The sequence below is a fragment of the Legionella feeleii genome (genome assembly GCF_001467625.1).
Classification (GTDB): Bacteria; Pseudomonadota; Gammaproteobacteria; order Legionellales; family Legionellaceae; genus Tatlockia; species Tatlockia feeleii.
Genome location: NZ_LNYB01000016.1, coordinates 1 through 57,671 on the forward strand (window position 1 = coordinate 1; position 57,671 = coordinate 57,671).

The window sequence follows — 57,671 nt, forward strand, 5'->3', positions numbered from 1 at the left end:
CATTTGACTACTATTCCCTTGAAATTGTGAAAAATAACAGTTTACGGATTTTTTTATTGTATTCAATTTAAATGGTGATTGAGCCTAATCCAATATTCAATAGGATATAAGAATTTACAATAAAATTGATAATAAGGTGAGGCAATAATCGAGTTTGTGTTACCGCTTTTGTGACGGCCAAGTAGAGATTTAATAATGGGTAGAAAAGCCCTTACCAGGAATGGTGTACAGTCTACTTTTTCAATATTGCAGCCACTGGCTTTAACCATCTTTTTAGCAGAACCAAAGGTGAAAAAGCGTATATGGGTGCGATCCATGACGCCTGTCATTTCGTAATTAAAGAGGCCAAAAACAAGACGTAAGCGATTCAGCCAATTTGCTACATTGGGGAGTGAGATCAGGATTTTCCCATCTTGTTGGAGAAACTCCTGATAATCTCGCAAAATTTGTAAGGGATCATAAACATGTTCCAGCACATCAGAGAAAACAAGGTAATTAAATTTTTTACCTTGCAACACATCGCGCACGGTTGCTACTTCATGCAGATCGGCACAGATAACTTGATGAACTCTCTTTTTTGCTTCTTCAGCAATGAAAACATTTGATTCCAGGGCAAACACTTCATAGCCAAGCTGGGCTAAAGCGGCACCCAAGAGGCCTCTACCTGCACCGACGTCTAAAATAGTTGCTGATCCTTTGGCAGGTGGTATTTGCTTTACGATACCTTCATTGATTTCTTCCAGATAGGGATAATCTTTATTTTTTTGAAAATCCAAAATGAAATTTACATCTGGCATAAAGCAGATCCGGTTAGTTTAGTTAGGGCATTTTTTAAATAAAGTAATTTCGTTTGGTGGCAATCCGCCTTATCACCATTTAATGTTGCTGCGAGCTTAATGGCCCTGTCGACTGCCATATCAACATTGATATATTCAAAATAACTAAAGCGGCCTAACAAATGGATTCCCAGGGAGGCAAACCAGGACCTTACTTTAGCAATATTTTCTTCATAACCGACGTCATAGACAACATAAGAATGCTCTATACGGTCAATTTTCTCAAAAACAATTTCGTCGTCAGGAGGCAATAGTTTTCGCTTTTGTAAACCTAGTTTAGTGTGCATTAATATTTCCGTATCTGACCTGTTCCAGGTTGCGGAGTTTTTAGCGCAAGTGATTTCAGCTTGTAAACTCCAATGTCCTTCTGGCCCATTCGCTGCAGAAAAGGTACACGGATAGCTGATTCGATTGACCAGGAATTCTGCTTCTGGAAAATAAACTGCGGTATATTGATTGTTGTCAACGCCACGTATACCAAAAGAAACAACAAACATGGGGTTAACAATTAATTGTTCGACAGCCAATCTAATGTCATCAGGTATTGCGATATCTAACTTGGTAATGAGGTTGTGAACAGGCATTGTACTGATAACTTGATCAAATTCTTTCATGCTGCCGTCCAGATCAAACAATCTGATTTTGCCGTTAATGAACTGCACCTTATCAACGGTAAATTGATAGGTAATGGGACTCGTTTTCTTCCAGGCTTCACTGATCGCTTGATAACCACCGGCTTGCGGGTAGAAATAATAGAGTTGATGCAGATAACCTTCAGTCGTATACCCCAAGGAAGATTTGAGAATGTCTTCCGGGGGAGGGTTAGGGATACGATCAGCCATGGACATTGAAAGTTGTTCTACCGGAATATTCCATACTTTTTCATTGTAGGGAAATAAATAGCGTGAACAAATCCCTTCGCCAAAGGTTTTTAAAAACCACTCTTTCATATTGGCTGGGTTTGCGTATTTTTCTTTATAAGGATTAAAAATAAAATGACGGATACAGTCATAATTATCTTCCAGGGATAGCGCTTTTAAGTCATTCTCAAAAGGGTATTTAAGCAACCGGTCTTTATAGGAGATTTTATTGTTACGTCGACACCGGGCAACATTCTCACCCAAGGTAGCAACAATAAAATCTAAAATGTCTTTATCACGAGAAAATAAAATGTGCGGGCCATAATCAAAAGTAAAGCCATTGGCGAGGAACGATGACGCATGTCCGCCAACATGATTTTTACTTTCCAGGATCTCCGGTGTATCCTTCAGAAAAAGGCTCACAGCCAGACCTGATGGTCCTGCGCCAATTACTGCAAGATGAGACGATGTATTGTTTTTTTGCTTATTTATCATCTGTTAATGGCCTATCCAAAAATCGATACTCCCATGAGATGGGAATTTTATTGATATCATTATATCTAGTTGTCTGCAAATATTATCAGAGCGCTAGTCACTCAATTGACCTGAATAAGGGAGGACGTCTTACATGAGTTTACCAGTTGCCCTATTAGCCGGCGGGCTCGCGACCCGTTTACTTCCTGTTACTGAGGAAATTCCTAAATCATTGGTAAAAGTGGCAGGCGAATTTTTTATCAATCATCAACTCCGTTATTTACGCAAGCAAGGAATAAGAGAGGTAGTTCTTTGTGTGGGGCATTTGGGTGAGCAGATTGAAGCTATTGTAAGGGATGGTTCTGCCTACGATTTACAAATACGTTATTCTTGGGATGGCCCTCGTCTTCTCGGGACGGGGGGGGCGTTAAGACAAGCATTAGCGCTTTTAGGTGATGCTTTTTTTATTCTTTATGGGGACTCTTATCTCCCTATTGATTTCAACGCTGTAGAGCGAAGTTTTCATGAAAGTGGCAAGCCTGCCTTAATGACAGTATTTAAAAATGAAAATCAGGGGGACATCAGTAATGTTCTATTTACTGACAATAAAATTATTGAATATAACAAACAGAACCCCTCTTCTAACATGCAATATATTGATTATGGATTAAGTATTTTGTCTGCATCTCTCTTGGAGCATTTTCCTAAGGGAGAACCGTTTGACTTGGCTGAACTCTTCCATGATTTATCGCTTCGGGGAGAATTGTATGGTTATGAAGTATTTGAACGCTTTTATGAAATAGGTTCTCCGGCTGGATTAAAAGAGGCCATTAATAAGTTACAGGCACAGTAGTCAACGGAATAACGCGATTATCGATGTCCTCGAGCCAGGTCAGAGTCCTTCCTGTTTGCTACATAGGTGTCTGCCATTTCTTCATCGGTTATATCAACCGGCATATTCACAACGTTGCTTTTTGCAAAAAATGAGTGTTCAAGACTCCAGCTTTTTTTTGTAAATGCTTTCTTGATATGGCGAAATAATTCATCAACCCCATCACCAGTGAGCGCGCTTGTTTGAACATAGGCAATAATATTATTAGCTTCTGCTTGTAATTTTATTGTTAGTGCCTCAATTTCATCGTGACTGATTTCTCGTTGTTTATGAAGATCCGACTTATTGCCTACCAGGATAATAAACCGGTTTTTCAGGACAAATCTTTTGGCGTCATTGACATAATGTTCGACGTGGCAAAAGCTTGCTCTATTGGTCAAATCAAAAACAACTACAATGCCTTGAGCATTGTGGTAATAAAAAGGATGAATGTTCTTATAGCGTGGGTGTCCGCTCATATCCCAACAGGCACTTAACCAATCGGATTTAAGGCGAAATACGTATTCTGCACCAATGGTTGGTGTGGGTTCATAATGATCGCTGCAGTGATAGTGTATGAGTTGAGTTTTACCTGTATTGGTATCGCCAATAATAACTAATTGATTCTTCATAGAAGTTTAGGATAGATATTTACTTAATCAGGGGACTATGTCATGTATTTAAAATAATTACCAGTTCCATCGAATAGCCTATACTCTGGAATAAGATGGTATCTGCTTCATCACAATGTGCGTGGTGAAAATAGTGATTACTTAGAGGAGTAATGATGGAATTTAATGCCTTATATGAAGAATTAGGCCTTAATTCAAAGCAGAGTGATGAAGAGAGAGTCCAGATTTTAGCGCAATGGTGTTATGAAAAAGTATCCAGAGATATCCGCTTTACTGATAAGCCAGAAGAAAACTATGACAACTATGAGGAACTGGCAACAGACTACCTCGAAGAATTTCTAATCAATATTCCTCAGGATCTCGGGAAGGAGGTAGACGCGTTTGAGGGCAGGAATACTATCCAGGCAGCCGCCTTCTTGGGGCTCGATCAAGTAATCACTTCCTTAAATCCACAAAGGGATTTATTAAATAAACCCGATGCTCAGGGAAATACACCTTTGCATATCGCTGCTTTGGCAGGGCATTTTTATACTGTTTCGGTTTTGCTTGATCTTGGTGCTGCTTTTGACAACGCCAATAAACAGTCGCAACTACCTATTTTTAGTGCTTTAGTAATGCCTATGCTTTATGAGGATGACTTAAAAGAAAAGAAAATAAGAATTTTTAGACTATTAAGGGAGAAGTCACCAAAAACCCTGGGGCATCAGGATATTGGTGGGGATACAGTACTCCAATTGATGGCAATTCACGATTTTTCTACTTTATTGGCCGAGGTTCTGAAAACAAATCCTGAGCTGGCCTTGATTAAAAATAATTATTTCTGTTATCCAATTCATACCGCTATTTTAAATAATAAAACCGATTGTGTCCGTATTCTGATAGCGATGAAGCAAGCCGCAACCTTGGCAGATAGCAAGGGACGATTAGCGCTCCATTATGCTGCTCGTTATAGCAATAAAGATATTACTATTCTTTGCTGTGAGGCCAGCAAAGATCTTAATGTTCTTGATGGAAGAGGACGTACCGCTATCATGTTAGCAGCACAGGCAGGAAATAATGCCGCTCTGAACGTGCTTGTTGATAAAGGGGCGGATGTACATGCTATTGATAGTGAAGGCTATTCAGCACTTCACTACGCTGTACTTGCAGGGCATTTAGAAACAGTACGTTGGTTATTAGCAAATACAACTATTGATATCAATGCGCCTGATAGTAAACAACAAACGCCGCTTGCTCTGTGTAATACCCCTGAGAAAATTCAAATTAAGAACTTGCTTCTAGAGAGAGGGGCAATTTAACTTCCTCTTTAACAAGGATATTAAGCATATAGACTGGACGGTGTTACTGTACCCATTTTTTCTGGTACTACCTCTTCATCGTCCTGGAGAGCCAAAAGGCCACTACTTGTTTGGGAGCGGATTAACAAATTAATGGGAGACGTTTCCGAAATAGTTAGTGTACTGGTAAGCAAGACACAGGAGGCATCAGTAAATGCACGATGAATTAGGTTCCATAACCCTGGTTCTGTGGCTGTAACCTCACACACTTGCCGAACAAACTCATCAACGTCTCCAGGCCAGCCATTTTTTTCTAAACAAGTAAGGTTGGAGTTTAGAAGCGCTTGCAGGGATGGCTTATCATAGGCATAAAAAAAACCTTTGCTCTCATTAATATAAGTCGTAATCCCCTTTTGTCTGAAAGCGCTTTTTAATTCTTCAATATTGTAGCCGCCTTCAACAATTTCCTGTGTAGTGAGATAACCAAGCGTTTTCTTGATACCTACCAAATTAAGGTCGCTGGTAATTTTATCCGAAAAAAATTCACTTATTTCTTTAGAAATATAACGTTGATCTCGATGACGCTTGGGGACAATAAGATATAAAAGATTTGTCTCTTTGCTATCGAATAATTGTCCCAAACTAACATGATTATTTAGTAGGGCTTTCCTATTAAAAAGCACTCGCAGATCATTAATATCTTCAACAGTACATTGATCTGTAAATTTTTTCTTATAATAATCTACTATTTGCGATTTTAAATCGAGAATAGTAGATTTGTCATCAAGAGATAATTCAAATTCACTATCATCAATGCTCTTTATAAGAAACTTCATTTTCCCACCTGACTAAAAGAGAATTTGCTATTCTATCCTAGTTAAATTAAATAAATATTAAGGAAATATTAGGAGTTATTTTCGATCAAAAACTGTTGTTTTTATTTTTAAACTACCATTGTTAGCAAGGGGCGGCTATGCAACGAATTATTTTTATATTTTTTTTAGCAGCGGGATTGGTGGGCAGCCTCTCTGCATCAACGATAAACGATTGGCAATTATCGCCAGAGGGCTTTGGACCCATCCAAATTGGTATGACCTTAAAACAGGCAGAGCAGGTCGCTGGGATGAAATTTGGCTCTACCAAACCGGAGGTAGATCAAGCGGAAGATGAAAGTTGTTTTTATGTTAGCCTAAAAGGAACTCAGGGTTTATCCTTCATGATTTCCGGCGATAAAATTGTACGTATTAATATCACTTCCTCGTCTTTTTCTACCTCAAAAGGGGCAAGAATTGGTGATTCGGAAGCACAAGTACAAGCTTTGTATGCTGGCAAGCTAGAAGTTGAACCCCATCACTATGATCAAAACGGTCATTATCTTACCCTTATTGAAACATTGAAGGATCGTGCCATTCGCTTTGAAACGGATGCTAAGGTAATCACGCAAATTTACAGTGGTAGAAATCAGGAAACACATTATGTTGAAGGTTGTTTGTAATGGAGCCCTAATTTTAATGCTGTCCTATAATTAATCATAATTTGCTCTTAATCCTACACAGTAAAGTACCTCTCTTAGACTAGGGAGTTGATGATGAGCAACCAAAATCATGAAACTCGGTAACGGTATGTTAGGATATGGTCAAGTAGTTGCACGTGTTTATGATCTGTTAGCAATTGCTGGTGGATGTTCGATCACTATGAATTGGCCGCATGAAATTTTTCAATAAAGGATAATCATGCTCAAAAAATTATGGCGGGGAGAGTACCCATTATGGCTAACATTTTGGGTTGTTGCTGTAGGGGGTACACTTTTACTTCAGGGTTTTGTTTATCTCATTCAGTTTTTTTACAGCTCTAACTCGATACAGAGCGTTTCTTTTATTTATCTAATACTGGCGGTTGCGCCGCTATATACCGTATTTTTATGGATTGTAACAGGACGCAGTTCAGTGAACTATAAAGGGAGACGACTGTGGCCAATTATGGCAAAAATAGTTATTGCATTAATTCTTTTTAAATCATTAACCGATATTTATCTTATCTACGAATATGAAACGATAAAAGATGATTTTCGCGAGCAACTTGTCAAAAAAATACAGGCTAAAAATAAGGAGCTGCCCGTAAAATGGGGAGAAACATTGGAGTGGTACAAGGTCGCTGTTGAAGGCAACAACATGGTTTTCTATTATCGATTTGTCAATTTGAATCCACTCCAACAGGCCTCTCTGCAAATTAGCCCGGTGCTTGTCCAGAAGCGGTTGAATGAGATATTTAGTGGGGAAGCAGTTTGTAAAAGCAAAGATGCCACCTTATTTTTTCAACATAACATGGGACTTATCTATCGTGTGGATAGAAATGGACAGCAACCTTATCTTGTTTATGTAACGGCAGAGCAATGTAAAGAAAAAACAGATTGAGCTTGGCAATTATTCCTGGAGATTGGGATTAGAAAATAAGAAAATCAAAGGCGCCGGGACAATAAAGTCCCCGGCTAATGTTGCTTGTAGAACACGACGTCATTTACCAATAAGAATAAAAATGGCAGCGACCAGGGCGACAATTGCCACTACGATACTTGGAATGGAAATACCTGGTGCTAGAGTACTAAGAGCAACCAGGATTAAATAGACTGCTAGAAAAATAAAACCGATATTTTTTATAAATGTCATAATTATTCCTTTAAATAATTCACTCGACTTCTTCGGAAGAAGTCCATAGAGGGTCCAACGCAATGTAGTTCCACAAGGAACCAGAACTAGTATGACTGAACACGATTCTTGGGTCTAGAGCCAAGGAGAAAGACAAAGAAGCGAAGCTCTGTAGGTCCCATTTTTAACAGCTTGCAACGAGCTGACCGCCTGATAAGCCGCCATCAATGACGAGTTCGCTGGCTGTCATAAAGCGAGATTCGTCAGAAGCAAGATAGACAATGGCATAGGCAATATCCTCTGGTTGACCTATATGGCCAATGGGTTGAATTGTATTGTGCCGGGCAATAAATTCTTCATAACCTAGCGCGGATTTACGTGCTACTTCTTCCAGTAGGGGAGTCCAAATGTAACCGGGATGAATAGAGTTAACACGAATTTTGTCTTTCGCATAAAGCATCGCATCTGTTTTAGTCATTAAGCGAATTGCTGCTTTAGCGGCGTGGTTAGCTGGGTAATCAGGTGTACCAATTAAACCATGTAAAGAAGACATGTTGATAATACTACCGCCACCGGCTTCTTTCAGATGAGGAATAGCATGTTTGGTGCAGAAGAGAACACTTTTGACATTAATGTTCATTACCTTATCCCATTCTGCTTCGGTGAGTTCATGGGTCGGTTTATTATCGCCAATAATACCTACATTATTGACTAATACATTGATTCGGCCCCAGGTTTCACTAATCTGAGAAAACGTGGTTTGCACTTCTTTCTCAAGAACGGCATTCATTGGCCAAAATTTAGCCTTCCCGCCCTGGTAATTGATTTCGGCAACAATTTTTTCTCCCTTTTCTCTATTGATATCGAGTAAGGCAACCTGCGCTCCCTCTTTGGCGAGTAAACGGCAAGCAGCTTCACCAATACCCGAAGCACCTCCGGTAACCAGGATGATTTTGTTGTTTAATCTGTTCATCAACTTTATCCTTAAACCAAATGGGTCAAGTCTAACGTACCAATTAGGTTTAAACTACCTTGGAAAGATATCCAATAGCTTATGCTTAATAGTTTGGGGAGATAAAATGATGATTACCATTGAACAGCTTTCTCCTAAAATTGCGCAAAATTTATGTCGCAAGATTACAGCAGATCTGCCTGAGTATTTTGGTTTGCCTGCCTGTAATGAACACTATGCAAGGGGTGTCTTAGATAGAATTAATTTTGCAGCAAAGCTTGGTAATGATTATGTAGGACTTTTATCTTTGGATTTTCCTTATCCAACAACGGCCAATATTTATTGGATGGGAGTCATGCGCGAGAATCATCGTCAAGGGGTAGGTTCTCTTCTGATTTTGTCGGCAATGAATTATGCGCATCGATTAAATGCTTCTACTTTAACAGTGGAAACATTAGCGCCAATGGAAGCGGATAAAAATTATCTAAAGACTTATCAATTTTACCAAGCACAAGGCTTTTCTCCATTATTTAATTTAAAACCAGAAAACTATGATTTTCTGATGGTCTATATGGCAAAAAATATATCTGATACTGTCATTAAAAATGAGAATAAGATTAGTCTCAGATTGTTAATGCAAACTGATATTCAGCCCATTGTAGAAAAATTTAGCGGACATGATTGGGTAAAACCTGCGTCAACGTTTATGACTTATTTAGCGGAACAAAACAGAGGTGAGCGTATTATCTGGCTTGCTTTTTCCCAAGATGATTTTGCCGGTTATGTTACTCTAAAATGGCTATCGTCCTACCAATCATTTCGAGATCAAAACATTCCGGAAATTATGGATCTGAATGTATTGCCACCTTATCGTAATAAGGGGATTGGCTCCTGTTTGCTCGATCGGGCTGAACAGGAGAGTGTTAAAAAAAGTACTCGATGTGGATTGGGAGTTGGGCTTTATGGCGATTACGGACAGGCGCAAAGACTCTATATAAAAAGAGGATATCTACCTGATGGTCTGGGGATAACGTCTCACTACAATTATGTTGTCCCTGGTGGTCGTTATGCCGTGGATGATGATTTAGTCCTTTGGTTAACTAAAAAATTAGTTTAGTATGAATTAAAGATTGAATGTAGCGGATTAGAAATCCGAATAAGCGCGAGATAATTAGGTTTACCCAGGTGAGTCGACGCTAAGAATATTATGAATACATTACAATGGCTTTCGCATCTTATTGGTTTTAACACCATTTCCAGTAATTCGAATATACAATTAATTGAGGCAATTGAGGCCTGGTTTAAACGGTATGATATTCCATATCGTCTTATTTACAACAAGAAAAAATCTAAAGCAAATTTATTGGCAACTATCCCTGCAATCAGTGGTGAAACACAGGGAGGTATTATATTCTCTGGCCATACCGATGTAGTTCCTGTCGCTGGACAGCCTTGGGATACAGATCCTTTTATCGCCACCGAAAAAGATGGCAAAATTTATGGTCGTGGGGCCTGCGATATGAAAGGATTTGTTGCTGTTTTACTTGCTCTTGTACCCGCATTTAAAACATTAAATCTTTTAAAACCTATCCATTTTGCTTTTACCTATGATGAAGAAGTTGGCTGTATAGGAGCGGACGTTTTAACCAGGTATTTACGGAAAATAGGTCTGCAGCCAGAAGCTTGCATCATTGGTGAGCCTTCTAATATGCGGCCAATAGTTGGAGAGAAATCCAGGCAAGTTTATCACTGTCAGGTCAAGGGTTTGGCAGCGCACTCATCACTTCCCATGCGTGGTTGTAATGCAATTGAATATGCAAGTCGTTTGATTGCTTACGTAAGCAATATTGCTAGCTACCTGAGGCAAAACGGTCCTTTTGATGAGGATTTCGATGTTCCTTTCACAACGATTTCTACGAATATTATCAGTGGTGGAATTGCTGCGAATGTTACCCCAGGTAATTGTGAATTTATTTTTGATGTGCGATATATCCCACAATTTCTACGTGAAAATTTCCGTAGTCAAATTGAAAATTATATTCGTGATGAATTATTACCTGAAATGAAAATAATACACCCGGATGCTGCGATTTACCTCGATCAAATATCTGACTCCACTGGTTTTAACGCGGCGGAAGATGCTCTCATTACGCGATTAGTGCGTATGGTTACCGGTGTAAAAGAGCGGCTGAAAGTTTCTTATTCAACGGAAGCGGGCATTTTTCAAGATGCACATATTCCTACGATTGTTTGTGGTCCGGGTGACATTGAGCAGGCACATCGACCTAATGAGTTTGTCAGTATCGAACAACTCAAAATTTGTGAAAAAGTTCTAAGTAATATTGTTAATTTATTTTGTCTGAATCTAGAAGCTGGCGGCAGTTCTTAATTTCATGTTATTGATTTTTAATACGGTAAAAACGACATTCCATATCCAAATAATAATCATCCTTATAGTATTCCATACCACAATTTTTCATTACGCGAAACGAGCCTTTATTTTTCTTATCGGCATAAGCAATAATATAGTCTGCTTGAATATAAGTTTTTGCCCAATCCAGCAGCGCGCTTAGTACTTCTGTGCCATAACCTTTATTCCAGTATTTCTGATGAAAAAGATAACCCACTTTGGTTTCGCCGCTATCAAGGTGATCAAAATAAGCTTCACCAACAAAATCATTGGTTTGAAGTTTAAAAATAACAAAGCAGGGTAGGCCTTTGGTTTTGCAGTTCACCATACAGTCATTCATATAGGCTTTAATTTCATTATCAGTCAGAGTACCCTCGGGAAAGAATTCTTTAACAACTGGATCCTTATCCAGGCTTCTGAGATGTTCAATGTCTTCCCTTCGCATAAAACGCAAACCCAGGCGTTTTGTTTCGATTAGATAGTTTTGCATCCTATTTCATACCATTGTTGATTTCATTAAACTCATCCCTGTTATTAAGCATGGCTGAAAAATAGGATGCTTTCCAGTTGTCATGGTGAGCACCGGCATGACGGATAGTCATTTATACCTTTTTTACAAACTGCGATTTCAATTGCATAGGACCAATGCCGTCAATTTTACAATCGATGTCGTGATCACCCTCAATTAATCTTATATTTTTAACTTTAGTACCTACTTTTACGACCAATGAAGAGCCTTTCACTTTTAAATCCTTGATCACAGTCACCGTATCACCATCTTGTAGGATATTTCCGTTCGCGTCTTTAATGACAGTTTCTTTATCAGTGCTCTTTTCTGAGATATCTTTCGGCCATTCATGGGTACATTCCGGGCAAATAAAAAGCAGGCCGTCTTCATAAGTGTATTCAGAGTTGCATTCGGGGCATCTTGGCGGGTTATTCATGTTAAATCCTATTGTTGATTGGCTTTCAATTCGAAACAGTACTGTTATTTTTGGGCAGTAACCATTTTTTTCCTTCGACTAAACGGGCAATCATCATACTACTTACGCTATTACCTGTCACATTTAACATGGTCGCGAGAGGATCGATAAGAATGCTAATCGCTGCTATAACTATCAGTACTGAAGGTGGAAATCCATAGATAGTCAGGATTAATAATTCACCGAGCATACCACCACTTGGAATGGCTCCCATGACTGTCCCAACCAGTAAGGAAACACCCAGCGCGGTGAGTAACACGGTTGCTCCAGAAAAATCCAGATGAAAAATACCAAACAAAAAGGCAATTTTAAAAACACCACCTATCACAGAGCCATCTTTATGAATGATGGTTCCAAGCGGGATGGCTGTTTCATAAATTTCTGGGGTAACATTCATTTTCTTTGTGGCAATCAAATTGGCAGGAATGCTGGCAGCGCTGCTACAGGTTGCGATGGCTGTAGTCGCAGGAAGCCATACATTCTTCCAAAATGTTCTTATCCCAGCTGTTTTACCGGCGAGGTAGGCGTAAAAAGTATAAGCAGCGATGAAATAAACCAGTGACGAAACATAATAAATGACAGTAATGCGAACATAGCTTTCCATTAATTTAGGACCCAGTTCACTCACTAAAACAGCAAAATAAGCAAAAAAACCAATGGGGGCGTAATACATAATGAACGAAAAAACGCGCATGAAAATTTCTTCACCTGATTGCAAAAAGGCGTTGAATAATTTGCCTTTTTCGCCGGTAGTGGCAACAGCCAGCCCCACTAAAACTGAAAAGACAATTAAGGCAAGCATATTTTCGTGGGAGAGGAGTTTGGAAAAATCCGGAACAGTGAAGATAGCGGCAATTTGACTGGAAAAACTGATCGTGGCTACTTTCTCAGGGGTTGCCAACTGTAAGTAAACATCTTGTGCGGGCGGGAATAACTTTACAATAAAAATGGTATAGACAGCTGCTACCATTCCAGTAAACAGAAAAACAATAGCCATATAGAAAATAATTTTTCCCAGTTTTCCCAAAGAGCCTGCACGTGCAATAGCCGAAGATACACTGAAAAAAATGAGTGGTACAATTGCTGTAAAAATTAAATTGAGAAAAATATCGCCCAAAGGTTTTAAATAACGGGCACTGGAGCCAAAGAAATGGCCAGCCAAGCCTCCCAGCAAAATGGAAGTAATTAAAATAATGGGAAAAGCATATGAGTTAAGTGTTTTGTGTGGAGTTGTCACAACCAAAAATGTCCTATTACTTCTTCAGCCAATGAACTTAGATAACAGAATTCATAAAAAAAGTCACTTCACTCGCTAATTTTGCGTTATTTTATCAATGAAAATCTCTTAATATTTTTTTAAGAAACGCTTAATACTTTCTTAAGATTTCCTTAATGTACGAGGACTATACTTATAAAAGCTTTTTCTCTAAGGATGTACCTCATGCCTACCGTAAGTATTGAACCAAATACCAATAAACAGATCAGAACCAATTATGCCCGCACTCTAAAGCAAATTAAACATGATTACAAAGAGTTAATGGAAAGATTTTCTAGCCTTGGTCGAGCTGTATCCGCATCAGAAGCTTTTATGATGGAATTGGGGAAAAAAGTTATTAATCCATTGATTTTAATAGAAGATGATGCAAAAAAATTAGGTAGAGATACGCATGTTTTACCCAGTTTTATCAAAAGATCAGAGCTTTGGGCTTTGTGTAAAGATTCAAAATCTCTTCTTCTTAAGTTGTGCGAAAGAGATGCATGGCTACGCCGATTAACGGGTGCGGATAGTAAGCACGGCAGAGAAGAAGATCGTGAAGCGTTTCAGAAACGAGTGAATAAGTTCAAGAAGACATTACAAGAGTTAATGAAAGATACGAATGAATATGATCTATGCCTTCCTTTTATAGAAAAATTTGAACAAGGAACCCTCGGTGTGTTTAATGACTATCGCAAACAACTGAGTTTCGCAGAAAGAGTGACTCCCCACTTACTTAAGAAGTTTTGTGAGCAAGATCATAAAGGCTCTTTGCAAGTGCAACAGGCAAGTATCTTAAATCAGGTTTTCAGAAAGTTGAACGCCATCTCTGATAATGGGATTACTCAGGAAGAACTCAAATTTAAACAAACCAATGCTTACAAAGAAGCTGCTTCCCCAATGGAGAAACGAATCCTATTGAAGAAGCATATGGATGCCTTTAGAGAAAGTTTACCTCTGCAGGAAAAACTGGAATTCCTGGATCGCGTCCTGGAGAGTCAACAACCCTTTAAAAAAAGAACGCTCACCAAAGAAGAAAAGAAAACGTTAACTAAAGAAGAAAAGGCGACAATAGCCCTGGAAGAAAAAGAAAAAGCGCTTCAGCACAAGGCAGATAAAAAGGAATTTGCACCTTTATTTAAACGTAATACCAAGGCAGAGCAGCAAGGAAACGCTATTCATATTATTCAACATTTGAAGGACCTTCGAGCAGCTTTAGCAGTAGCAGAAGAAGCCAGAGTTGGATATCTTCAAGCTGTGCAGGCATCACAACCAGAGGCGCGTAAACGAAAAACAGATTCTGCCAGGCCTTCTGCCCCAGGGGAAAAAACGGGGATCCATAAAAAGCAAAAAACGGAATCAGGGAGCTATGCAAGAAAAATGCGTCTTTTCCATGAAGCAGAGCAACAATCAGAGCAAACAGCAGAAGAAACTGATGATATGGATCTTGAAACAACAGAAGCACTTCAGATTGTACCCATGTACTCAAAATAAGAATTGAAAAATTCCTGCGTCTTATAAGGGGCATCGTATTGTGAGTTTCAAACAATGCGATCGTCCTCATTATTTAATACTTCCTTGTGCTTATTATTCGTTTGATGTTTCCCAAATTTTTACGCAATTTCTTCCAGCAGCCTTTGCGGTGCTCATAGCCTGCATGCTGTGATCTATACATTGCTCAATAGGCATGTGGGGATCAAGTAAGGCTAAACCGGTGGAAACTGTAATGCGAATAGTTTCCTGCTGGCCTGCATCGATGGTTATAGTGGCAAGACCTCTTCGTAAGCGCTCAACCACTTTTTGGCTTGGGGCTAGTCCAGTGAAAGGAATACATAACAGGAATTCCTCACCACCATAGCGAAATACTCTGTCATAAGGCCTGAGATTATCAATGAGGTAATGTGCGACAGCTGCTAATACCTTATCGCCTATGTAGCGTCCGTGTTGCTCGTTAATCTCACTAAAATGGTCCAGATCAACCATGGCAATACAACAATTTTGATCCTGGCGCTTGGCTAATTCCTGTTGTTCTCGCAAGATGGGTAAGATGCCTAATTGTGAAATAGCCCCAGTCAACGCATCGCGATTATATAATAAGGACTCTAGTTCACCTTTTAATGCAGTAATTTCCAGCTGTAAATAGGCCAGTGCGCTGCTAAAAAGATCATAGCTAACAGGGCTGATATTTCCTGTTGCTGTTTCTTTCACTAGCTGTAAAGCGAGAAGATGTATTTTTTTGTGTGCTTCATCGATAGTAAGAAATCCAGGATAGTCATTGAGTTCTTTAGGGGCTGATGTGCATAGCCATTGACCAAAGATACATTTATGGTGCCCATCGGCTTGTAGATTATTATTATCAATGGGTAAATGGCAAACAAGGGCGCGAAGGAGCGTGCTATACCATTGTAAATGTTCACTAAGTGCCTGTTCAAGCTGGATGATGATCTGTTGGAGCTCATGGCGTGGAATCATGTTGGCTGATAACATTATACATCCTTATAGTTATCCAAAACCACAGTCACTCTAAGTATATTAGGTCGCTATTACAAAAACAACCTGCTAGATTTTTAGCAGGCTATAAGACTTTAAGCGAGTTTGCCAGGCCGTTCTCTTTCCCAATATTTTAAAGGTGATAAAGAAGGATTTGCCATGGCGTCTACAGGCAGATAAAAAGTTTGTTCCAACAAAAATTGCCCCCCTAAGGCAGCATGGGAAACTTGATCAGTAAAGACTATCCACGTGCTATTGGCAGGAAAATCAAATCGTTGTTTATTGACGGTTTGTTGATATTCATCATCAAGCTTCATCGTATCATGTAAATTGAGCTGATAGTGATCATAGGCTGAGCGCAGCGTTTTAGTTGCTTTTACCCAATGTAAAAATTTAGCGCGGATTGGACTATAGTTTGGAATCCCTGCGGCAAAGCGGTTAAGCACTTTGGCAAACGGCTCACCCAGATGCCAGACTCTTGGTGCTCCATGCGGGTTAATATTGCAAAAGACGCGTAATATACGTTGCCCGTTAACTGGGCTGGCTGGAAAAGAGTCAACATGCAGACGAGTATCATCCTTGCGCTTTGAGCTGACTCTTCCTTCAATCTCGGCAGGGCGATAACTCGTTCTTCCCCATAGCAGAGCCTCTTGATATTGGGGAATTAAGGTATCTACCAATTGCTTCGCAAATTCTGCATAGCGCTGCATAAATGCCTTTAATGGGGCAGATAGGGCATTTTCATCGCGCTGCTGGCGATAACCACCTAAGCGTTGGCGGCTATAATCAAAACTGACATTTTTATGTTTACCATCCAGGATTGTTTCCGTGAGTAATTGCTCGGTTTCTGCTGTCTGAAGAGAAAAAGCATAATTAGGAAAGTAAATGACTTTGCCAGCCTCCAGGGATTGCAAAGCGAGTTCTTTATTGTCCCCTCTAATAGACTCTAAATCACTCGTGTTCAGAATATGCAATTGGTCGTTCATATTGCCTCAGACTTTATTAATTAGACGGCATAATTCTAGCAAATTATTCCCTCTGTTTGCTGAAATTGATGAATTATCTTATTTTGCAGCCTATTATTGAAGGGTACATGGATATTTTCTTATATATCCTGGGAAGGTTTAACGATAAACAATATCAATCGTTATGATTTAACTAATTGATTTTAAAATATCTTCTTTTTACGCTATCTTTAATACATAAGAAATAACAAGGAGTTTCATATGAGCGATGTCGTCAAAAAACTATCAATTATCATGGCAGATACTTATGCATTGTATTTAAAAACCCAAAATTATCATTGGCATGTTACCGGTCCCCAATTTAAGGCGTTGCATGAGTTATTTGAAATGCAATATCTGCAATTGGCTGAGGCAGCTGATCAAGTCGCTGAACGTCTCCGCATTATGGGGCATAAAGCGCCAGCGACGTTTAAGGAATTTGAGCAATTAAAGAAGATAAAAGATGGTGATTCCAGCCTTGATGCTAACCAGATGGTGATCGAACTTGCTAAGGATCATGATACGTTGGTGAAAGATCTAAACCAGGCAATGACCTTAGCACAAGAAAATAATGATGAAGGTACTGCCAATTTACTTTCTAATCGTATTGAAGAGCATGAGAAATCACGTTGGATGTTAAATGCATCACGGGCCAAATAATCTGTAAACAGCGCTAAAGAAAGCAGCAGGACTTAGTTCCTGCTGCTGATTTCGATCTTGATCCTGACTTAACCTTTGCTTGAGAGTTTCCCACACACAGCCAACGCCCCGCGCTTTATAACCGGAACCCAGCATGATCTAAAATAATTGTAGAATTTCTATCACTTCACTGGATTCCGTGCATAAAGCCCGGGACGCAGCTCCTAAGAAAGCATGGAGTCATATAATTTAAGTTTTATTATATTTTTGTGTCTATCTCTACGGCATAAAACGCGGTTCGTAGAGGGGAAAAATTTTGTGGGAAGCCCTCAGGACTCATTCGCGGGAGCCAGAAGTTCAGGTTAGCCCCCGCGCAAGGTCGACGACTCGAACTAAGGAAAAAAAATCTTCCTTAGTTTTAAGATATCAGCCACAATCCTCGCTGATTGGAATTCGAATGCAATATCTGGGTGCTTAACTCAGGTGGTGCAGAAATAGGATAGATAAGTGATACAACTTCTTTTTGCCACCAGTCTGTTTTTAAGTGCGGCCTTATTATTTGTTATCCAGCCTATGGTAGCCAAGGCGATGTTGCCTCTCTATGGTGGTACACCGGCCGTTTGGACAGTCTGTATGTTGTTCTTCCAGGCACTATTATTGTTAGCCTACGGTTATGCCTGGTTGCTTAGTCGTTTTGCTAATTGGTGGTGTGGAAGAATACTGCATGTTGTGGTCGCTTTACTAAGTCTGATTTTTTTATTACAGCCCTTTGTTCCTTCTGAGAGTGGTTCAATACCTGAGTTTTCTATTTTAAAAGATTTAATCATTCAGCTAGGATTACCCCTGGTAGTCATTGGTGCTTCCGCACCGTTGTTACAATTTGCTTATAGTCAAACGCGGGATAAATATGCCAATGATCCGTATTTTTTGTACGTGGCCTCCAATATAGGTAGTTTGTTAGCCTTAATAAGTTATCCCTGGATAATTGAATATGCACTCGGTTTAGGACAGCAATTTCGTTACTGGCAATTTGTTTTTGTTATTTACCTGCTATTTTTGGGATTTCTATTTTTTGCTCTCCCTTATCAGCATTTAGAGTTAACACAGAAGAAAAGCAAGCTCGACTGGCAATCTATTTTTTGTTGGGTAAGCTATAGTTTTATCCCTTGTAGTTTAATGTTGGGGGTGACTTTTTATATATCGACTGATATTGCAGCTACGCCCTTACTTTGGGTATTTCCTTTAGCACTTTATTTATTGTCTTTTGTCCTGACCTTTGCCAGAAAACCACTTATTTCTCATGCCTGGGTGGTACGCTCCACCTTATTATGTGCCATTTTCCCTGTGCTTGTATTTATCTTTGGCGCTAGTTTGCTGCAAGGCTGGCAGTTAATTATTTTTCATTTAGTCAGTTTTTTTATGTTTGCTTTATTATGCCATGGTGAATTAGTAAGGATGCGGCCGCCAGCCAGTCAGTTGACAAGTTTTTATTTTTGCCTTGCTTTGGGTGGCGTATTAGCTGGTTTGTTTAATGGCTTGTTAGCACCAAGAATTTTTAATGATGCCTATGAGTATCCTTTGGTTTTCCTGCTGGCACTCCTGTGTTTGCCTCTATCTAAATCTATCCGTTTAGGTTGGATGCCCTTTGTTGTTCTTGTCCTATTAATGCTTAATTATTGTTTGCCGAATCAACCGTGGGTTTTATGGCTTAAGAAATATCACCTGGCTGAGATTCTAGCCTTAGCTTGTATTATTATTTGGCCAAAAAATAGAATCACTCTGTTTGTGGGTATGAGTATTTTATTCGTTTTTTTATTTTCCCCCTGGTTCAAACAAACAAAAATTTTAAGCCAACAACGCAATTTTTATGGTGTAAAACAAGTTGTTTCCCAGTTTGGAGCACATGTGTTAATGAGTCAGAATACGGTGCATGGTTTTCAACTGGAAGGAGCCCAAGGGCCTGGGAATGGGGCTATGGCTTATTACGGTCCCATGTTACCCGTAGTGCGACATTTACAAGAAACCTATCAGCCGTTGCGGGCTACTATCTTAGGTTTGGGAACCGGGATGATGGCTTGCCAGTTTCACAAAGGGGATCAGGTTGAGATCATTGATATTGATAAGCAAGTACTTGATATAGCAAAAAACAGCCTTTTTTTTACCTATTTACGGGATTGTCCGCCGAGGGTTTCCTTAGTAGAAGGGGATGGCCGTTTGATATTGCAGAGTAAAGATAAACTTGCAGAGCTAGTCGTTGTTGATGCTTTTTCTTCTGATGCCATTCCGACCCATTTACTAACCATAGAAGCATTCAAGCTTTACCAGCAAAAAATTACCACTGATGGGGTTATTTTGGTGAATATCAGTAATCGCCATCTGAATCTGCTGCCTGTACTGACCGCAGCCGGGCGTGCACTTGAATTGCTGGTATTGCATAAAGGGCATGCTGGCAATAATAGGTTAGGCCAATTTCAATCAGAATGGGTCTTGCTTACAGCCAACCAACCTTTGTCAATTTATTTAATGCGGAGTGACGGGTGGCGTTTTGTTGCGAAAAGAGAGAGTCAATTGTGGACCGATGATTACTCTAATTTAATCCCCTTACTAAAATGGTAACGCTGGAAGTAACTGAGAGGAATGGCATTAGAAGAAATTCTTAAGCAAGGTGTTAGTGCTTGCTTAAGAATTCATCGACTACGTATTTTGGAGGCTAATCGAGTATAAGGAAAGATGCTATAAAAATTAACCGTGAAACCTGGTTATACTTCAGCCAGGTTTCCTTTGGTTTCCAGCCAGGCTTTACGGTCGGAAGCCCGCTTTTTGGCCAGCATCATATCCATCATGGCTACGGTTGTCTCTTCATCTTCAAGCGTGAGCTGTACCAGACGTCTGGTATTGGGATCCATAGTGGTTTCACGCAATTGCATAGGGTTCATTTCACCCAAGCCTTTGAAGCGCTGAACGTTAATTTTCGCTTTCGTGGTTTGAGACAGTTGCGTGATAATGGCTTGTTTTTCCTCGTCATCCAACGCGTAATGCACTATTTTACCTGCGTCAATTCGATACAAAGGAGGCATGGCAACAAAGACATGGCCTGCCTGAACCAGTGGTTTGAAGTGGCGTAAGAAGAGTGCACAGAGGAGTGTAGCAATATGTGCCCCGTCTGAATCAGCGTCAGCAAGAATACAAAGCTTCCCATAACGCAGGCCGGCCAAATCAGTGGAACCCGGATCAACGCCAATAGCAACGGAAATATCATGAATTTCTTGTGAAGCTAATACTTCATTTGACTCTACTTCCCAGGAGTTCAGGATTTTTCCTCGTAGAGGCAGAATAGCCTGAAAATCTTTGTTACGGGCTTGTTTAGCTGAACCACCTGCTGAATCACCTTCAACCAGGAATAATTCCGCCTGGCTTAAATCTTGTTGCAGACAATCGGCTAGTTTTCCTGGTAAGGCAGGGCCCTGGTTGACGCGCTTGCGGGCAACTTGCTTGGCTTGACGTAGACGTTTTTGAGCGCGCTCAATTGCAAAAGCCGCAATCATTTCTCCCTGACTACGATGCTGGTTAAGCCACAGAGAAAAAGCATCTTTTACCACGTTACTGACAAAGGCCGCTGTTTGTCTGGAACTTAAACGTTCCTTTGTTTGACCGGCGAACTGCGGTTCTTTCATTTTCACTGATAGTACATATTGGCAGGGTTCCCAGAGATCGTCTGCGGTTAATTTCACCCCGCGTGGCAACAAATTACGTAATTCACAAAATGCAGCCAGGGCATCATACAGGCCTGCTCGAAGGCCATTAACGTGGGTACCACCTTGTGCGGTAGGAATAAGATTCACATAACTTTCATTTAAATTACTGTTGCCAGATGTGGCTGACCAGACCAAAGCCCAATCCACGGTTGCTTCTTCACTGGCAAATTCACCGGTAAAGGGCTCGTCGGGGAAGTAATCATTGTTTAAGGATTGTAATAGATAATCTGCCAGGCCTTTCTCATAACACCAATGAGTTTGTTCATTCGTGGCCATATTATTGAAGGTCATGGACAAGCCTGGGCAAAGAACCGCTTTGGCACGCAGAACATGAGTAAGTTGTTTAACAGAGATTTTTGTTGTATCAAAATAGTGAGCATTGGGCCAGAAACGGATAATCGTTCCCGTATCTCGTTTTTTGGTTACGCCAAGTTCATTAAGTTCTTCTAACTTGTCGCCATTGGCAAAGCACATACCATAAATAATGCCGTTGCGCTTAATGATAACTTCCACCCGCTCAGATAGGGCATTAACTACAGAGACCCCTACACCATGTAATCCACCAGAAAAGCTGTAATTTTTATCGGAAAATTTACCACCAGCATGCAGACGAGTCATAATGACTTCGACACCACTTAAGCCTAATTGCGGGTGTAAATCAACTGGCATACCACGTCCATTATCTTCCACTTCGATCGAGCCATCTTCATGCAACGTGACGATGATTTGATTGGCAAAGCCAGCAATTACTTCATCGACGCTATTGTCGATCACTTCTTGTGCTAAATGATTGGGTCTGGTTGTGTCAGTGTACATGCCAGGTCGGCGTTGTACCGGTTCAAGGCCGCTTAACACCTCTATTGCTTCAGCTGTGTAATTTTCAGACATGGGTAATCACTTATTTGTAAAAAATACCTTTAGTTTAACACGAAAAACGGTGTTTCGTTTAAGTATATATTAAATTCAATTTGGTTTTTTATTGCTCAACTATGATGGGGGGAAATTTATCAGCATAATTTAAGGGTTTTTTAGCTATAGTAGCCGCTGTTTGTAGGGCTGTTTTGATAAAAGCGTTTGCTAATTCATCATCACCTTGAGCAGCAATAGGGAGACCTTCATCGCATTGACTACGAATACGACTGTCGAGAGGCAGCTGCCCTAATAACGTTGTTTGGAAGTTTTCACTCAGTTTTTGTCCACCACCCGTCCCAAAAATGGCTTCCTGATGACCACATTGACTGCAGATATGTAAAGACATATTTTCCACCAGGCCAAGAACGTCAATGCCGGTTTTAGCAAACATTTTTATGGCTTTTTGTGCGTCGAGAGTAGCCACATTCTGTGGGGTTGTTACTACAACTGCGCCGGTTAAAGGTATTTTTTGCACCAAACTTAATTGAATATCGCCGGTTCCGGGAGGTAAATCGATAAATAAATAATCCAATTCGTCCCAGAGAGTAATATCCAGCATTTGTAACAGTGATTTTGCCAGCATTGGACCACGCCAGATCAGGGCCTGCTCATTATCGGTGAGATAGCCAATGGACATAGCCTGTATACCGTGTGCAGATGCCGGTAAATAATGGTCGCCACTGATTTCTACGGGTTTGGCTTTCCCCAGCATTAAGGGAATACTGGGCCCATAAATATCAGCATCAAGAACACCGACTCTCGCTCCGGCGCGAGCCAAAGCAACTGCCAGATTGACGGTGACTGTTGATTTTCCTACACCACCTTTGCCTGAGGCAACAGCAATGGTGTTCTTAACCCCACGTAATCCTTTACCCGCTAATTGAGTACGATGAGCTCTAACAAAGAAATCCATTGCGATCCGAATTTGATAATTTGGCAAGGCTTGTTGCAAGAGTTCGCTAAGGTGAGGTATGAGGCTGCTTTCTAACAATTTGGTTGGGAAACCTGCTTCCAAGGTTAAATCAATTCGATTATTTTCTATAGCCAGCTTGGGTTGTATACCTAATTGAGGTATTGTCAAACCAAGGGTCTTGTCAGAGGTAGTTGCCAGGATATCAACTATGATTTTTTCTACATTCATCGCCGTTTAACCCACTTTTTATGGAGTTGGCATGATAGCCTACGATTTCAAGTTCGGGAAGCTCATTAGTCAATAGACATTGTCTATAATTCCTTAAGTATTCATATCGATGGTAATACTTGTAGATGGCATGTTCTCAAGATCGTTCATTAAGGTTTTTAATAAATTTTGAGTCGTTGTATCTAATCCAAAGAGGCGGGTAGTCAACCCTCTGCTGCTTTTAAATGTTCTCAGGTTCGTTTGAATCAGCTCAATGCCTTCCTGTGGGGATTTTGCTTTTAGATCTTGCAATAATTTTTCCAGACTTTCTGCTTTCTTTGTTGTTGCGTCTTTATGAAATACACTTTTATGAGCTTCTGTGTATAATTTATCCGCATACTCATACACTGTTTTGTAAGTGTTCAAGTTAGCTATTTCAGATTGATATTTTTTCGTAAGAACCCATCCATCTATAATGTCTTGGCGTAATTCTTCGCTTGCAAAAAAATCAAAGCGATTAGGGTTCCATAACATCGTGGGTTTAAAACCATTCCTAATTAATTCTCTATTTAGAACAAGCATCACCAAAGTTCGACAATTGCCGTCAATAAAAGGATGTAGCCGTTCTATTTTTTGAACTAATTCAATAATGACATCCAATTTGTTTTGATCACTGGACACATGCCTTAGTTTTTTTTCGTATTGAAGAAGATAGCATGTAATTTTCTCCTCAATGACTTTATGAGTCATGCCGGGCGAAACGAACTTACATTTTGTATTTTTTATTTTATCTTCTAGAAAATCTAAAATCTCTTCCAGAGCTTGTTTCTTATCCAGTTTTTTTTCATATTGTGATAGGGCTTCCTTTAGTACATCGACGCTGTTATTACTCAAGATCTCAAATCTGTTCTCATTGCCATTGGCAAGTACTTCTTGTAAAAATTCTCGCAACCCCTCTCTTGAAACATTCGCTTCGTCGCCATCAGTGGTATTTAGTTTTAACCAAAAACCACTCAAGTCATTCGATCGAAAACGATCAAAGCGATCGAATTCTTCTAAGTTTGTTTTGCTTACGCCTTCTAAAGCAGCTCGATATAATTGCAAGATGAGTTGGGGGGTGAGCTTCTTGTGCAAGGTGTCATTCAGTAACTGATGTGCCTTAAGCATGGCAGCCATATAACCTGGTTCTTCCACATCAAATAACAGAGACCCTTTTTGTTTGCCATCTTTGGTAACTTGCCGATAATAGTCAATATAAAATCGCCATATTTCATCAGCGAATATTTTAGCGTATTCATAATTCGCACTTGCTCTAGGCATTTTACAACCTCAGCTTCATGGTTCTCCTTATTATAGTTCATCGCGTTTATTGCTCTAATTGCTAGCAATGACAGGTGATTTTAAACGGATTACTCAGCAAGGTACTGTATCCGGAGAGCAGGTCTTGTCCTATGCAAACAAGCAAATCTAGCATTCAATTTGATCCAATAGCTCAATCTGTTCATTAAGATTTATAATCTGATTCTGCCAATACACAGGCGTATTAAACCATGGAAAACTTAAAGGGAATGCCGGATCAGCCCAGCGTTTTGCGAGCCATCCTGGATAATGCAGCATGCGTAATGTGCGTAATACTTCGATTAGATGACGTTCACGCGGGTTAAAATCATGAAACTCACAATAACCCTGTAAAATCTTTGTCAGTTGCATATCCATTTGCTGTGGCTCACCTGAAAGCAACATCCAAATATCCTGTATAGCAGGACCCATGAGGCAATCGTCAAAGTCCACAATATGAGGCCCAGATTCGCTCCATAATACATTTCCTGCATGGCAATCACCATGCAAGCGTATTTGATCAACTTGACCTATGTTTTTAAATATCTGATTGATTTTCTGTAGGGCTGTTTCGACTGTGTTACAAAAATTAGGTTTTAAATAATCCGGAATAAAGTCTTGTTCAATGAGAAATTCATAGGGATCATGGCCGTAACTTTGAAGAGTTAATTGGATGCGATGCCGAAATCTTTGACACGCCCCGACTCGATGTAATCGCCCTAAAAAGCGCCCCATCCATTCTAATTGCTCGCTATTATCCAATTCTAGTGCGCGACCGCCACGTTTGGGAAAGAGTGCAAATTTGAAATCATCATAATGGTGTAAGGTGTGATTATTTATAATTAAGGGAGCAACGATGGGAATTTCATGTTCTGCTAATTCAAGTGCAAACTGGTGCTCCTCTAAAATAGCTGCCGAACTCCAGCGATGAGGTCTATAAAACTTGGCGATGAGAGGTTCAGCATCTTCTATCCCTATTTGATAAACGCGGTTTTCGTAGCTATTGAGTGCGAGTAGGCTGCCCGTGCAAATAAAACCCAGGGTTTCTATTGCATCTAAAATGACATTGGGATCAAGTCGCTCATAAGGTGTTTGATTCTCGTGATTCAAATGGGGATCCTGAGGGTAAGTAGGTGAGTGCATTATACCGATTGTTTGTAGCAAGCGTAGGTTAATATTATAGAAGAGCAAAAATCGCATGGTGGGCTGACCCGATTGGTGGAGGATGGTCCGTCAATATTGCTCAAAACCAGAGGCATAAAATCCCCTAAAATCCAAATAGAGACTGTTTATTTATTGTCGATAAAAAAGCACTCATGCCATTGAAATATGCAATAGAGATGAAACTGTTAGGGAAGATCCGATTGCTAATTGAATGGCTTTATTAATAAACTCTAACTTCGAATTATCCATTTCATTGCTCCAGGAAGATAAGCATATGCGTAAAATAACAACACTCCTGTTTTGCCTCTTATATTCGTTTTCTCTTTATGCTTCTTGGGAGCCTCGTATTGAACAAGTAAAGCACAATTTTGTTCCTGAATTGAGTAACCAGGTATTTCGTGATCAAATTATTAAATTGATTCGGGCATCAGCAATCGCGCAAAACACTGCACAATCTAAACTGAATGATTTGGATGCTACATGGAGTAACCCTTACCAAAAAATGGATTGGAGTGTAAAAATCACTGTCTACCATCAAGGAAAACCGGTGGGTAAGGGGTGTGCCAATGGAGCGCGGTTAACGGATACTTTAAAAAAAGCGACGGCTTTGGCGCTGGATCTCCACGCTGCTGATCAATTAACACCAGAACAGCTTAAGCAATACCGTTTTAAAGTTGATTTTGATTATTATCCAGCGAAAATTTATTCCTTTATCGAATACAATGAGCAGGGACTCGAGTTGGTTGGCAGCCGTGTTGCAGTTAGAAGGGTAGATACCAAAGCAGTTGCGCAGCAAATAAAAAACAGTGAACATTATTTGTTAGAAACGATGCATCCGCAATTGCATGGGTTCTTTAAGTTTTATGATGCACGTGACGACAAACAAGAAAGTTTATTACGAACTATTTATTCCTCATCCAGTTTATATACGCTATTGAAACTTTATGCTTTAAACAGAAATCCACAGCTACAGCAGAAATTTAAATCCATCGCCGATTTTATTCTATCAAATCAGGTAACGGAGGGGCCTAATGCTGGTGGTTTTTATTATGGTTTTGATCCCAATACAAATCAGAAAACCTGTGTAGTTGTAGTGGGAACGACTTCGAAAACCATTTTTACTTTGTTAGAACTTGCCCGGCTCTACAAGGATGACCCGAAGTATTTACAGTCAGCCAGAAAAGCAGGGGATTGGTTGTTGACGATGGTAGAGCAGGATGGCAGGGTAAAACCTATTGCTCGCTGTGATCACGGAGGTTGGCAATATAATGAAAAGCAATCATTTCTGTATTCTGGGCAAGTCTTATCTGCGTTATCGAGACTTTACGCAGTGACACAAGATAAACGTTACTATGAGGGAGCAGCCAGGATTGCCAATCGTTTTGTCGATTTGGTGAATACACAAGGCCCTTTAGTCGGTGATAATTATCGCCCGGCAAATTCTATCTCTACAAGTTGGGTGATGATGTCTTTGATTGATTTTGCCAAGATAGATAATGCCCCTGTTTACCGGGATACGATCCAACGTGTTGGCAGCAAAATTCTATCTCGCCAGATTATTAATAGGGATGATCTCTATAATAACGGCCGCTATCTCGATGCTATGTCGGCGAGTGGTAATGGCTGGATTAATGAAGTCATGGGTGTGTTTTACGAATTTTGTAACGCAAACCATTTGGCGAATTGCCAACAGTATAAACAGGCTATTATTTTATCAAGTCGTTGGTTATTGCAAAATGCGTACACCAAGGAAAACACTTACAATGTCAAAAATCCTGCCCGAGCGATAGGAGGCTTTATTACCAACTTTAGAACACAAACAGTTCGTACTGATGCGGTTTGTCACGGGGTTAATAGCCTAATCAGCTTATTGGCAATTGTAGGGCCGCAAGAGCAGGTTTTACTGGAATTGCCTGAGCGGCCGTTGTCGGAAGTGTTGCCTTTATTGCGTAATGGCAATGGATTTATGTAACTACGGAATTATTGATCCGGTGGCGCGAGTCAGTATTCACGCGGTATGTTAGGATAAAAACGGAGGCCGCTTTAATAAAGCGGCTCCTGCTGTAAAAATTCATTGACATTGTGTTTGACGACTTCCTTAAAGCAATTAGTCTGTGCAAACACGTTTCTTTGCCGTTCAGAACTGGTGCCACGAGTTAAAATGGTTTGCAAGGTTGAAAAATAATGCTGGTAATTAAGTTGTTTAATATAAGGTTGTAGTTTTTCAACCCATTCTTCCAAGTCATTTCTCATTAACTTTATTTTGCCATCGGTGTTCATGACCAACTCGGCATCCAAACCATATCGAATAGCTCGCCATTTATTTTCCCGTGATAGCCAGTAGGGTGGATAGGCCACTGATTCAAGCCAACTGCCATTATCACTAAACCAGTGAGCGAGAGTATGGATAAAGGCAACAATTGCAAGCGTTTCAGACAGCGTGGCTGCGCCATCGCAAACTCGAATTTCCAGTGTGCCAAAACCAGGACTTGGTCGCAGATCCCACCATAAATCTTTCAGTGATTTTATCGATCCACAGGATTTTAGTGTCTTGTAAAGATGTTCGAAATCTTGCCATTTTCGCACCTGATAAGGTTGTCCAGCCGTTGGTAATGATTCATAAGTAGTCGGTCGGCAAGATGATAATCCGGTATCAATCCCTTGCCAAAAAGGGGAGCTTGAAGATAGTGCCAGCAAATGAGGTAAAAAATACATAAAAAAATTATTAAAACGAATGCAATCTTCGCCACTGGACATACCCAAATGGACGTGTAAACCAAAAACACTCATGCGGCGGGTAAGCCACTGGTTGCGATCGATTAACTCTTGATAGCGAGCAGTCGGAGAAATTATCCAGTCGGAATATTTGGAAAAAGGATGGGAGCCTGTGGTTGCAAGCAACAGGTTTAGTTCTTTTGTGACAGTTTGTAAGTCAGTTAATGTTTGGTAGAGATCCTCTTCAACGTGCTGTACGGAATGGCATTTATCCGTGTTAATTTCGATGGTGCTTAGATAAAATTCCGGTTTCACTTTTTCTAGAGGTGTAGTGGCTTCTAATAGCTCTTCTGCACGTGAGCATAAATTATAATCAGTGGCGTCAATGAGTTGTAATTCAACTTCTACTCCTAAAGTAAGAATACCATTGCTGCGAAAATAAATTTCGTTTTCTTCCGACGAGGCTAATGTGGTTGGTGAAGCAGGAATTTCGAATTCGGGAAATGTTAATAAGGATTCATAGCGTTGATTTTTCATCAGTTAATCCTTCTTTTTATTATTATTAATTATTTTGATTTAAAACAACCAGGTATCATGAATTTTTCAATTCAGATTTGTTAGGGACAACTAGTCTGTCCTTACTATATTTACAAAGGCTCCTACAGTTGTATGGAATAGTTGAGTACAATAGATGTTCTATTAAAAATCTATAACTGTTGAAATAATTGGTACACAAACTATTTTTTCATACTAATAGTTTAGGCGACTCATTTCAACCCTGGGCGAGTTAGAAGACTTATTCATGAACAATTTTGATAATAATGCATTAGAAAAAATTCAGGTCGATGCACAATCTGAGCAGCGATCAAAAATGATCATGCTTGCCTTGCGTAAAGTGATGCAACAGATGGATCATCACTCCAGACGTTTAAATAAATGTTATGGGCTTACTGTACCTCAAATTATATGTTTGTATGAGATTTATGAAACAGGCATCATGACGCTTTCAGTTCTGTCAAAGCGAGTTTATTTATCTACCAGTACTTTGGTGGGTGTTATCGATCGCCTGGAAGAAAAGGGTTTTGTTAATCGCACCAGAGATTCGAAGGATCGCCGTATTATTTTTATCGACATCACCAATAAAGGAAAAGAATTTGTTTGTTCTTCCCCCTATCTTCTCCATAATCGCTTGAATGAAAATTTACAGACTTTAGCCAAGGAGGAGCAAATAGCACTGGCTAATTCTGTGGATTTATTAGTTAATATATTGAAAGAATAATAAGTATGGACTTAGGCTAGGGTAATCAAAATCCATCTCATCTCTTTACTGAATAAACAGCATTGGTTAACTTAAAGAAGCGATGTAAACTAATGACTCAAATTGATTTGCAGATAATGGTTCACTAAATAGAAATCCTTGTCCATAATGACATCCATTGTCTATAAGGAATTTTAATTGACTCTCTGTGGTGATTCCTTCAGCGATGATTTTTTTTTGTAGTTTTTTTGCCAGCTGGATAATTACTTCAATAATGATTGCAGAATTACTTTCATTCTCAATATTCATAACAAATGATTTATCAATCTTTAAGGTGCTAATCGGTAAGTTTTTCAAACGGGTTAACGAGGAATGCCCTGTGCCAAAATCATCAAGAGCCAAGTTGAGGCCATTTTTCTCTAAAGCGATTATATTTTTTTCAACACCCACTCGATTTTCTAATAAAGCAGTTTCGGTCAATTCCAAAGTGAGTATATTTGGATTAATGTGATGTTTTCTTAAAGTAGACTTTATTTGCCGTATAAAATTGGAATTGGACAATTGAGCCGGAGATAAGTTGATCGAAAATTGCAGGGGCTTTTGATATTTATCATTCCAAATTTCAATTTGCTTACAAGCATTTTCTAATACCCAGTTACCTAGAGGAATCATCATTCCCAATTTTTCTGCAATACTAATAAAGTCTTGAGGGATAATTTTTCCCAAGAGCTTATTTTTCCAACGCAAAAGCACTTCACCACCAATGACTTGCCTGGTCAGTAAATGATAGATAGGTTGATAGCTTAGATAGAATTCATTTTTCTTAAGGGCAGCGCGTAACTGAGTTGCTATATCCAACTCATGTGAATATATTTTTGATAAATTTTTTGTATAGAATGTATAGGTATTTTTACCTGATGTTTTAGCGCGATACATCGCAGTATCAGCATTTTTTAATAAATCATGATACGTAGTGCCATCTGATGGATAGATAGCAATACCAATACTGGCTCCAGTATAAAGTAGTTTGCCCTTAATACGGAATGGTTTATTCAAGATAGTAATTAATTTGTGTGCTACCAGATTAGCATCATTTTGTGAATTAATTTCTGTAAGGATGATCCCAAATTCGTCGCCACCTAATCGGGCACAATAATCACTCATTCGTATGGATTTTTTTAAGCGCATGGAAACTGCTTTAATTAACGCATCTCCCACATCATGTCCTATCGAATCATTAACGGATTTAAAGTTGTCTAAGTCTAAATATAAAAGAGTAAATTTATGATTATAGCGTTTAGCATTTTCTATCATTTTATTGGTGGTTTCTTCAAACGCCCGCCTATTCAGTAAAAAAGTGAGAGGATCGTAGGTGGATAGCTGTTCAAATTTCTCTTTCTGTTGTTGTAATTCTTTTTGACTTTCAAGCGCGAAATCATAACTAGAAAGATAACTTAATATCAATGCGAAAAAGGGGATTAAATAGATTAATAATTGTATTAATAGCGCACTAAGATAAACGGTATCATAAATATGCGTTGAACCAAAGATCATATAGCAAGATATAACAATTTGAGCGACCGCAATATAAAAAATAGAATGAGTTAATATGGAGAATTTTTTCTTAATTAGCCGGGGATAAATAGCGAATATCAAATACACGTATAGACATAAATTGATTATACCAAATGGGTGTATAATGGTGTTTTCTGAATAGACAATTTGAGGCAGTTTTTCTACTTTTTTAAGCCAATGCATACAGTAATAATTACTGGCAAGAATAAATAGGCTTGTTAAAATTAATAAACTTAATACTAAATACCGTTGCTTTAATTTTTTTAGTAAGCAACCGCTTAAGCCAACTATTAACAGTATTCCCGCGAAAATAGTTGACAGAACCCAAACATAGGCATGTAAATTTTCAACGCTTTTACTTAATGGGGATGCCCATTCGTTAGCCAGGGTAAATGCAGTATTGAAGTAGGCTGCAAATAAATAAGCGAAGCCTAGACTGAGCGCTACATTATCTTTTGTTAATTTATAATGGGTGAATGCAAGTAAGGTGATTATGGTCGCAATAATTGAAATAGACCAATAATAGAGAGCATGATAAATAATGATTGATTTACTCGACCAGTCAGGAACTGCTAATTTAAAGCCAAATAGTATCCCCAATGTCGGTAATATAATCACCATTACAATAAAGATTACAAACAGTTTAGGCATTGTTATTAATATGCCATTGCTATATGAATTCTTAGTCATCCAATAACTCGAATATATCCATACCTACGTGTTTATCAAATTATTAAAATGATATTTAAATATAGATAATACTGCTATCTAAAACAACGCCTATTACACCGGCAATCATTTTTTAGTCAGATATGTATAATATTTGATTAGTCGGGGGCTATCCTTTCCCTTTCTCGTATTCATAGATTTTCCAGATGCTAATTTGATGTGGAAGCACGGCTTACTCAGTAGATGACAGGGCTAAGTGGCCAGTATAGTCCCATTGTACCCAATGACCGCTAGCCAGGTAATAGAGCCCACATTTAATCGGTTCGCTTCTTAGTGCGGCCAAAAGACGAGCATACTCATTCACTTGTTGTTGGTGATTTTTTTGGGCTTCTATTTGTTCACTGCCAGTTTTGAAATCAATGATCCAACGACATCCTTGAGCGATAAAGGTTCTGTCAATAATTCTGGTGCTAACCGTTCCTTGCTCGCTAACCAGTAATTCGTATTCATTTTTTTCTTCTGCATGAGGTTGTATTAACCATTGGCCAATTGGATCTTTAAACAAATGGGCTATTTGTTGTTGTAGCATTGCATAAACGCTGTCTTGTTCTGTCTTATCCAAACCTAGACTTTTAAGTTGATTCATGACAAGTGGCCAAGGTAGATTTTCACTGGTGCCGGGGTGGTGATCACAAATCCATTGCAACAATTCATGCGCCACTATTCCCAGTTGGCGTGCATTACTATCTGCTGGCAAAAGAGTCGTTGCCGGTGTTTTGGAGAAAGACATCGACGGTAAGTCCGCATAGAAGGATAAAGGCAGTCGATAAAGTTCGGGTAATTTTTCGGAAGGCATAATCGCTTGCAATCTTTCTTCCTGAGTAAGAAATTCTTCGTGTTTTAAAAAGCTGCGAAAAGTTCCCTGGCTTTCTTTTTCACTACTATCAAAGAGGAAAAGTCTTTTTTTAGCACGTGTCACCGCAACATAAAGTAAACGCTGTAATTCATAACTATTTTTTTCGCTATCCAGTTTACCGAGATAATCATAAAGTAAGCACTGTTCTCGATGCGCCGCTTTTACAGGAGAAACAAGCAATAGTTCGCCATGTTTTTTACTGGGTAATTTTAACCAGCGTAATAAAGGGTTATCTTGGTTTCTTGCTTTAGAGCTTAAGCCGGGCAAAATAACGCAATCAAATTCCAGTCCTTTGGATTTATGAATCGTCATCACATGTAAACGGGAAGGACTGGTACGTTGTGAATACAAGCGATTAAATTCGTTGTTAAAATAATCCCACTCAGGTAATTGACCGTTGGGAGTACATCGATCAATCAAGAGCCAGAATTGCTCCAGGTCGGCTTGCTCGGTGGCAGTTAAAATTTTATCACCATGGAGTTGTCGGAAAGACTGTGCTATCCAGCCAGAGAATGATTGTTGATGGCGACAAGCTAAGGCCTCTTGCAACACGGTATAAACAAAACGAGCCCGTGTACGTCCTTCTTCACTAAGGCTAACGATGTTGTCTAACTGCGACAACGCATGATAAATGGATTTTTTCTTATCAAAATTGGCTAGCAAATGAAGATCAGCCAAAGATAATCCAGCACAGGGACTTCTCAGTAATGCCAGCCAGGCTAGCCGATTCGCTGGTCTGAGCAAGGCTTGGGTTAATGACCAAAGGTCGCGGAGATGTGGAAGCCTGGCTAATAGTTCAATCTCTACACCCTGAAAGCTAATTTGTTGTTCGCGCAATAGCTGCATGATATCAGTGAGTTGGTTACGTGAGCGCACCAGAATGGCAATGTCACTGTTGGGATTGGCCTCCAATTCTGCAACAACGCATTTAATTAAAGCTTGGGCTTCTTGCTGGCGATCGGGAAATTGTTGGGCTATGACGTAGCTGTTTCCATCAGCAGGCAGAACATTTGTTGATGGATGGAAGGAAACAGCACCCGACTCCATATCATCGAGTTGGGGAAAAATAGTACGGAATTGGTGATTGACCCAATCTACCAGGGTTGCGGTAGAGCGAAAATTACAACACAATTCCAAGGGTGTTAATTGGACAGGGCCTATTCCCTGTTGTTTTGCTTTAAGAAAAAGTCCCACTTCTGCTTGGCGAAAACGGTAAATGGATTGCATGGGATCACCCACCACAAAGAGAGTTTTACCATCATCAGGCTGCCAACCGCAGACTAATTTCGTCAGCAATTGAAACTGCTGAATTGAAGTATCCTGAAATTCATCTACTAACAAATGGTGAATAGCGTTATCAAGAAAAAGTGTTAAATCTGTAGGATGTTCCTCATCACCGAGCGCAAGCAGGGCCTGCTGCGAAATGGCAGCAAAATCGACCTCATTTTGCTCACTGAAGATCAAATGTAAATGCCCGACTAATAAAGGAAGTAAAGTAAATAGCGCTTGCAAGACCTCCCATTGTTCAGGGTCATAGTGAGGGGCGGGTAAGTGTTGTACTCGTAGTAAGGCGTCAAGAAAATCAGGGGCATCTTCTAGTTGGCTGAGTATTGCCTTACTATTTTCTTTTAGATGATTATAGAGGTCATCCTCGCAAATCCCGCGTTTTAGCCCGACATGGTGATCAAAACTTTTTCTTAAATGACCTTGAGAGGTTAAAATCAATGCAGCCAGATTGGCCACCAGGGTTCTATCTAATTGCGCGAAGCTATGCCAGTTACGAAGGGAGTAGCGGGGGGAGTCCGGGTTTGTTTCAAGACTGGCGAATTGACGAACAAGCTGGCATAAATCGTCCTGGCAATGGACAGGAGTGCTTTGTTTAAAACGAGTTAACTCGTGCTGTTCAATAAAGAGAAGCATTTGCTCATAGTTTGTTCGACTCTGAGCACGGGCAGAATATAAAGGGGTTAACCATTGATCTCGGTTAGCCAATAATTCACTCAATAATTCTAAAAATTTGTCTTGACGATTATCCAAATGCTGTAACAAACATTTTAAGGGTTGGTGTAAATTGATATCACTAAGTGCATGCGCGAAGCAGGCTCTTGCCGCAGCTTGATAATGGCGCTCCGGGTATTCACTGATTTGTGCATAGGGAACTTGTTTTTCTTGCAGAGGGATTGCCTGACAGAGAGTCTGGCATAATGAATCAATAGTAATAATTCGTAAACGCCCTGGCTGTTGTAGAAGTTGCCAGCCTCGTTCTGCACAGCGATTGAGTGCTTCAGCAGCATAACTGTAGGTTTGTTGTTGGTGTGCAGAGGCAGGACAAAGACCGGAAGCAGCTTGCTGTAAAGCCAATATAATACGCTCTCGCATTTCACTGGCTGCTTTGCGCGTAAAGGTCAGAGCAACTATTTGTTCAGGCTCGTTGACGTGCCCCAATAATCTTAAATAACGTTGAGTCAGTATTTCAGTTTTACCAGAACCTGCCGGTGCTTGTACAATAAAAGACCGGCGAGGATCGGTAGCTTGTAGACGTTGTTGGCTATCCTTAAGCATGTGAGTATTAGTCCCAAATAATTTCTTGCGCTGGTGCTCTGAGATTATAGTTGGAACTCATACAATGACCATAGGCACCGGCATTGGCAATGAGTATCACATCATTTTCCCGAGTCTCTGGTAGCAATCGATCATAACCTAAGGTATCGCCTGATTCGCAGATAGGGCCAACGATATGTGCAAAACCAGTTTTTTCCTGGTGCAGGGAACTCAAATTGACAATTTCATGATAGGCACCATAAAGTGAAGGTCGCATCAGTGAATTCATACCTGTCTCAATGCCAATAAATCGGACTTTACCCTTTTCTTTGCACTGTGTTACTTTCGCGAGGAGAACGCCACTTTCAGCGACAAAGAAGCGCCCAGGTTCCAACCAAAATTTCAAATGAGCAAAACGGGTTTTCACTGCCATTAGGGAAGCATCCACGGCGGCCAAGTCTAAAGGCTGTTGTCCAGGCTTCTCAACAATGCCTAGGCCGCCCCCCAGATTAATGACAGATAAGTCTGGGAACTTCTCGGCCAATGCTGTAAGCATCAGTGCGGTCTGCTGCCAAAGTTCGGGAGTTAAAATACCGCTGCCGGAGTGAGCATGTAACCCCATGACTTTAACATGGTGTTGGGCAACCAATTCAATAACGTGAGTGAGATCATGCTGTGGTATGCCAAATTTGGATTCATTGCCGCCTGTACAAACATATTTATGATGTCCGGCTCCGCAGCCTGGATCTATACGTAATAAAATGCGTTTCTCAACGAAGAGTTCCGGCCAATTTTCCAAAGGATATAGATTATCAACGGTGACGTGACAACCTAGTGAAAGCGCGTATTCATACTCTGCTTTTGCAGCAAAATTGGGCGTAAAGAGTAGTCTTTCTTTATCGATTTGAGGAAATAATTTCAAGACATGTTTCAACTCATCTATAGAGACGCATTCAAAGCCAACTCCCTTGTTATAAAGTGTCTGCAAGATAGCGGGATGTGGGTTTGCCTTAATCGCGTAATAGAGTTGATCAATCGATTTTAAGCTTAATAATTCATCGGCTTTATTGGCCTGGGTTGGACCATGATAGACATAACAAGGCGAATTGTTTGCTGCGATTGTCAGCAATTTTTGGCGTTCCTTTTCCCACCAGGGTGTTTTTTTCAATTCGGGTTTGCCGAATTCTTCTTGCCAACTTTTTGAATAATAAAAACTTTGAGGGTTATTTTCAATCAGCAGGCTATGCAGTTTCTGGCATAATTTGTCAGCCTGTGACTCATCAACCACAAAGGTTAAATTCAAATCATTCGAAGCCAAGGACATGAGGTAAACTTGTTGCGCATCGAATACTTCAAGGGTTGGCCCCAATTGGGGTAGGACGGTACGTATATGATGGCCAACAAGACTAACCGCGCTACAGGGTTCAATCAATTTAGCGCGGCCGAAGCGATTCAAATCAGCGAGCAAAGCATCCAATGCCCGACGGTCACGTAATTTGGCATTACTATCTAACGAAAGCGTGACGTTAAATTCTGATGAAGAGAGTAGATCCACTGAAAAACCATGCGTTTTAAATGCTGCAAAGACATCAGCCAAGAAACCAACTTGTTGCCACATATTAAGCGTATCAATGGAAATTAGGATAACACTATGCTTGACCTGAATAGATTTTATGGGGGGAGCATTATCATCACTTTCTTTAGAAATCCGCGTGCCTGAATGTTCTGGCATGCGCGTGAATTTGACCACCATAGGGATTCCTGCCCGGCGTACCGGAGGTAAACAATTGGGATGCAAAACTTTTGCGCCCATCGAGGCAATTTCCTGTGCTTCATCATAATTCAATTGCTTTAATAGGCGTGCATGCGGCAATTGATGAGGATTGGCTGTATAAATCCCGGGAACATCAGTCCATATTTCACAAGCACTGGCTTGCAGGATAGCGGCCAATAAAGCGGCTGAGGTATCGGAGCCTCCACGACCAAGTAACACCGTTTCTCCTTGTGGATTCGCTGCAAAAAATCCTTGTGTAATAACAGCCGCTGCGCCACTGGCAAGCAGTTTTTTACTGAGCGCTGGATTAGCTTCGCTATTACATCTTGCCGCAAGGTAATTGACAGCATCGCCGCCGGGAATTGCTGTAGAAATTAATGCTTCACGGACATCGAACCACAGGCAATTGATTTCTCTTTGTTGCAGAAATGCATGCCCTAAACGAGTCATCATTAACTCACCCAAACTTAAAATTTGTGCCCGGGTTTTTGCCGGAGCTTCTTTAAGAAGGGCAATACCAGTCAACCATTGATGCAATTGTTCCAGCTCAGTAGTAACCAGTTCAGGAGAAACTTGCAAGGCTTGAGCTAATTCCATATGGCCGTTGCGAATCTCCGCTTCAATCGTTTGGTGCTGGTTTAATAAAGCAGCATTGATGGCTTGCTCTAGTTTATTTGAAATTTGCGTGAGGGCTGAACATACAATAACCGGCTGTACGCCATTGGCAATATGTTGTTTAGTAATGGCTGCTATATTTTCCCAGGTTTGAAGAGAAGAAACACTGGTACCGCCAAATTTCGTAACGACTTGTTGCATGATTATGTCCGTGCAAAAAAAGAACACATTAACATGGACTGATGAATAGATACAAGCAAAAGGCTGTAACAAGATGGCAATTAATTTCCAATGTGAATTTAATAATTACACCTTGGATTTATCGTGACTATTTTAATGATTTTATTAGGAAATTTTTTTCTCTAATCGTTTGAAAACAGTTTCAATTCATTTATCATCAGTCTTTTGCAAACATCTCGGGATGCATTTTAACGTTAAGGAGTGTGGAGTGAAGAGCATGCAAAAACCCATGAGAACAATCGTCAGCGCAGCTGTCGTTGCGATGATGGCAAGTAGTATTGCCAACGCGGGGAGCTTTTCCCTGTACACAGAAAGTACTGCTTCAGCCGTAGGGAATTACGCTGCGGGTGTGGCAGCAGAAGCGGCTGATGCGTCAACTGGCTGGTACAACCCAGCAGGTTTGGCACTCATTAGGCAGCAACAAGTGGTTGTCGGTGCTGTAGGCGTATTTCCATCATCTGAATTAACTGGTACAAGTACTTTCAGAACGGTAGGTCTTCCTCCTTTTGTCCAAACGTTTAGTGGAATACAGGGAGCTAAAGATGCCGTAGTTCCTTCCTTTCATTACGCTCTGCCTTTAGGTGAAAATGCAACCTTTGGTTTAAGTATCGTTTCCCCGTTTGGTTTGGTTACTGACTGGGATAAAACCAGCCAGGTTCGTTATGGTGCCACGATCAGCGAATTGATTACTACCAATGTGTCTCCTGAAATTGGTGGCAAATTGACTGAGAACCTTGCTCTGGGTGGTGGTATCGATTTCCAATATGCGCGTGTTAAATTTAATCGCATCCTCGGTGAGCCCGCCTTAATGCAGGCGTTTGGTTTCCCACCAAGTTTTGTGGACTCAATGAGTTACAACAAGGGTGACTCGTTTGGTATCGGTTTCCACGCTGGTGTGTTAACCATGTTTAATGATAACCACACTCGCATTGGTTTAAATTACCAGTCACAGATGAAGCATAAATTTAATGGATACAGCCGGTTGGGCGGTCGTTATGCGTCACCTGGGTTTAACGTTATAAACCCGTTTTCAGTAGCAACGGCGACTCCAAATAACACGATATGGAGCAATAATCTATCCAGTAATGACATCGATCTTCCGGAAATTGTTACCTTAAGTGCTTATCAAGATGTTAATGAGAAATTAGCTCTCTTAGGGTCAGTGGTTTATACGGGCTGGCATTCTCTAAGAACTATTCAGCTAAATAACGCACTTACTTCCGCGCCAGTACTGGGTGTGGTCAAGGTTATTTCTGCTTCTATTGAAGATTATGACAATGCTTGGCGTTTTGCACTCGGGGCTAACTACCATGTGAATGAGCAGTTAATGTTACGTGTTGGCGGTGGTTATGATCAGACTCCAACCACTAATCTGCATCGTAGCATCCGTATCCCCGATTCTGATCGATGGGCATTATCTATTGGTGCGCATTATCAATTAAAGCCAGAAATCGGTCTTGATGTAGGGTATACACACCTCTTTGCTACCGGTGATCGCCGAATCAACAGAACTGATCCTGTTAGTTCCTTCAGTACTTACAATATTAATTCTGATATTGATGCACACGCAGATTTGGTTGGTATTCAAGCTGTCTGGACTATTGATAAGCCAGTTCCGGTTGCTACGAAGTAATAGTATAAAGCTAAAAAAAGCCACGCATTGCGTGGCTTTTTTATTTTAATCTTTGGTAATAGTCGCTTCGCCCGGGCCATTCACTTTTATGGTATAACCATTAGCGCGAATTTCTGAGGGTGTGATAACACCTGACTCGATGTTCAAATTTAACCAGCCTAGGTTTACTGGGTTTGGAGTATTCGTTGCCATTTTAATTAATGCGCCGCAGTTTCCTCCTGTAATGTGTCCGAAGCAAATCATTCTGACTACTGCCCAATGAACTTTACCATCACTATTCGCTTTAGTAGGTTGATGAGAGTCAATAGTGCCATCAATATAGGCGTTTGACTCTACATTCGTTCTGTTATGGATAATCAAATAAGTTGGACTTGCAAAAACTGCGCTAGTAGCGAGACTTAAAGCTGCAACAGACAAACCTTTGAACAATCGATTCATATCTTTACTCCGTAATTAAAAATTGGTTTTTTTTCAAGCGGTCAGGAGGAAATAGGCCGCTCTTTTTTTATTATTACCATCGTTTACAACGAATTCTGTGCGGGTTTACTATAGGGTAATGCTTGGTTAGTGACAACCCTTTATCAGACTTCTTTTGAAACTCTACTGCATTGGGACATCGCTTCGTCGATCCGGTGCTCGAATCCTCATGTACTGACGTGTACATTGCAGTTCTGCGTGCCGTTTCTCCTTGCGCTGTCCGCACTGCAGCGAGTTTCACAAGAAGTCTATTTTTATACGCTACTGCATTGGGGCATCGCTTCGTCGATCCGGTGCTCGCATCCTCATGTACGGACATGTACATTGCGGTTCTGCGCGCCGTTTCTCCTTGCGCTGCCCGCACTGCAGCGAGTTTCGCAAGAAGTCTATTTTTTGTTTAATATGCGAGCAATATCTTTGGCAAAATAGGAAATAATTAAATCTGCCCCAGCACGTTTAATAGCAAGCAAACTCTCTATCATGGCTTGTTCTTCATTAATTAAACCTTGAGCTGCTGCATTTTTTAGCATGGAATATTCACCACTGACTTGATAGGCGGCCAAAGGAATTTCAGGATAATGTTGTTTGAGCCGAAAAATGACATCGAGATAGTTCATTGCTGGTTTAACCATCAATAAATCAGCCCCTTCCTCCAAATCAAGAGCGGCTTCTCGTAAGGCTTCATGGCCATTAGCCGGATTCATTTGATAGGTTTTTCTATCGCCAAACTGAGGTGCTCCTTGCGCTGCCTCGCGGAATGGACCATAGAAACTTGAGCTGTATTTAACTGCATAACTTAGGATTGCTGTATTAAGATGGCCAGCCTCATCCAAAGCCTGGCGAATCGCTGTTACCATGCCATCTGTCATGCTGCTTGGGGCTACCCAGTCGGCGCCGGCATCGGCATGGCTGACTGCCTGCTGGCTTAATGAGGTCAAGGTTGCATCGTTATCTATCTGCTCACCATGTAAAATACCGCAATGACCATGACTGGTGTACTCACAAAAACAGACATCGGTAATAATCAAAATCTCCTTATTGACATTGCGGATAGTCCGTATGGCTTGTTGAATGATGCCGTCTGCCATGAGAGAAGCACTGCCTTCGGCATCTTTATGTGCTGGAATACCAAAGAGTAATACTGCAGGAACGCCCAGGGCTGAGAGCTCTTCAATTTCTTGTGGTAAGCAATTGAGTGTTAATTGAAATTGCCCAGGCATTGATTTAATTTCCTTTTTCTCAGTGATAGTCTCACTGATGAATAAAGGAGCGATGAATTGTTGAGGGTGTAAATGCGTTTCCTGTAGCATGGCACGCACAGCCGGGTTGCGGCGCATTCGCTTTAAACGTAGGGGAAGTTGATAATTGGTCATCCTATTATTCCTTGCGACGTGTGTATAAGATATCAATCCCGCTTGCAGTAAGACTGGCATTGACTTGGATACTAAAAAATTTATTGAGCAAATAGGTTAGTGTGAGGACGTTACTATCTGATTGTGCCAAACCAAAGTTATAACTTAGATATAAACGTTTGGACAATGATTTTCCTACAATGACCGATTTTTTCTCGATAGTTTGCTTGGTGTCGTAATTATACTTCGAATTCGTTTCGTAATTGAAATCTAATCCCAAGGTTTGTTTTACCTGGTCAATCATTTGTAATCCTCCTGTCCCTGAATCAAGATTCATAGAGGATATTGCTGCAAGTAATAATTGACCTCCACTCTTATTAGCACGATCAATTGGTTTTCCTAGAATGAGTAGAGACAAAATATCTGCTTGCTGCAACGTAGGGGGGTTAGAAAATAGTGCTACTTTAGGTGCATTCAATCGTCCAGTGACCTCAATTCCTACGGTTGTTTTACTACCGAAATCCACCGTCTTTACATTGGTTGCATTAAAATCGAGTAATTCATTTGAACCTGCAAACGCGCTATTTGCGTTGGTGAATTGGCGGACGGCTCGTACATGAATGCCAGGATTATCAATTAAACCACCCGTGAACAGTAGTTGACCTTGTTTAATTGTCAAATCTTGTCCATAAGCTTTGTACTGACCATCACGAATATTTAATTCACCGCTGGCAGTCAAAGGGCCTTGCGGGAGTTGGCGCAGACGAATAGCACCCGTAAGAAAACCACGTAAGCCTTGTACACCAATAGCAACGTCGCTCCCCATTTCAACACGGACATCGGTATCAAGATGTAAAGGATTGAGAGGCGGTTGTTCTTCACCTACAAAAACCGCATCCCCAGTTAAGCTAACTGAATTACTAAAGGATTGGGGTTTAATCTGGGCCTGAGGGATGAGGAGGGTACCTTTCATAGCCAGTGATGTCGGAGTAAATTCGAAGTTTAGGTTAGGGGAGACATTAATTTGATATTCCGGTGTATTAATTATGGGGAAACTGTCCCCCCTAAGGGTTATTGTACCTCTAACAGCGGGTGAAAAAACACCGTTACCTTTTAAGGTTAATGGTCTGCCATTTGAAACAACAGAGCCTTGTGTCTCCCAGCGTTGTGCCTGACTTTGAACTTTAATTTGTACGGGATTGAGCTCAAGGCCTTGTTTGGGTAACGAAAACCTGGCTTTTTCCATTTGGATAAGTCCATCAATAACCGGTTTAGCAATTGTGCCTTTCGCATTTAGAATGGCATGGAGTTGTCCTTCTGCTTTACTAATCTCTTTATTTAAATTGCTAAGAAAAGCCAGTGAATTAACGTCTAGACGGAGAGAGCCCCGCAGGCTTTGGTCATTTGCCAAACCTTTGTGCAACTGAAATTGTGGTAATTCAAGATTAAGAACTACTTGCTTGTGTGGATCAATCGTTAATTTGCCGTTGAGAAGTAAATGTTGCGGATTTAAACGTACACGAAATTCGCCACCGGTAAATGGCAGGCTCGATAGCAAGCTGTCATCTGGTAATTGATAGCTGCCTGGGCGAACACTGATTAGGGCTTCTCCCTTTGTTGCACTGCTTAACGAAGCTTTTGCAGTAATTGAGGTTTTTAAGCCAGCTAAATCAGGATGTAGTTGTTGCAGTTGAGGGAGGCTGGCAGTTGCCTGTAATTGATAAGGCGCTTTTCCCGATAGTCGTAATTGATTAGCACCCAAGGTAATTTTGCCCTTTAACTGTTGATTTTGATAATGGAGGGCTGCTTTCAATAAATTGTCGCGGTAGCGGGCAGTTAAGTCGCTCTTGAGGGATAAATGGTCAAGGGAATCGCCGGCAAACGCTGTGCTAAATTTCAATTGCCGTAACGAGGATAGCGGATTTACCTCAGGATCGAAGGATTGCGCTGTCATGTGGCCCTGAATTTTGGGGCTATTCAGCACATTATAAACGCAGTTAAAATCAATACGGCCTTGTGCTGATTTCATCGTACTCACCGCATTAATGCTGTGTGGAGTAATTTTGCCATTTACTTCCCATTCTGCAGGTAACGGGGAATTAAGAGTCGATTTGAGGCTCAGTGTTAAGTCCCCTAGCGAACCATCGACATGAATTTCCCCTTTGCTGCTCTCCAGACTATATTCTTTATGAAGCGGCCACAAGAGCTCATGCCATTGCGCAGTGGTGTGTATTTCGTAACCATTTCTTAGTGTGCCATTGAGTGTAAGTTGGGCGGGATTAGTGAGCTCACCATGCCAATGATAAAGAAAAAAATCACCACCTAAATCAAGTTTGCCCTCCAAGGGAAATGTTTTATTGGCAGACTTAAATTGCAATGCGGCTGACGCGGTAAAGGGCGGTTGTGGTTGCAGTTGGGCTTCAGCAATAATAGCAATTTGATTTAGGTTCATTGCCAGTTTTTTAAGTTTCCATTGCTTGCTTGTTAGCCTGGCTTGCAAATTGATCGCATCGATTTGATGGATCATGCCGGCTTGGGTAATCTTTGTTTGCTTGATAAAAGCGTTTTTGACAGACAGGGCAAATGGTAATTGTGGTAATTGAGTGTTAGCATTCTCAGCGCCATCCTTCCGGGGAGATAAATCAACCGTTAAACTATCGGCGTTTAGATGTTCGATAGTAATTTGATGGTGAAACAGGGCGCTTACTTGCCATTTTAACTTGAAATTGCTGAGTTCCACTGCAAATTGTTGATGCTGATAGCGCAAATGTTTAAACGAAAGATGATCAATTAAACGTCCTTGTAATTGCTCAAAATGAAGTTGGCCGGGCAAAAAGATAGTTGCCAGTTTGGCAGTGACGTAGAGTCCTGGGGTAGTTGTTACAAGGAAAATGAACAGACTAATCACCAGGATAAGAAGCAAAAACAAGCTATAGAATGTGGATCGCAGTGCAGTAATAAGGAAACGCATTTATAAATCAGGCCCCATGCTTACGACAAACCTTGGTTTCCATCCTTTAATCCGATTAAAATGGTTATCCACCGCTTGTGCGAAACCTATTTTAATTGGTCCAACGGGTGATACCCACATTAAACCAATCCCTACATCATTTTGTAAACGTTTCAAACTTGGCATATAGACATCACCACTGTCTAAAAAACCTGTAAGATACCATTTGTCCACGGTTTCTTTCTGAATTTCAATGCCGCCATAACTGAGAATTTTCCCAGGACCAAGCGAGTTATAGCTATAGGCTTTCAGGTTATCGGCTCCCCCAAGTAGCAGTGCCAGGGATAAAGGTAATTCATTGATGTTTGAAATTTGGGTTATCCCTTGAATAGTATGAAAATAAAAGCGTGTGCGTAGGGCCGGCAAGGTGAGCGCAGCCTTGGCGTTAATTGATGCCTGCGCAAAGCTGACTTCCGATAAGATAGCTCTACTAGCTGCCAAACCATTGATTGTCACATTATAACCACTGGGGGAAAAAAGTTTGTCAGTCGTTTTAGACCAGGTGAACGTTGCACGTGGATATACACTGAGTTTTTCAATTTTAGGTGCACTGGTATAGTGGAAGCGTTCATACAAACCATTAATAGACAATATTCGTTGAAAATCAGATAAAGTATGTTGTTGCGCGATTGAGGTTAGTACGGAATCACTATAACCGGCGTTATAGTTCATGTTCGCTAAATTGGTACTGATATTGTATTGATCAGTTACTGGATTTTGTCCTGGAATAATATACTGTGCTTGCAGCGAGCTTTCATTATAAGCACCTATACCTACGACATTAAATTTATGACCGGCCCGGTTTACGGGGACAACGTGAAAGCCCGCACGGCCTCGTATGCCCGTATCAGTACCGTAGCCAAGGCCTAATGAATAATTAATGCGATCTGCGCGTTGCAGATGAACATCAACAGGAATATAGCGCTGACCATTCACTTGCGGTTTGATTGTCACATTGCTGAAATAACCGCTATCAACCAAATAGTTATTTAACGTCAATAGTTGTTCTGTTGTATAGGGTTGGCCATAGTGAAAGGGGAGATAGCGGTTGAGCAATTCCGGCGAGATGTAAGTGGGATCAAATTTTACCTGCCCAAAATAATACTGTGGACCTGTATTAAATAACAAAATAATCTGGGCATTATACCGATTTAGATCGATTAGAATTTCAGCTTTTTCGAATGATGAGTGTAGATAACCCTGATTTTCCGCAGCACCAACGAGACGTTGTTTGGCATCTTCATACTGGGCGCTATCCAAGGGCTTACCTTCCTTGAAAGGGAAGTCTTGTATTAGCTTGGTTAACTCCGAATTATGTGCCCCCTCCCCTCGAATTGACACCTGCACCTTGGTAACAAGCATCTGTGGCCCGGGTATAATTGCAATGTGTAAAGGTTGTCTGCTTATGTGAATTTGTGGTTTAAAATACCCATAGGGCTGCATCGCTTTGGCAATGTGCAAACGAAGTTCTGCATCCGTTTCCTGGCTCAGTGAAATGGTTTCATTCAGTTCACTTAAGCGTAATTGGATGTTACTTAATAATTTCCCTTTCACACCACGAATATTAAATGGATTCTTATTACTGCTGGCCCCAAGGAGCAAGGGCAATCCTGTCAGAAGCAATAGAATGAGACCTATTTTTTTATTCATAAAGCGATAACATATTACCTCAGTAGACTTCTTTCGATGCCAGTATTTTCAGTATTCGAGTCCCGTAGTTACAAGGCAGGTTCTAAATTTTGAAAAAAATCTAATCTGTGATTTCGTTTACCTCCAATGCTTTTAGACGATAGACCAATTCGAGTGCTTCACGAGCTGAAAGATTATCGGCATCAATTTTCGCTAACTCACTCAGTACAGGTGGCAAGGGTTTCACTGTAATTGCAGGGGCTGGTTGTTGAGGGGACTGTTGTTGAACCAGATCCAAATGAGTAGTAGCAAGATGCAAAACTTCGGCGGGAATGCCGGCAAGTTGCGCTACTTCGAGGCCATAGCTGCGATTGGCAGGGCCTTCTTCTACCCGATATAAAAAAACAATACGGCCTGTTGCCAATGTGGCTTGTAAATGAATATTTCTGATGCGATCCATTTGTTCAGGTAACTGGGTTAATTCAAAATAATGAGTAGAAAACAAACTGTAGGCCTTGACAGTGCCAGCCAGATAGATACAGGTTGCGTAGGCCAAGGCCATCCCATCATAAGTACTGGTTCCCCGGCCTATTTCATCAATAAGGACAAGGCTTTTAGACGTTGCCTGGCGAAGGATATGGGCTGTTTCAGTCATCTCGACCATGAAGGTAGAGCGTCCTGAGGCCAGATCATCACTAGCTCCAATGCGTGTGAAAATCTTATCGATAGGACCTATTTGTACCTGCCTGGCCGGCACATAACTCCCTAGATGTGCGAGCAAGACAATTAAAGCATTTTGGCGCATGTAGGTCGATTTACCTCCCATATTAGGGCCGGTAATCAAGAGCATATTTTGTTTATCATCCAGCTCTAAATCATTGGCAATGAATTGCTGTTGCAGAACTTGTTCAACCACCGGATGGCGTCCGGCATGAATGTGAATGCCGGGTTTGCTAACTAATTCTGGGCAGCACCATTTCAGGCTTTGTGCTCGTTCAGCAAAATTATTGAGTACATCAAGTTGGGCAATTGCCTGTGCCAATTGAGAGAGTGAAGTAATGTATTGTTGTATTTCTTCGAGTAAATTTTCATACAGCCATTTTTCTCTTGCCAGGGCTTTGACTTCTGCGGATAAGACTTTTTCTTCAAATAACTTTAATTCCGGCGTGATATAGCGCTCAACATTTTTCAACGTCTGTTTACGTTGATAATTAGCCGGGGCTTTGTCTGCCTGATTGCGTGATAACTCAATGTAATAGCCTTGCACGCGATTATAGCCAAATTTGAGCGACGAGAGCCCGGAACGGTTTTTCTCGTCATTTTCCAAGGCAATAAGTTTTTCCGCAGCATGGTTGTTTAAGGTTCTTAATTCATCGAGTTCTTCATCAAAACCCGTAGCAATCACTCCACCATCACGAATTAACATGGGTGGATTATCGACAAGCGCCGCAGTTAAGAGGTTGAGTAATACTGGCTGCGTAACTAATTGTCCTGCCAGTGTTTGTGTTAAGGAAGCCTTGCTTTGGGCAACTATTGCATGCAATTCGGGTAAGAGAGCCAAAGTCTGCCGCAATTGCACCAGATCACGAGGTCTGGCTGATTTGAGCGCAATACGGGAGACAATTCTTTCTACATCACAGAGTTGTCGTAAGAGTGGGTGTAATAGAGTATCTTGTTTTTTCTCAATCAGTTCTTTTACTGCTTGCTGACGTTGCTGGATTGCACCATGTTGACTCAGGGGCCTGCCAAGCCAGCGCTTTAGTAAACGACTACCCATCGCGCAGGCTGTGTAATCAAGAACGGCGAGCAAGCTATTTTCTCGTCCTCCTTGATAATTTTCAAATAATTCTAAATGCTTTTGTGTGGAAGCATCTAATTGCAAATAATCACTATTTTGTTCCAGCGTTATACTGGTTAAATGCGGTAAAGCCTGGCGTTGCGTCGCTTCTAGATAAGCCAATAAACAGCCTGCCGCGGGGAAGGCATTGCCATATTCTTTTTCGCCAAAAGCACTCAAATCGCTAACTGCAAATTGCTCACATAGACGTTGACGGGCTCGTTCGGGGGCAAAATCCCATGCCGGGCGAATTTTTACCCGCTCATTATTACGTAGGCAATTGATAGCAGTGGCATCTTGCAGCAGAATTTCTACTGGTTGCAGACGATTGATTTCAGCAATAAGTTGTTCTTCATCGGCTACTTGTAACAAGTGAAAACGGCCGCCACTTAAATCGACCCAAGCCAGGCCATATTGTTTAGCCTGAGGGTGAATGGCAAGTAATATATTGTCTCGTCGCGCATCGAGAAGCGCCTCATCCGTTACTGTTCCTGGTGTGATAATACGGGTGACCTGGCGCTCAACAGGGCCTTTGCTCGTAGCTGGATCCCCAATTTGCTCACAAATGGCGACAGATTCGCCTTTTTTTAATAAGCGTGCCAGATAATTTTCAACTGCGTGATAAGGAACACCAGCCATTGGTATTGGTTTATCGGCCGATTGCCCTCGATGAGTTAAGGTGAGATCGAGCAGTTGCGCTGCGCGTTTGGCATCATCATAAAAAAGCTCATAAAAATCACCCATGCGATAAAGGAGAAGCATATCAGGGTAATCGGCTTTGATGCGTAAATATTGCTGCATCATGGGAGTATGGCTAACAGACATGACACTCTGGGGGCGATAAGTTTGTGGAGATTCTAGCAAAAGCCCTCACACAAGTCAGTAAACTTGGCGTTTTATCCAGACTAAGAGCATCTTGCGAATGGATATTCCAATTTTGGACTTGATTGGGTTTTAATTTGTACTATACTATAGCAAGCGGGAGGTATTATGCGTGCGACCCAATTAATAAATAATCTGAAAGATCCAATTAAAGAAATTAAGATAATAAGAGAGGGTGTTTCACCAGAACTTATTGAGCATTTTCTTAATGAATGGTCTTTTTTTGTGAAAGATATCCTTAATAGTTTGCAAATTCCCAAATCAACTTATTTTGCAAAAAAAAGAACCCATGCTCTTCTGGACCCATCTACAACTGAAAAGTTTTTAAGATTAATTTCTGTAGCGCAACTAGCAAAAGAAGTTATAGGCAAAAATGAAGCAAAGAATTGGCTTTATAGACCAATTCCATCATTAGGAGATCAGGCTCCTATGGATTTGTTAGATACTGAAGTCGGTCATCGGCTCGTTGAGCAAACATTAATGCAAATTAAATATGGAATATATGGTTAATGACATTATGGTATCGTGCTACACAGAGTGAGAGTGTTGGGCAGGTATTCTCCGGAGAAGGCGGGATATATGTTTCAGGGCGATGGAGCTATAAGGGTAGAAAGGTAATCTATTGTTCTCAGTCTATTTCGTTATGTACGTTAGAATGGTTGGCTCACCACGGTTTAACTGTTTCGGGGTATAGCTATTATAGATTTTCTATAGAAATTCCTGAAAAATTAACCTTCTATGCAGATATTTCAGATTTACCTAAAGAGTGGAATTTATGTCCTGCATCAGATGAAACAAGAGAATTTGCTGAAATTCATTTGTTTAATCAAGAAAAATATCTGGCCCTTGCAGTTCCTTCAGTAATGGTTCATGAAGAAAAAAATCTGATCATTAATCCAATGCATCCAAATTTTCTTCAAGCTGTAAAAAGTGTCAGGTCACTAGGTAAATTTGTTGCTCCCGCCAGAAATAATTAAGTAAATGTCTTGTTAGGAAACGATCAAACTGAAATTAGTACAATGATTTGCTAATTAAGGTAAAATTGGCCATTATGCTAGGCGAACTTTTATATGACATTTTTTCAGCAATGGAGAGCCTGGCCTATGAAATTTGATGCCCTTGTGCTTGGCGGCGGAATTGTTGGTGTATCGGTTGCCACGCATTTACAAATGCGCGGACGTTCTGTTGCCTTGGTGGATCTGAAATTTCCAGGAAGTGAAACGTCGTTTGGCAATGCCGGACTAATTCAGCGTGAAGGTGTGTATCCTTATGCTTTCCCAAGGGATATTGGTTCCCTGATTAAATATGCTTTGAACCGCTCACCGGAGGCCAGATATCACCTAACTTCCTTACTAAAACTGGCACCTTTCCTATGGAAATACTGGTTTCACTCTCACCCATCCCGCCACGCCGAGATTGCTCGCTCTTATGCTACGTTAATCCAATATAGTTTATCGGAACATCATTCGCTGGCTGAGGCAGCAGGTGCTAAACATTTGTTTCGATCCGGGGGATGGCTTAAGGTTTTTCGTAGTGCAAAAAAGCAGGATGTTGAAACAAGGTTTGCTGAAAAATGCCTGGCCGAGCATGGTGCCAAATTTGAGGAATTGAATGCCGAGACTTTACGCCAAATTGAACCTGATCTTGACCAGTCTTTGTTAGGCGCCCTTCGTTATACGCAGTCTGAGGCGGTCAGTGACCCTGGTGCGTTGGTTGCTGCTTATGCAAAGCACTTTGAGCGTATTGGCGGGCGCTTTTTCTTTGGCGATGCCTGCAAGCTATCTGATCAGTGGACACTCAAGACAGAGCAGGGCGAGATTAAAGCAGATTCTGCTGTGATTAGCTTAGGACCGTGGTCGGATATATTGAGTGCTCGATTTGGCTATCGGTTCCCACTAGCTGTTAAGCGTGGATACCATATGCATTATGATATGAAACCGGATGCATGCCTCAATCACCCGGTTTTGGATGTGGAAAATGGCTATGTTATGGCTCCGATGACACGCGGAATCCGGCTAACGACGGGCGCTGAATTTGCGCCTCGTGACTCGCGAAAGACGCCAGTACAACTTAATTGTGTAGAGCCTATTGCACGTACGCTTTTCCCTATTACCAAACGACTTGAAGAAAAACCGTGGATGGGCTGCCGCCCATGTACCCCGGATATGCTTCCCATTATTGGCCAGGCTCCTCGCCATAAAGGACTATGGTTTGCTTTTGGGCATGCCCATCATGGGCTAACGTTGGGTCCTGTGACTGGGCGTCTGGTTGCCGAGATGATGACGGGTTCCGATTTGATAACGAATCCCTTACCATTTAGTGCTAATCGTTTTGGCTAATGATTTTTGGATGTTTGTAGAATTTCGGAAAATTTATACATTCCTAAATTCACACTATAGTATTTATAAGCGAACTAATGTTAGATAATTATGAAACGTAATTGGGATATGATTAGAAATATTCTCTTCAAAGTGGAAGAGCTTTCACCTAATGCACTGTTGACATTAGACAGTTTTCCTATGGATGAACACAACGAAATTTCCTACCATTTGGAAATACTGGAAGAAGCGGGATTAATCAAAGGCAAAATCCATAAAACGCCTGGTGGTTCTCCGCATGGGTTCCATTTAATTCGCCTTAGCTGGCTTGGGCATGATTTTTTGGAGTGTATTCGTTCCGATGCGGTATGGAAACAAATAAACGATCAGCTTGGTTCCAAAAAAGTAGGAATGAGTATTGAAAACATTATGATGATATCTCAAGGTATTTCAAAAAGATTGTTATCTTAATAATCATTTTCCCCTCGGATTAATCACCTTATAGCCATGCAGCATTAAAAGGCCAGTTTTAATTGCTGCCAATAAAGGTTGTAGAGTGCCAAAGTCTCTTCACCAACATCGCGTTGAAAGTGGCCGCGCTTAAGTGTTTCGGCTGAGGGGTAGACAACCTTATTTTCACTCACTGATTTAGGTAATAATTCGCGTCCTTTCGCATTGGTAATCGCATGCCCTTCGGCGAGTGCAATTTTCGCACTGGTTTCAGCCTGGAGCATGAAATTAATAAATTGATAGGCTTCATCAGGATGCGGCGGGCTAAGAGGCATTGCCAAACAATCAACCCAAATTACAAAGCCCTCCTTTGGATAAACAAAGTCAATTTTGTTATTTTCTGCATGAGCTTTAAAAGCATCACCATTCCAGGCAGAGCCGGCTATGGCATCTTCATCGATCATAATTGCCTGAATACTGTCACTGGCAAATAATTTGATATTAGGAACCAGCGCCAGCAGGCGTTGATAGGCCGCCTCAATGTGTTTGGGATCGCTATCATTAGGATTAAATCCGAGGCTCATCAAGGCAATAGCAAACACTTCTCGCGAGTCATCGAGCAACATCAATTGTCGGCGCCAACGACTTTGCCAGAGGGTATTCCAGCTACGCGGTGTCATTTTGACGAAGTCTCGATTGAAAAAGATGCCCGTAGCCCCCCAAATTAAAGGTACGCTATAACGGTTGCCTGGATCATAGTTATTATTGGTAAAGCGTTCATCCAAATTGGCAAGATTAGGTAAACGAGCTTGATCAAGTGGTGTGAGCATACCTTGTCTTTGCATGCGCTCAACATAATAAGCAGAGGGAAGGATGACATCATAAATACTTTTGCCACTTGCTTTTAATTTGGCATACATCGTTTCATTACTGTCATAGGTAGAAAAATTAACCCTAATCCCTGTTTGTTGTTCAAATTGTTGTATTACCTTTTTGGGAATTTCTCCTCCCCAGACATAGACATTGACCACTTTATTGGCATGGGCAGAAAAAGAAGCCGATATCATTAGAAGAAAAAAGCGTAGAATTTTTTTCATACTGATTTACCCGATAAGCGATGTGAAATGATAACTAATACCATCGATATCAGCAGAGTAATTGTACATAAGGCATTCAGCTCCGGGGTTACCCCTGCTCTAACCAAGGAATAAATGGTGAGAGGTAAGATATTAAAATCAGGGCCAGCAACAAAATAGCTGATAATGACATCATCGAACGATAGAGTGAAACAAAGCAAAAAGGCACTTAAAACGCCTGGCCATAATAAGGGCAGCAGAATTTTAGTTAAGGCAATCCAACGGCTGGCCCCTAAATCCAGAGCACTGAAATAGATATTGGGATCAAGGGTATGAATGCGGCTGTTGATGGTTAACACCACAAAAGGAATGCAGAACGTGATATGTGCAATTAATAAGCTTGAAAAACCTAAAGGAATATTGCTGGCATTAAAAAATAAAAGCAAGGCGACACCAAGAACCAAATCCGGAATAATAATCAACAATAATAATAAGGCATATAGGAAATGGCTGTGCTTACTGCGAAAGAGAAACAAATGGACACAGGTTAGTACACCTATCGTAGTGGCTGCAATGGATGCGCCGAGTCCTAATATAATGGAATGTAGAAAAGAAGACCATAAACCGCGATCATGAAAAAGTTCTATATACCAGCGTAAGGAGAAGCCATGCCATTGCAGGGAAAACTTGGTGTTATTGATTGAATAAACGATCAAAACCAGGATAGGAAAATAAAGTATGAGATAAACAAGACTCAAAAATGTTTTTTGCGCCAAGGCCTTCAATGCAATACCTCCTTACTCTGGCGACGATAAATAATTAATAAAATCAGTAAAAGGACTGTTAATACCACCGAGGTTGCTGAGCCCTGCGGCCAATTCTCTAACACCAGAAACTGATCTTGAATTAAATTACCTAACAAAATAGAGCGAGCCCCTCCCAGTACGTTAGGGATGTAAAACAAAGTCATTGCGGGTAATAGCACCAATAAGCAGCCTGCAATAATACCGCTGGCGGTATTGGGTAAGAACACGCGAAAAAAGATAGCCCATTTATTGGCTCCTAAATCTTTCGCTGCTTCAATCAGTTTGAAATCAAAACGCTCCATGTTGGTAAAAATAGGTAAGACCATAAAAGGAAATAAGTTATAAACCAGCCCACTGATAACTGCAAAATTAGAGTATAGTAACGCGAGTGGGGTATCGATCAAATGTAATTGCAACAGAATGGCGTTGATAATTCCTTTGGACTTGAGTATGGCAATTAGGGAGTAAGTACGTACAAGTGAGCTCGTCCAAAAGGGAATAATAATCAATAATAACAATAATGATTGATGTTTTGATTTAACCAGTAAATAGCTAAAAGGGTAGGCAATAAGTAAGCAGCATCCCGTGGTAACTAAAGCAATCAATAAGGAACGAAAAAAAATCTTGGCAAAGACAGGGGTTAGTAGGGCTGTGTAATTGTTTAATGTAAAGGGTAAGTTCACCAGATGGCTGCTATCTCGCGATAAAAAACTGGCTATCAAGACCAAACCTAAGGGAATAAAGCTAAAAATGAATAGCCAGGTATAAGTCAAGTAAAGAGAAGGTGATTTAACTTTCATCTTAATCCTCAGCACCAAGATTATTGATGTTCATAAGGTAATAGAACTTCCCAGCCGGGTAACCACTCGACCCAAACCGTTTCATTTGCCACATATTCCAGCTTATCATCGTCCTCATCAAAAAATTCCGATGCGTTGATGATTTTGCCAGAGGGTAGTTCTACTTTGAGATCAACGGTAGACCCTTTATAGACAATATCGACAATCCTTCCTGGCAGCATTTCTTGCGTATCTTCTACTTCATTAAGACTCCACACCCGAATATCCTCAGGTCGAATGATGAGGTGTGCTCTATCACCTGGTTGAAATCGGGCTGTGTTTTTACAACGTAGTGTGACCGATTCAATTTTGGTGAGTAAGTCTTGCTCTTCCAACGCATCAACAGTGATATCGAAAATATTGGCTTCACCAATAAACATTGCCACATGAAGATTGCTTGGGGTTTCATACACTTCTCTTGGTGTACCGATTTGTTCAATATGGCCGTGGTTAAAGATAACAATTCTATCCGACATGGACAGGGCTTCTTCCTGATCATGGGTGACAAAAATAAAGGTCATCTTTAACGCTTTTTGCAATTGCTTAAGTTCATATTGCATGTCTTTGCGTAAGCGATAATCCAGCGAGCTTAATGGTTCATCAAGCAGTAACACTTGCGGTCGATTGATCACTGCGCGAGCAATTGCGACACGTTGTTGCTGACCGCCACTTAATTGTTTGATGTTACGTTCAGCAAAGGCTTCTAGCTGCACCAGACGCAGGGTTTCTGTAACTCGCTGCGCAATTTCACTTTCCTTAACCCGTTTACAACGCAAGGCAAAGGCGACATTTTCATAAACGGTTAAATGGGGAAATAAAGCATAACTTTGAAAAACGGTATGAACATCACGCTTTTGTGGTGGTAACAAATTAACGCATTGGCCATTAATATAAATAGCGCCAGCTGTAGGCTGCTCAAAGCCTGAGATCAAACGCAGCAGGGTAGTTTTTCCACAGCCGGAGGGACCAAGCAGGGTCAGGAATTCGCCGTTATATACTGATAAAGAAATATTATTCAGTATCTTAGCACCACCATAGACTTTATCGATCTGCTTAATTTCTATAAGAGGGGTGTTGTTCATGCTTGCGCCGCACTAAATAGAAGAATTATGCGGTTTGCAGGATAGCTTGTCCAGTCTATTGGCTCTTTTACATGCAGGTGAGAATCGGGTGATTCCCATCTGCGCGAGTCAGGCAATGTAGTTTTGGATGCCGTGCATAAAGCACGACAGGTTGACAGATTATTGCCAGCTTGAAATAGGTTGATAGGGTGGTTCCCCACTACAAGTTTGGGAGATACCTCCGTTATTGCAAATAACGAGTCCCGTTTCATCTGTGGAGAAAACCCCGCCTTGCCATAAACAGCAACCTTGCAATTTTTGTAAATCCATCACCGCATGTCGAGTACAATAGCAGGATGAGAAATAGCCATTGTTACACACATAGCGGCCTGCTGAAGAATCGCAGTAATTAATACCACCCATATCACCACAGCATACAGTTTTGGCACAGCTTGGTATGTAAGGTTGGTCGTATCTACATCGAGGATCATTGGGGGAAATAATCTCGGCGTTTACAGAGAAAGTAAGGAAAAAAAAGGTGATGGCAAGCAGACAACACTTTAGGCGCATGAGGGATCCCATCAATTAATATTTTTCTAGCATACCATAGGTACGGAATTAAAAAGAAGTTATCTTCTTGATCTAACAATGACATTATTTTTGAGGACTCATTGAATTGTAAGGTTGGGGAACAAGAAGAATGATTCATTGAAAGCCTGGTTGCATGCAACCAGGCATTATATTTCAATGCAATGGAAGGTAATGCCCTATCAGCCAATTCTTCATCCGTGGAAGAAATAACTGCCATCCTGGGTGAGGAAAGCTGTGCTCCTTGAAGCAATCTATGAGAAGCTAGTCTTCTACCGAATCAAGCATCGGGATCGTTTTTTCTAATTCTTGCATGTCCAATTCCACCGATTCAATTTTTTGAAAACGTTGGGTAATTTTTTTTGCCGAAGTACTGACTTCACTGACATCCTGATGAGCAAGATCAATATGTTTGGATAATTTGTCCATCCGTTTGTCAAAACGTTGGAAATCATCGGCCAAGGCATGCAAATGTTTCTGGATAATATGGATTTGTTTACGGGTAGCATCGTCTTTTAAAACAGCCCTTGCTGTCGTTAAGACAGCCATTAAGGTGTTGGGTGAAACAAGCCAGACTTTCAAGCGTTGGGCGAGGGCAATCACTTCTGGGTAGTTGGCGTGAATTTCAGCAAAAATGGCTTCGGCAGGAATAAACATGACTGCGCCATCGGTGGTTTCATTAGGGATAATGTATTTTTCAGCGATGTCTTTGATATGTTTTTGCAAATCTTGACGAAATTGTTGCTGCAATGATTTTCGCTCTACGGAGGTCGCATCCGTAATCATCAGCTTTTGGAAAGTTTCCAATGGAAATTTGGCATCGATGACAACATTGCCTGTCGGCTCAGGCAGGAACAAAATACAATCCGCTCTTTTTTGATTGCTCAGCGTGTGTTGCATTCGATAGTGGGTGCTGGGAATCATATTGGCAATCAACGTTGATAATTGGACTTCACCAAAAGCACCGCGTGCCCGTTTGTCTACCAGGACATCTTGTAAACTGACCACATGGCTAGATAACTCCGTAATTTTTTTCTGTGCTTCATCAATAATGGTCAAGCGCTTAACGACATCAGTGAACGTTGAGGATGTTTTCTCAAAGCCTTCGGTTAATTTATGGTTCACTTGCTGGGTGAGGCTATGAAGATGATTGCGTATTTCTTCTGTCAACGTTTGCAGATGAGAGGAAAGCGAACTGGCATGCTGTTTAAAGCTATGGCTCATTTGTTCCCTGACATCGGTCATTTGTCGTTGTACAATGTCACTGATTAATTGCTGGCTCGTTAACTGGCCCTGCATAATTTTTTCGCTAATACTATGCTGACTCGCTTGATAACCTTGCTGCAATTCAAGATGCAACTGATGCAATTGGTTAGTGAACAGTTGCTGCGTTTTATCGAGCTGGGTTTCAATGTTTTGACGCTGTTGGTATTGACGACGGATAAGCCACAATAAAAGACAGAATTGGAGGGCAATCGCTATGGCGATGCCCTCAAGCAATGGAAAGTCAGCAAAATAAGCCATTATTCCCCTAGTTTAGTGAGTGCGATTGGCGTATTGAATTCAAAAACCTGTTTTAATTGCCCCAAATCGGTTAAATGAACATAGCCAAGATAATAGGGAGCTTTATAATTGCTTTTTAGCTCGGAATCAAATGAAAAATCCAAATCATGCAGGCCGGCAGTTAGCCAAGCGGCAGTTTGGGCTGTTTGCATGGGGTGTATTTTTCCTGCTTTATCACTGCCATAAAGAACGACTTGCAAGGCATAGCGGCTATCAGTAGCTGCTTCAAC

The 57,671-nt window shown here is 40.8% G+C and carries 47 protein-coding genes (1 of these 47 running past the window's edge); 16 read left to right on the forward strand and 31 right to left on the reverse strand.

Translation table 11 applies throughout. From position 1 onward, the window contains the following. Positions 1 to 62: 62 nt before the first annotated feature. Together Lfee_RS02260 and Lfee_RS02265 are read right to left on the reverse strand one after the other, a co-directional pair. Positions 63 to 797, reverse strand: a complete 735-nt coding sequence (locus Lfee_RS02260; protein ID WP_058443667.1) for a class I SAM-dependent methyltransferase — start codon at positions 795 to 797, stop codon at positions 63 to 65. Further along, the gene (locus tag Lfee_RS02265) at positions 785 to 2,191 is read right to left on the reverse strand and encodes a protoporphyrinogen/coproporphyrinogen oxidase (RefSeq protein WP_058443668.1); all 1,407 of its coding nucleotides are present in this window, start codon (positions 2,189 to 2,191) and stop codon (positions 785 to 787) included. The genes Lfee_RS02260 and Lfee_RS02265 overlap by 13 nt, the downstream gene beginning before the upstream one ends. 133 nt (positions 2,192 to 2,324) lie before the next feature. Between Lfee_RS02265 and Lfee_RS02270 the strand changes: the two genes are divergently transcribed. Then, positions 2,325 to 3,023 carry a nucleotidyltransferase family protein gene (locus Lfee_RS02270; protein WP_058443669.1) on the forward strand — a complete coding sequence of 233 codons (699 nt, stop codon included), beginning with the start codon at positions 2,325 to 2,327 and terminating at the stop codon, positions 3,021 to 3,023. A gap of 17 nt (positions 3,024 to 3,040) precedes the next feature. On the opposite strand, the gene Lfee_RS02275 is transcribed toward Lfee_RS02270, so the two are convergent. Beyond that, a complete protein-coding gene (locus Lfee_RS02275; protein WP_058443670.1) occupies positions 3,041 to 3,673 on the reverse strand; it encodes a Rab family GTPase in 633 nt (210 codons plus the stop codon). A gap of 155 nt (positions 3,674 to 3,828) precedes the next feature. Here Lfee_RS02275 and Lfee_RS02280 point away from each other — a divergent pair, with 155 nt between their 5' ends. Further along, on the forward strand, positions 3,829 to 4,971 hold the full coding sequence (locus Lfee_RS02280; RefSeq protein WP_058443671.1) for an ankyrin repeat domain-containing protein: 1,143 nt from the start codon (positions 3,829 to 3,831) through the stop codon (positions 4,969 to 4,971). Positions 4,972 to 4,991: 20 nt separating this feature from the next. On the opposite strand, the gene Lfee_RS02285 is transcribed toward Lfee_RS02280, so the two are convergent. Continuing rightward, the gene (locus Lfee_RS02285; RefSeq protein WP_058443672.1) at positions 4,992 to 5,786 is read right to left on the reverse strand and encodes a hypothetical protein; all 795 of its coding nucleotides are present in this window, start codon (positions 5,784 to 5,786) and stop codon (positions 4,992 to 4,994) included. A gap of 137 nt (positions 5,787 to 5,923) precedes the next feature. Between Lfee_RS02285 and Lfee_RS02290 the strand changes: the two genes are divergently transcribed. Continuing rightward, complete coding sequence (locus tag Lfee_RS02290) at positions 5,924 to 6,445, forward strand: hypothetical protein (RefSeq protein WP_058443673.1); 522 nt, start codon at positions 5,924 to 5,926, stop codon at positions 6,443 to 6,445. Positions 6,446 to 6,683: 238 nt separating this feature from the next. Then, entirely contained in the window at positions 6,684 to 7,364 is a 681-nt protein-coding gene (locus tag Lfee_RS02295) for a hypothetical protein (protein WP_058443674.1), read from the forward strand. 99 nt (positions 7,365 to 7,463) lie between these two features. Here Lfee_RS02295 and Lfee_RS17305 read toward each other — a convergent pair whose 3' ends face one another. Together Lfee_RS17305 and Lfee_RS02300 are read right to left on the reverse strand one after the other, a co-directional pair. Next, a complete protein-coding gene (locus tag Lfee_RS17305) occupies positions 7,464 to 7,616 on the reverse strand; it encodes a hypothetical protein (RefSeq protein WP_165482141.1) in 153 nt (50 codons plus the stop codon). Between the two features lie 163 nt (positions 7,617 to 7,779). Beyond that, positions 7,780 to 8,568: an SDR family NAD(P)-dependent oxidoreductase gene (locus Lfee_RS02300; protein WP_058443675.1), complete on the reverse strand. Its 789-nt coding sequence runs from the start codon at positions 8,566 to 8,568 to the stop codon at positions 7,780 to 7,782. 106 nt (positions 8,569 to 8,674) lie between these two features. Here Lfee_RS02300 and Lfee_RS02305 point away from each other — a divergent pair, with 106 nt between their 5' ends. Together Lfee_RS02305 and argE are read left to right on the forward strand one after the other, a co-directional pair. Next, entirely contained in the window at positions 8,675 to 9,664 is a 990-nt protein-coding gene (locus Lfee_RS02305; RefSeq protein WP_238584849.1) for a GNAT family N-acetyltransferase, read from the forward strand. 90 nt (positions 9,665 to 9,754) lie between these two features. Further along, the gene (gene argE, locus Lfee_RS02310; RefSeq protein ID WP_058443676.1) at positions 9,755 to 10,936 is read left to right on the forward strand and encodes an acetylornithine deacetylase; all 1,182 of its coding nucleotides are present in this window, start codon (positions 9,755 to 9,757) and stop codon (positions 10,934 to 10,936) included. Between the two features lie 7 nt (positions 10,937 to 10,943). On the opposite strand, the gene Lfee_RS02315 is transcribed toward argE, so the two are convergent. From Lfee_RS02315 to Lfee_RS02325, 3 genes are all read right to left on the reverse strand, one after another. Then, complete coding sequence (locus Lfee_RS02315) at positions 10,944 to 11,447, reverse strand: GNAT family N-acetyltransferase (RefSeq protein WP_058443677.1); 504 nt, start codon at positions 11,445 to 11,447, stop codon at positions 10,944 to 10,946. Positions 11,448 to 11,559: 112 nt separating this feature from the next. Next, positions 11,560 to 11,901 (reverse strand): zinc ribbon domain-containing protein YjdM, encoded by a 342-nt coding sequence (locus Lfee_RS02320; protein WP_058443678.1) that lies wholly within the window; start codon positions 11,899 to 11,901, stop codon positions 11,560 to 11,562. 25 nt (positions 11,902 to 11,926) lie between these two features. Continuing rightward, entirely contained in the window at positions 11,927 to 13,177 is a 1,251-nt protein-coding gene (locus Lfee_RS02325; protein ID WP_058443679.1) for a dicarboxylate/amino acid:cation symporter, read from the reverse strand. A 204-nt stretch (positions 13,178 to 13,381) separates the two neighbouring features. Between Lfee_RS02325 and Lfee_RS02330 the strand changes: the two genes are divergently transcribed. Then, the gene (locus Lfee_RS02330) at positions 13,382 to 14,689 is read left to right on the forward strand and encodes a hypothetical protein (RefSeq protein WP_058443680.1); all 1,308 of its coding nucleotides are present in this window, start codon (positions 13,382 to 13,384) and stop codon (positions 14,687 to 14,689) included. 93 nt (positions 14,690 to 14,782) lie between these two features. Here Lfee_RS02330 and Lfee_RS16595 read toward each other — a convergent pair whose 3' ends face one another. Continuing rightward, positions 14,783 to 15,682 (reverse strand): diguanylate cyclase, encoded by a 900-nt coding sequence (locus Lfee_RS16595; RefSeq protein WP_082646545.1) that lies wholly within the window; start codon positions 15,680 to 15,682, stop codon positions 14,783 to 14,785. A gap of 98 nt (positions 15,683 to 15,780) precedes the next feature. Further along, on the reverse strand, positions 15,781 to 16,671 hold the full coding sequence (locus Lfee_RS02340; protein ID WP_058443681.1) for a Kdo hydroxylase family protein: 891 nt from the start codon (positions 16,669 to 16,671) through the stop codon (positions 15,781 to 15,783). A 240-nt stretch (positions 16,672 to 16,911) separates the two neighbouring features. Between Lfee_RS02340 and Lfee_RS02345 the strand changes: the two genes are divergently transcribed. After that, entirely contained in the window at positions 16,912 to 17,349 is a 438-nt protein-coding gene (locus tag Lfee_RS02345; protein ID WP_058443682.1) for a Dps family protein, read from the forward strand. A 486-nt stretch (positions 17,350 to 17,835) separates the two neighbouring features. Next, positions 17,836 to 19,944, forward strand: coding sequence for a spermidine synthase (locus Lfee_RS02350; protein WP_058443683.1), 2,109 nt, complete (start codon positions 17,836 to 17,838; stop codon positions 19,942 to 19,944). A gap of 143 nt (positions 19,945 to 20,087) precedes the next feature. On the opposite strand, the gene parE is transcribed toward Lfee_RS02350, so the two are convergent. The 4 genes from parE to Lfee_RS02370 form a co-directional block, all read right to left on the reverse strand. Then, entirely contained in the window at positions 20,088 to 21,971 is a 1,884-nt protein-coding gene (parE, locus tag Lfee_RS02355) for a DNA topoisomerase IV subunit B (RefSeq protein WP_058443684.1), read from the reverse strand. An 88-nt stretch (positions 21,972 to 22,059) separates the two neighbouring features. Further along, the gene (gene apbC / locus Lfee_RS02360) at positions 22,060 to 23,136 is read right to left on the reverse strand and encodes an iron-sulfur cluster carrier protein ApbC (protein ID WP_058443685.1); all 1,077 of its coding nucleotides are present in this window, start codon (positions 23,134 to 23,136) and stop codon (positions 22,060 to 22,062) included. 93 nt (positions 23,137 to 23,229) lie between these two features. After that, positions 23,230 to 24,435, reverse strand: coding sequence for a Fic family protein (locus tag Lfee_RS02365; RefSeq protein WP_058443686.1), 1,206 nt, complete (start codon positions 24,433 to 24,435; stop codon positions 23,230 to 23,232). A gap of 147 nt (positions 24,436 to 24,582) precedes the next feature. Next, on the reverse strand, positions 24,583 to 25,563 hold the full coding sequence (locus tag Lfee_RS02370) for a serine/threonine protein kinase (protein ID WP_058443687.1): 981 nt from the start codon (positions 25,561 to 25,563) through the stop codon (positions 24,583 to 24,585). Positions 25,564 to 25,891: 328 nt separating this feature from the next. On the opposite strand from Lfee_RS02370, the gene Lfee_RS17560 reads away from it, so the two are divergent. Next, a complete protein-coding gene (locus Lfee_RS17560; protein WP_238584850.1) occupies positions 25,892 to 27,589 on the forward strand; it encodes a glycoside hydrolase family 76 protein in 1,698 nt (565 codons plus the stop codon). 71 nt (positions 27,590 to 27,660) lie between these two features. On the opposite strand, the gene Lfee_RS02380 is transcribed toward Lfee_RS17560, so the two are convergent. Beyond that, on the reverse strand, positions 27,661 to 28,869 hold the full coding sequence (locus tag Lfee_RS02380; protein ID WP_082646546.1) for a carboxylate-amine ligase: 1,209 nt from the start codon (positions 28,867 to 28,869) through the stop codon (positions 27,661 to 27,663). Between the two features lie 265 nt (positions 28,870 to 29,134). Between Lfee_RS02380 and Lfee_RS02385 the strand changes: the two genes are divergently transcribed. Then, positions 29,135 to 29,611 carry a MarR family winged helix-turn-helix transcriptional regulator gene (locus tag Lfee_RS02385; RefSeq protein ID WP_058443689.1) on the forward strand — a complete coding sequence of 159 codons (477 nt, stop codon included), beginning with the start codon at positions 29,135 to 29,137 and terminating at the stop codon, positions 29,609 to 29,611. 66 nt (positions 29,612 to 29,677) lie between these two features. On the opposite strand, the gene Lfee_RS02390 is transcribed toward Lfee_RS02385, so the two are convergent. The 3 genes from Lfee_RS02390 to Lfee_RS02400 all read right to left on the reverse strand — a co-directional run bounded on the left by Lfee_RS02390 (position 29,678) and on the right by Lfee_RS02400 (position 37,881). Continuing rightward, positions 29,678 to 31,855: a putative bifunctional diguanylate cyclase/phosphodiesterase gene (locus Lfee_RS02390; protein WP_082646547.1), complete on the reverse strand. Its 2,178-nt coding sequence runs from the start codon at positions 31,853 to 31,855 to the stop codon at positions 29,678 to 29,680. Between the two features lie 211 nt (positions 31,856 to 32,066). Beyond that, entirely contained in the window at positions 32,067 to 35,312 is a 3,246-nt protein-coding gene (locus Lfee_RS02395; protein WP_058443691.1) for a UvrD-helicase domain-containing protein, read from the reverse strand. A 7-nt stretch (positions 35,313 to 35,319) separates the two neighbouring features. Then, entirely contained in the window at positions 35,320 to 37,881 is a 2,562-nt protein-coding gene (locus tag Lfee_RS02400; RefSeq protein ID WP_058443692.1) for a bifunctional aspartate kinase/diaminopimelate decarboxylase, read from the reverse strand. A gap of 247 nt (positions 37,882 to 38,128) precedes the next feature. Between Lfee_RS02400 and Lfee_RS02405 the strand changes: the two genes are divergently transcribed. Next, the gene (locus tag Lfee_RS02405; RefSeq protein ID WP_058443693.1) at positions 38,129 to 39,553 is read left to right on the forward strand and encodes an OmpP1/FadL family transporter; all 1,425 of its coding nucleotides are present in this window, start codon (positions 38,129 to 38,131) and stop codon (positions 39,551 to 39,553) included. Positions 39,554 to 39,598: 45 nt separating this feature from the next. Here Lfee_RS02405 and Lfee_RS02410 read toward each other — a convergent pair whose 3' ends face one another. From Lfee_RS02410 to mutS, 5 genes are all read right to left on the reverse strand, one after another. Next, complete coding sequence (locus Lfee_RS02410; RefSeq protein ID WP_058443694.1) at positions 39,599 to 39,991, reverse strand: hypothetical protein; 393 nt, start codon at positions 39,989 to 39,991, stop codon at positions 39,599 to 39,601. A 425-nt stretch (positions 39,992 to 40,416) separates the two neighbouring features. Beyond that, positions 40,417 to 41,403: a porphobilinogen synthase gene (gene hemB, locus Lfee_RS02420; RefSeq protein ID WP_058443696.1), complete on the reverse strand. Its 987-nt coding sequence runs from the start codon at positions 41,401 to 41,403 to the stop codon at positions 40,417 to 40,419. A gap of 4 nt (positions 41,404 to 41,407) precedes the next feature. Next, positions 41,408 to 44,353 (reverse strand): translocation/assembly module TamB domain-containing protein, encoded by a 2,946-nt coding sequence (locus Lfee_RS02425; RefSeq protein WP_058443697.1) that lies wholly within the window; start codon positions 44,351 to 44,353, stop codon positions 41,408 to 41,410. Then, the gene (locus Lfee_RS02430) at positions 44,354 to 46,042 is read right to left on the reverse strand and encodes an autotransporter assembly complex protein TamA (protein ID WP_058443698.1); all 1,689 of its coding nucleotides are present in this window, start codon (positions 46,040 to 46,042) and stop codon (positions 44,354 to 44,356) included. 100 nt (positions 46,043 to 46,142) lie between these two features. Further along, positions 46,143 to 48,683, reverse strand: a complete 2,541-nt coding sequence (gene mutS, locus Lfee_RS02435; RefSeq protein WP_058443699.1) for a DNA mismatch repair protein MutS — start codon at positions 48,681 to 48,683, stop codon at positions 46,143 to 46,145. Between the two features lie 165 nt (positions 48,684 to 48,848). On the opposite strand from mutS, the gene Lfee_RS02440 reads away from it, so the two are divergent. The 4 genes from Lfee_RS02440 (at position 48,849) to Lfee_RS02455 (ending at position 51,529) form a co-directional block, all read left to right on the forward strand. After that, positions 48,849 to 49,250, forward strand: a complete 402-nt coding sequence (locus tag Lfee_RS02440) for an antitoxin Xre/MbcA/ParS toxin-binding domain-containing protein (RefSeq protein WP_058443700.1) — start codon at positions 48,849 to 48,851, stop codon at positions 49,248 to 49,250. Further along, positions 49,250 to 49,717, forward strand: a complete 468-nt coding sequence (locus tag Lfee_RS02445; protein ID WP_058443701.1) for an RES family NAD+ phosphorylase — start codon at positions 49,250 to 49,252, stop codon at positions 49,715 to 49,717. The genes Lfee_RS02440 and Lfee_RS02445 overlap by 1 nt, the downstream gene beginning before the upstream one ends. 126 nt (positions 49,718 to 49,843) lie before the next feature. Continuing rightward, the gene (locus tag Lfee_RS02450; protein WP_058443755.1) at positions 49,844 to 51,079 is read left to right on the forward strand and encodes an NAD(P)/FAD-dependent oxidoreductase; all 1,236 of its coding nucleotides are present in this window, start codon (positions 49,844 to 49,846) and stop codon (positions 51,077 to 51,079) included. 90 nt (positions 51,080 to 51,169) lie between these two features. After that, a complete protein-coding gene (locus tag Lfee_RS02455) occupies positions 51,170 to 51,529 on the forward strand; it encodes a DUF2513 domain-containing protein (protein ID WP_058443702.1) in 360 nt (119 codons plus the stop codon). A 44-nt stretch (positions 51,530 to 51,573) separates the two neighbouring features. Here the strand turns inward: Lfee_RS02455 and Lfee_RS02460 are convergent, their stop codons facing one another. The 7 genes from Lfee_RS02460 to Lfee_RS02490 all read right to left on the reverse strand — a co-directional run. Further along, positions 51,574 to 52,605: an ABC transporter substrate-binding protein gene (locus tag Lfee_RS02460; protein ID WP_058443703.1), complete on the reverse strand. Its 1,032-nt coding sequence runs from the start codon at positions 52,603 to 52,605 to the stop codon at positions 51,574 to 51,576. Continuing rightward, entirely contained in the window at positions 52,602 to 53,369 is a 768-nt protein-coding gene (locus Lfee_RS02465; RefSeq protein WP_058443704.1) for an ABC transporter permease subunit, read from the reverse strand. The genes Lfee_RS02460 and Lfee_RS02465 overlap by 4 nt, the downstream gene beginning before the upstream one ends. After that, positions 53,366 to 54,190 carry an ABC transporter permease gene (locus Lfee_RS02470; RefSeq protein ID WP_058443705.1) on the reverse strand — a complete coding sequence of 275 codons (825 nt, stop codon included), beginning with the start codon at positions 54,188 to 54,190 and terminating at the stop codon, positions 53,366 to 53,368. Before Lfee_RS02470 ends, Lfee_RS02465 begins: the two co-directional genes overlap by 4 nt. Before the next feature lie 20 nt (positions 54,191 to 54,210). Further along, positions 54,211 to 55,311, reverse strand: coding sequence for a spermidine/putrescine ABC transporter ATP-binding protein PotA (gene potA, locus Lfee_RS02475; RefSeq protein ID WP_058443706.1), 1,101 nt, complete (start codon positions 55,309 to 55,311; stop codon positions 54,211 to 54,213). 159 nt (positions 55,312 to 55,470) lie between these two features. Then, positions 55,471 to 55,860, reverse strand: a complete 390-nt coding sequence (locus Lfee_RS02480) for a hypothetical protein (protein WP_082646549.1) — start codon at positions 55,858 to 55,860, stop codon at positions 55,471 to 55,473. Positions 55,861 to 56,142: 282 nt separating this feature from the next. Further along, a complete protein-coding gene (locus Lfee_RS02485) occupies positions 56,143 to 57,402 on the reverse strand; it encodes a DNA recombination protein RmuC (protein WP_058443707.1) in 1,260 nt (419 codons plus the stop codon). Further along, a protein-coding gene (locus Lfee_RS02490) for a DUF4785 domain-containing protein (RefSeq protein WP_058443708.1) crosses the window boundary here: on the reverse strand, positions 57,402 to 57,671 show its final stretch. It continues 912 nt past the right edge of the window; the window shows 270 of its 1,182 coding nt (coding positions 913-1,182); the start codon falls outside the window, past its right edge — the gene reads right to left on this strand; the stop codon is at positions 57,402 to 57,404. The genes Lfee_RS02485 and Lfee_RS02490 overlap by 1 nt, the downstream gene beginning before the upstream one ends.

Coding starts and splice junctions, on each gene's coding strand:
- potA (WP_058443706.1), bottom strand. CDS start 55,311: ATGAACAACACCCCTCTTATAGAAATTAAGCAGATCGATAAAGTCTAT.
- Lfee_RS02410 (WP_058443694.1), bottom strand. CDS start 39,991: ATGAATCGATTGTTCAAAGGTTTGTCTGTTGCAGCTTTAAGTCTCGCT.
- hemB (WP_058443696.1), bottom strand. CDS start 41,403: ATGACCAATTATCAACTTCCCCTACGTTTAAAGCGAATGCGCCGCAAC.
- Lfee_RS02305 (WP_238584849.1), top strand. CDS start 8,675: ATGATGATTACCATTGAACAGCTTTCTCCTAAAATTGCGCAAAATTTA.
- parE (WP_058443684.1), bottom strand. CDS start 21,971: ATGTCTGAAAATTACACAGCTGAAGCAATAGAGGTGTTAAGCGGCCTT.
- Lfee_RS02275 (WP_058443670.1), bottom strand. CDS start 3,673: ATGAAGAATCAATTAGTTATTATTGGCGATACCAATACAGGTAAAACT.
- apbC (WP_058443685.1), bottom strand. CDS start 23,136: ATGAATGTAGAAAAAATCATAGTTGATATCCTGGCAACTACCTCTGAC.
- Lfee_RS17305 (WP_165482141.1), bottom strand. CDS start 7,616: ATGACATTTATAAAAAATATCGGTTTTATTTTTCTAGCAGTCTATTTA.
- argE (WP_058443676.1), top strand. CDS start 9,755: ATGAATACATTACAATGGCTTTCGCATCTTATTGGTTTTAACACCATT.
- Lfee_RS02265 (WP_058443668.1), bottom strand. CDS start 2,191: ATGATAAATAAGCAAAAAAACAATACATCGTCTCATCTTGCAGTAATT.
- Lfee_RS02425 (WP_058443697.1), bottom strand. CDS start 44,353: ATGCGTTTCCTTATTACTGCACTGCGATCCACATTCTATAGCTTGTTT.
- Lfee_RS02440 (WP_058443700.1), top strand. CDS start 48,849: ATGCGTGCGACCCAATTAATAAATAATCTGAAAGATCCAATTAAAGAA.
- Lfee_RS02315 (WP_058443677.1), bottom strand. CDS start 11,447: ATGCAAAACTATCTAATCGAAACAAAACGCCTGGGTTTGCGTTTTATG.
- Lfee_RS02430 (WP_058443698.1), bottom strand. CDS start 46,042: ATGAATAAAAAAATAGGTCTCATTCTATTGCTTCTGACAGGATTGCCC.
- Lfee_RS02330 (WP_058443680.1), top strand. CDS start 13,382: ATGCCTACCGTAAGTATTGAACCAAATACCAATAAACAGATCAGAACC.
- Lfee_RS02290 (WP_058443673.1), top strand. CDS start 5,924: ATGCAACGAATTATTTTTATATTTTTTTTAGCAGCGGGATTGGTGGGC.
- Lfee_RS17560 (WP_238584850.1), top strand. CDS start 25,892: ATGCGTAAAATAACAACACTCCTGTTTTGCCTCTTATATTCGTTTTCT.
- Lfee_RS02455 (WP_058443702.1), top strand. CDS start 51,170: ATGAAACGTAATTGGGATATGATTAGAAATATTCTCTTCAAAGTGGAA.
- Lfee_RS02280 (WP_058443671.1), top strand. CDS start 3,829: ATGGAATTTAATGCCTTATATGAAGAATTAGGCCTTAATTCAAAGCAG.
- Lfee_RS02385 (WP_058443689.1), top strand. CDS start 29,135: ATGAACAATTTTGATAATAATGCATTAGAAAAAATTCAGGTCGATGCA.
- Lfee_RS02485 (WP_058443707.1), bottom strand. CDS start 57,402: ATGGCTTATTTTGCTGACTTTCCATTGCTTGAGGGCATCGCCATAGCG.
- Lfee_RS02450 (WP_058443755.1), top strand. CDS start 49,844: ATGAAATTTGATGCCCTTGTGCTTGGCGGCGGAATTGTTGGTGTATCG.
- Lfee_RS02390 (WP_082646547.1), bottom strand. CDS start 31,855: ATGACTAAGAATTCATATAGCAATGGCATATTAATAACAATGCCTAAA.
- Lfee_RS02395 (WP_058443691.1), bottom strand. CDS start 35,312: ATGCTTAAGGATAGCCAACAACGTCTACAAGCTACCGATCCTCGCCGG.
- Lfee_RS02320 (WP_058443678.1), bottom strand. CDS start 11,901: ATGAATAACCCGCCAAGATGCCCCGAATGCAACTCTGAATACACTTAT.
- Lfee_RS02445 (WP_058443701.1), top strand. CDS start 49,250: ATGACATTATGGTATCGTGCTACACAGAGTGAGAGTGTTGGGCAGGTA.
- Lfee_RS02295 (WP_058443674.1), top strand. CDS start 6,684: ATGCTCAAAAAATTATGGCGGGGAGAGTACCCATTATGGCTAACATTT.
- Lfee_RS02300 (WP_058443675.1), bottom strand. CDS start 8,568: ATGAACAGATTAAACAACAAAATCATCCTGGTTACCGGAGGTGCTTCG.
- Lfee_RS02365 (WP_058443686.1), bottom strand. CDS start 24,435: ATGCCTAGAGCAAGTGCGAATTATGAATACGCTAAAATATTCGCTGAT.
- Lfee_RS02270 (WP_058443669.1), top strand. CDS start 2,325: ATGAGTTTACCAGTTGCCCTATTAGCCGGCGGGCTCGCGACCCGTTTA.
- Lfee_RS02400 (WP_058443692.1), bottom strand. CDS start 37,881: ATGCAACAAGTCGTTACGAAATTTGGCGGTACCAGTGTTTCTTCTCTT.
- Lfee_RS02480 (WP_082646549.1), bottom strand. CDS start 55,860: ATGCGCCTAAAGTGTTGTCTGCTTGCCATCACCTTTTTTTTCCTTACT.
- Lfee_RS02380 (WP_082646546.1), bottom strand. CDS start 28,869: ATGAAAAATCAACGCTATGAATCCTTATTAACATTTCCCGAATTCGAA.
- Lfee_RS16595 (WP_082646545.1), bottom strand. CDS start 15,682: ATGTTATCAGCCAACATGATTCCACGCCATGAGCTCCAACAGATCATC.
- Lfee_RS02285 (WP_058443672.1), bottom strand. CDS start 5,786: ATGAAGTTTCTTATAAAGAGCATTGATGATAGTGAATTTGAATTATCT.
- Lfee_RS02345 (WP_058443682.1), top strand. CDS start 16,912: ATGAGCGATGTCGTCAAAAAACTATCAATTATCATGGCAGATACTTAT.
- mutS (WP_058443699.1), bottom strand. CDS start 48,683: ATGTCTGTTAGCCATACTCCCATGATGCAGCAATATTTACGCATCAAA.
- Lfee_RS02470 (WP_058443705.1), bottom strand. CDS start 54,190: ATGAAAGTTAAATCACCTTCTCTTTACTTGACTTATACCTGGCTATTC.
- Lfee_RS02460 (WP_058443703.1), bottom strand. CDS start 52,605: ATGAAAAAAATTCTACGCTTTTTTCTTCTAATGATATCGGCTTCTTTT.
- Lfee_RS02260 (WP_058443667.1), bottom strand. CDS start 797: ATGCCAGATGTAAATTTCATTTTGGATTTTCAAAAAAATAAAGATTAT.
- Lfee_RS02340 (WP_058443681.1), bottom strand. CDS start 16,671: ATGAACGACCAATTGCATATTCTGAACACGAGTGATTTAGAGTCTATT.